Genomic DNA, 53,153 nt, shown 5'->3' with positions numbered 1-53,153 from the left:
TAAGCTCCTGGCCACGTCCCCTTCGTCTAGTGGCCTAGGACACCGCCCTTTCACGGCGGTAACAGGGGTTCGAGTCCCCTAGGGGACGCCATGCGGGAATAGCTCAGTTGGTAGAGCACGACCTTGCCAAGGTCGGGGTCGCGAGTTCGAGTCTCGTTTCCCGCTCCAGTTTCACGAAACGCCGCTCAATCGAGCGGCGTTTTCGTTTGTGCTTCAAGGCCATGAAAAAGCCCCGCTGATGCGGGGCTTTTCGTTGTCAGTGCTTGGCGCTCTCGGCGGGCAGGGCGAGCAGCTGCTTTTCCTGGTTCCAGTCGAACGGCTCGCCGTTCTCCTCGGCCTCGAAGCGCCGCTCGTCCAGGCGCTGGAACAGCGCGATCTCCTCGTCCGGCATGAAGTGCAGGCAGTCGCCGCCGAAGAACCACAGCAGGTCGCGCGGCACCAGGTGGGCGATCTGCGGGTAGCGGTGGAATACCTGGCTGATCAGGTCCTGGCCCAGGTACAGGCTGCCTTCCGTATCGCTCGGCAGCTGCGCGAGCAGTTCATCGAAGCGTTCGAGGAACAGGGCGTGAGCATCGTCCTCCACCTGCTCGGCTTCGCCCAGGGCGACCAGGATGCCGCGCAGGTGGGCGAGCAGGGCGAGGTGGTGGTCGAGGTAGGTCGAGGCCATGGCAAGAGTCCTGAGTCGGGAAAACGGCCGCGGAGTATAGAGCGAGCGCTGCGCCCTGTCCCGCCGTCCATGCGTGCTGTCGATAGTCATCATCGGCCGTCGCGGCTTTCATCCCGCGCCGATTGCGGGCAGGCTAGCCTGTAACCAAAGGTTGCAAATGCCGCTCCATGACCTTATCTAAGCCATCCCCTTGCCGAGTAAGCGCACTTACATGACCTCCGCACTGTCCATCCGGCAGCTGACCAAGACCTACGCCAACGGCTTCCAGGCCCTCAAGGGCATCGATCTGGAGGTGGAAGAGGGCGACTTCTTCGCCCTGCTGGGCCCCAATGGCGCCGGCAAGTCCACCACCATCGGCATCCTCTCCACCCTGGTGAACAAGAGCGGCGGCACGGTCGAGGTGTTCGGCCACGACCTCGACCGCGACCCCTCCGGCCTCAAGCGCTGCCTGGGCGTGGTGCCGCAGGAGTTCAACTTCAACCAGTTCGAGAAGTGCTTCGACATCCTCACCACCCAGGCCGGCTACTACGGCATACCGCTCAAGCTGGCCAGGGAGCGCGCCGAGCAGTACCTGACCCAGCTCGGCCTGTGGGACAAGCGCAACAACGCCTCGCGCGAGCTGTCCGGCGGCATGAAGCGCCGCCTGATGATCGCCCGCGCGCTGATCCACCAGCCGCGCCTGCTGATCCTCGATGAGCCGACCGCCGGCGTCGACATCGAGCTGCGCCGCTCGATGTGGAGCTTCCTCACCGAGCTGAACCAGCAGGGCATCACCATCATCCTCACCACCCACTACCTGGAAGAGGCCGAGCAGCTCTGTCGTAACATCGGCATCATCGACCACGGCCGCATCGTCGAGCGCTCCAGCATGAAGGACCTGCTGAAGAAGCTGCACGTGGAGACCTTCCTGCTCGACCTCAAGGAGGCGACTCTGGTCATGCCGCAGCTGACCGGCTACCCGGCGCAGCTGGTCGACGACCACACCCTGGAAGTGCAGGTGGAGAAGAGCCAGGGCATCAATGACCTGTTCCGCCAGCTGGCGGCGCAGAAGGTCGAGGTGCTGAGCCTGCGCAACAAGAGCAACCGCCTGGAGGAGCTGTTCGTCTCCCTGGTCGAGAAGAACCTGGAAAAGGTGGCCAAATGAGCCCGGAACTCGCCTCCAACTGGGTCGCCCTGCAGACCATCGTGCGCCGCGAAGTGCGGCGCTTCATGCGCATCTGGGCGCAGACCCTGCTGCCGCCGGCCATCACCATGGCCCTGTACTTCGTGATCTTCGGCCGCCTGATCGGCAGCCAGGTCGGCGGCGTGGGGCAGTACTCCTACATGGAGTTCATCGTGCCCGGCCTGATCATGATGTCGGTGATCACCAACTCCTACAGCAACGTGGTGTCGAGCTTCTTCTCCAGCAAGTTCCAGCGCAACGTCGAGGAGCTGCTGGTATCGCCGGTATCGCCGCACACCATCCTCATCGGCTACACCATCGGCGGCGCCCTGCGCGGCCTGGCGGTGGCCTTCATCGTCACCCTGCTGTCGCTGTTCTTCACCCAGTTGCAGGTGCACCACCTGGGCGTGACGGTGCTGGTGATCCTGCTCACCGCCATCACCTTCTCGCTGGGCGGTTTCATCAACGCGGTGTATGCGCGTAACTTCGACGATATCTCGATCATCCCGACCTTCGTGCTGACGCCGCTGACCTACCTGGGCGGGGTGTTCTACTCGATCAGCCTGCTGCCCGAGTTCTGGCAGACGGTGTCGCTGGCCAACCCCATCCTGCACATGGTCAACGCCTTCCGCTACGGCATTCTCGGCGTGTCCGACATCAATATCGGCATCGCCATCGGCATGATGCTGCTGGCCAGCACGGTGCTCTACATCGTCTGCATTCGCCTGCTGAAGAGCGGGCGCGGCATGCGCCAGTAAGCATCGCGTAACATTTTCGGCGGTCGGCAAGCCCGGTCGGCATCGTTAGACTCGACCACTTGGACAACAAGAGGTCGCTCGATGACTACCCGCCGCCGTCACGCCCTGTTCATCGCTTCCCTGCTCGCCATCGCTGCGCCTGCGGCCCTGGCCGAGCGACCTCCACTGGTGGAAGTGGTGCAGCCCGAGCGGGCGCTGGTGCGTGACGAGCTGGTGACCTTCGGCTCGCTGCGTTCGGACGAGTCGACCATGATCCGCCCGGAAGTCGACGGCCGTGTCGCCAGCCTGCAGTTCCGCGAGGGCCAGGCGGTCAAGGCCGGTGATCTGCTGGTCAGCCTGGATGACGCCATCGCCCGCGCCGAGCTGGCCCAGGCCCGCGCCAACCTGGACCTGGCCGAGAAGAGCTTCGAGCGCACGCAGATGCTGTTCAAGCGTGGCGCCAGCAATGCGCAGACCCTCGACGAGGCACAGTCGCAGCTGCAGGCGGCGCGCGCCAGCCTGGCCCTGGCCCAGGCCCGCCTGGACAAGACGCAGATCCGCGCGCCCTATGACGGCGTGCTCGGCCTGCGCCTGGTCAGCGCCGGCGACTACCTCAGCGCCGGCGACAATATCGTCAACCTGGAAGTGCTCGACCCGCTCAAGGTGGACTTCCGCATCCCGCAGAAGGCAGTCAGCCAGGTGCGCCTGGGCCAGGCCATCGAGCTGAGCCTGGACGCCTATCCCGGCGAGCGCTTCCGCGGCGAGATCATTGCTCTCAACCCGCGTCTGGACGAAGTCGGCCGCAGCCAGGCGCTGCGCGCGCAGGTGGCCAATGCCGACCAGCGCCTCAAGCCCGGGCAGTTCGTCAAGGTGTCGGTGATCCTCGCCGAGCGCCCGCAGGCCCTGCTGATTCCGGAAGAGGCGGTGATGCCGCTGGGCCAGCTGCTGTTCGTCAACCTGGTGGTGGACGGCAAGGTCGAGCGCCGGCAGATCCGCCTGGGCCAGCGCCAGCGCGGCAAGGCCGAGGTGGTCGAGGGCCTGGACGGCAGCGAGACGCTGATCAGCGCCGGCTGGCAGAAGGTCGCGCCGGGCCGCGAGGTGCGCAGCGAACCGCGGGGTGAGGTGCAATGAGCCTGTCCGACATCTGCATCCGCCGGCCGGTGTTCGCCACCGTGCTGTCGCTGATCATCGTGCTGCTCGGCCTGCTGGCCTACCAGCGCCTGGCGGTGCGCGAATACCCCAACATCGACGTGCCGATCGTCACGGTCAACGTCATGTACCCCGGCGCCAGCCCGGAGATCATGGAGTCGCAGGTCGCCCAGCCGGTCGAGGACGTGCTCTCCGGCATCGAGGGCCTGGACTTCGTCAGCTCCATCAGCCGCTCGGAGAATACCCAGATCACCGCGCAGTTCCGCCTCGGCACCGATTCCGACGAGGCGGCCAACGACGTGCGTGACCGCCTGGGGCGGGTGCGCAGTCTGCTGCCGGACGAGATTGACGAGCCGATGGTGCAGAAGGTCGAGGCCGACGCCCAGCCGGTGATCTGGCTGGCCTTCTACAGCGAGCGCTTCTCCGCCATGGAGATCACCGACGTGATCGAGCGGGTGGTGCAGGATCGCCTGCAGACCATTCCCGGCGTGTCCGAGGTGCTGATCCGCGGTGCGCGCACCTATGCCATGCGCATCTGGCTCGATCCGGAGAAGCTGGCCGCGCATGACCTCACCGTGCAGGACGTGGAGGACGCCCTGCGCCGGCAGAACGTGGAGATTCCCGCCGGGCGCATCGAGTCGGTTCAGCGCGAGTTTTCCGTGCTGGCCGAGACCGACCTGCAGACCCCCGAGCAATTCAACCAGCTGATCCTCGACGACTCGCGTGGCTACCTGCTGCGCCTGGCCGACGTCGGCCACGCCGAGATCGGCGCCGCCGACGAGCGCACCCTGGCACGCTTCAACGGCCGCTCGGCGGTGGCCGTGGGGATGATCAAACAGGCCACGGCCAACCCGCTGGACATCTCCGATGGCCTGGAGCAGGCGCTGCCGAGCATCCGCAAACTGCTGCCTGAAGGCATGGAGATGCAGGTGTCGAACGACAACTCGCAGTTCATCCGCGAGTCGATCGACAACGTCTACACCACCATCTGGGAAGCGGTGCTGCTGGTCATCCTGATCATCTTCCTGTTCCTCCGCTCGCTGCGAGCCACCCTGATCCCGCTGGTGACCATCCCGGTGTCGCTGATCGGCGCCTGCGCGCTGATGGCGCTGATGGGCTTCTCCATCAACACCCTGACCCTGCTGGCCATGGTGCTGGCCATCGGCCTGGTGGTGGACGACGCCATCGTCGTGCTGGAGAACATCCACCGGCACATCGAGCAGGGCATGCGCCCACTGCAGGCGGCCTTTGTCGGCAGCCGCGAGATCGCCTTCCCGGTGATCGCCATGACCCTGACCCTGGCTGCAGTGTACGCACCGATCGGCTTTATGCAGGGCACGACGGGAAAGCTCTTTACCGAATTCGCCTGGACCCTGGCCGGCGCCGTGCTGGTGTCCGGCTTCGTCGCCCTGACACTGTCGCCGATGATGTGCGCCTACCTGCTCAAGACGCACTCGCCGCAGCAGCACCACAGCCGCCTGTACAACCTCATCGAGCACGGCCTGGAGCGGCTGAACCAGGGCTATGGGCACCTGCTGCAGCGGGTACTGCGTGCCTGGTGGCTGGTGCTGGTGGTGCTGGCGGCGATGCTCGCCCTGTGCGCCTGGCTGTTCCTCGGCCTGCGCAGCGAACTGGCTCCGACCGAGGACACCGGCACCATCGTCGGCTCGATCAACGGCCCGGACGGCGCCACCCTCGGCTACACCAGCCGCTACGCCAAGCAGCTGGAGGAGGCCTATGCCGCCATCCCCGAGACCAACCGCTACATGGTCATCGTCGGCTTCCCCACGGTGGCCCAGGGACTGTCGTTCATGAAGCTGGAGGACTGGGACGAGCGTGAGCGCAGCCAGTTCGAGATCCGCGACGAGCTGCTGCCCAAGCTGCAGGACATCCCCGGCGTGCGCGCCTTCCCGATCAACCGGCCGCCGCTGGGGCAGAGCGCGCGCAACCAGCCGGTGAACTTCGTGATCCGTTCCTCGCTGGAGTACGCCGAGCTGCAGCCCTACGTCGAGCAGCTGCTGGCCGAGGTGCGCGACTACCCGGGCCTGGAAAGCCTGGACAGTGACCTCAAGCTCAACACGCCGCAGCTCAAGGTCACGGTCAACCGCGAGCAGGCGGTAGCCGTGGGTACCGACGTGGCCACCATCGGCCGCAGCCTGGAAAGCCTGTTCGGCAGCCGCCAGGTGACCCGCTTCAAGCAGAACGGCGAGCAGTACGACGTGCTGGTGCAGCTGCAGGACGTTGACCGCAGCAACCCGGACGACCTCAACCGCGTCTACGTGCGTGGGCGCGACGGCAGCATGGTGCAGCTGTCCAACCTGATCGAGGTGCGCGAGACGGTGGCGCCGCGCGAGCTCAACCACTTCAACCAGCTGCGCGCGGTGACGGTCACCGCCAACGTCGGCTCCGGCTACACCCTGGGTCAGGCGCTGGATCACCTGGAGGAGCGGGCGCGGGCGATCTTCCCGGCCGACACCCAGTTCGACTACACCGGTACCTCGCGTGACTTCAAGGAGTCCGAAAGCGGGGTGGCGCTGATCTTCGTGCTGGCCCTGGTGTTCATCTTCCTGGTGCTGGCGGCGCAGTTCGAGAGCTTCCTCGACCCGCTGATCATCCTGTTCAGCGTGCCGCTGTCGATGGCCGGCGCGCTGCTGGCGCTGACCCTGTTCGGCGGCACCCTGAACATCTACTCGCAGGTCGGCCTGGTGACCCTGATCGGGCTGATCACCAAGCACGGTATCCTCATCGTCGAGTTCGCCAACCACCTGCTGCGCGAGGGCCGCGAGCTGGGCGAGGCGGTACTGGAGGCGGCGCTGCAGCGCCTGCGGCCGATCCTGATGACCACCGGCGCCATGGTCCTCGGCGCGGTGCCCCTGGCCATCGCCAGCGGTGCCGGCGCCGAGAGCCGCCAGCAGATCGGCATGGTCATCGTCGGTGGCCTGCTGGTGGGCACCTTCTTCACCCTGTTCGTGGTGCCGACGCTGTACATGCTGCTGCGCCGCTGGCGGCCGATCGCCGTGCACCAGGACGAACCGCAGACCGCCTAATTCGCGCCGCTGGTCAGTGCCGGTTGGCGTGACGGGGCCTGGCGACTATGCCTTAACCAGGCATCGTTCGCAGGGAGGCCCCGTCATGAAGCCGCTTCTGTTGGTTCTGTTCATCGCTCTGTCGCTCTCCGGTTGCACCCTGAACCGCGCGGGGCTGGCCGCCATGCCCGGCGGCGAATTCACCGCCACGCCGGCCCTGGCCTGCCCGGGCGATACCGTGACCATTGCCTGGGACACCCAGCGTCCGCGCCAGTCGAGTTTCTGTCGCTTCCCCAACGGTAACCTGCCCGAGTTGCAGAGCTGCGGCTCTAGCCTGGACTGCACGGTCGGCGGCAGCATCTGCCTGGACGGTTACTGCAACCTGTGTTTGGCCATCGCCGACGAGCAGGAGCGCCGCAGCGAATGCGCCGCGCCAAGCAATCGCGGTTGTCAGCCCGATTTCAATGCCCGTATCCGTATTACCCCGGAGCCGACTCCGCCGCTGGTGGCGGCCGAAGACATTGTCGAGCATCGCGGCGAGCGGACCTTCGTGGTGCAGGAAACCACCGATATCGCCTTTCTCAGCGAAGTCGCGGATCCCGAGGGCAATCGCGCCGGGCACCCGGACTGGCTGGGGCGCATCGACCTGAACGCGCGGGTCGAGGTGGTCGATCCCGAGCTGGTGCGCACGGCGGCCAATGCCTACGAGTGCCGGGGGCGTGCCAGCTGGCCGGGCACCCGCCTGGAGACGCTGTTCCCCGGCGCCTCGCCGCGCTTGCGGGTGCTGACAGTGCGCAACCCCAATCCTTTTGTCGTGGTCGGCAGTATCGATGGCACGCCGTTGCGCCTGGCCCCGAGAGAGGTGCGCGAGCTCGGCCTGCTGCCGCAAGGCGAGCTGCAGGCCCAGCCGGATGCGGACTTTCTGCGCACCTTGCCGCCCGTGCAGTGCAGCGCCATTTTCAGCAGTGGCAGTTACCCCAGCGCACCGCTGGAGCTGACCCTGGGTTGCACACCGCCCTAGTCTGTGGCGCTGGCTCAGCCCTGTGCCGTCACCGGCAGTTCTAGGATGAAGCGTGTCCAGCCATTCGCCGACTCGCAGCGAATAGCGCCACCATGGGCCTGGACGATGGAGCGGGCGATGGCCAGGCCCAGCCCGGCATGCTCGGCGCCGCCTTCGCGGCGCGCCGGGTCGGCGCGGTAGAAGCGGTCGAACAGGCGCTCGCGCTGTGCGGCGGGAATCTCCGGGCCCTGGTTGGCCACCTCGATGCGCACTTTGGCACCCTGTGGTGCGGCGCTCAGGCGCAGCTCGCCGCCACGCGGGGTGAAGCGCAGGGCGTTGTCGATCAGGTTGCTCAGGGCGCGGTGCAGCAGGGCGCGGTCGGCGCTCAGCCCGGCCTGGCCATCGACCTGCAGCCGCACCCCGGCCTCCTCGGCCAGGGGCGCGAAGTACTCGGCCAGCGCCGCCAGTTCGCGTTCCAGCGCCAGCGTCTCGCGGCGGGTCTGCAGCAGGCCGTTATCGGCCTTGGCCAGCAGCAGCATGTCGCCGACCATCTGCGCCAGGTGCTGCAGCTCCTCCAGGTTGGAGTGCAGGGCTTCCTGGTAGTCCTCCAGGGCGCGCGGCTGGCTGAGGATGACCTGGGTCTGGGTGAGCAGGTTGGACAGCGGCGTGCGCAGCTCGTGGGCGATGTCGGCGGAGAAGGCCGAGAGGCGGGCGAAGGCGTCTTCCAGGCGCGCCAGCATGGCGTTGAAGGATTCGGCCAGTTCGCCCAGTTCGGCCGGCAGGGCGTCCGCCGGCAGGCGCGCGGTCAGCGAGCTGGCGGAGACCTGCTGGGTCACCCGGGTCATTTGGCGCAGCGGACGCAGGCCGCGGCGCGCGACCCAGGCGCCGAGCAGGGCGGTGGCCAGGGCCGAGAGGCCGACGCACAGCCAGATCAGCCGCTGCATCTGTTCGAGGAAGTGCTGGTGGTGGGTGATGTCCAGCAGCAGGGTCAGGTGCAGGTCGCCCTGCTTCGCGTTCATCACCCGGTAGGCCGTGTCCTGGTGATTCCAGTGCTGGGTGTGCGGCAGGCTGTCCGGCAGCGAGCGGCTGCTGAACCAGACCTGACCGTCCGGCCCCTCGATGCGCAGCGCCAGTTCCGGGTGGCGCTGCAGCTCCTGCTCCAGTGCCGGGCGCCGCGCGGCCAGCGCGGTGGTGCTGGTCACGCCCTGCAGCAGCTCGGTGAACACCGCCAGCTTGCCCTGCAGCTGCTGCTGGTCCAGCTCGATGAAGTGCATCTCGCTGGCGCGGCTGAACAGGACGCCGGCCAGCAGCGCCACGGCGGCGGTGCAGGCGGCGAACAGCAGGGCCAGGCGGTTGGCCAGCGACATCAGGCGCGCGCCTCGAGGACATAGCCCATGCCGCGCACGGTGTGGATCAGCGGTTGGGTGAAGCCGTCGTCGACCTTGGCGCGCAGGCGGCGGATGGCCACCTCGATGACGTTGGTGTCGCTGTCGAAGTTCATGTCCCACACCTGCGAGGCGATCAGCGACTTGGGCAGCACCTCGCCCTGGCGGCGCAGCAGCAGCTCCAGCAGGGCGAACTCCTTGGCGGTCAGCTCGATGCGCTGGCCGGCGCGTTCGGCGCGGCGGCGCAGCAGGTCCAGGGACAGGTCGGCCAGTTGCAGCTGCTGCTCCTGCGGGGTGCCATGGCCGCGGCGCAGCAGGGTGCGCACCCGCGCCAGCAGCTCGGTGAAGGCGAAGGGCTTGACCAGGTAGTCGTCGGCGCCGGCCTCCAGGCCGCGTACGCGGTCTTCCACCGCATCGCGGGCGGTGAGAAACAGCACCGGCACGTCCAGCCCGGCCGCGCGCACGCTGCGCAGGATCTGCCAGCCGTCGCGACCGGGCAGCATCACGTCGAGGATCAGCAGGTCATGCTCGCCGGACAGCGCCAGCTGCTCGCCGCTCATGCCATCGCCGGCCAGCTCCACGGCGAAGCCGGCCTCGGCCAGGCCCTGGCGCAGGTACTGGCCGGTCTTGGGTTCGTCTTCGACGATCAGCAGTTTCATCTGGGACTCACAGTCTGGGGCTCTCGGCCTGGGCTCGACAGGGACGTTGCCGGCTTTATACGCCAGGCGCCGGCCTGAATGAACCAAGCTGACAAAGTTGTAATCTTCGCGTCAGCTTGGCGCCAGCGGCGGCTCTCTAGAGTGGCGACACAACCACGATGGAGTTTCGCCATGTCCGCACGTTTTCTCCTGCCGCTGCTCTGTGCCCTCAGCCTGCCGGCGCTGGCAGATAAAGGCCATCACGCCTTCGGCAAGCCGACCAAGGCGGCCGATGCCGATCGCACCGTCGAGATCACCCTGGGCGACATGTACTACGAACCGGCCTCGGTGCAGGTCAAGGCCGGCGAGACCGTGCGCTTCGTGCTGAAGAACGAGGGCGCGCTGCTGCACGAGTTCAGTCTGGGCGACGCCGCCATGCATGCCGAGCACCAGAAGCACATGCTGATGATGCAGCAGATGGGCATGCTGACGCCGACCTCCATGCAGCACGACATGAGCAAGATGGATCACAGCCAGCATGACATGAGCGGCATGCAGCACGGCAAGATGACCCACGACGACCCCAACACGGTGATGCTCGAGCCCGGGCAGAGCGCCGAGCTGACCTGGACCTTCGCCCAGGCTACCGGCCTGGAGTTCGCCTGCAACATCCCCGGGCACTACCAGGCGGGCATGGTCGGCAGTGTCGAGGTGCAGCCGTGAAACGCCTGCTACTTGCCACCGGCCTGCTGGGCCTGAGCCTGGCAGCCCAGGCCGGCCGCTACGAACTGGTGATCGACGAGGGCCAGGTGCGCTTTTCCGACGGCGCGCGTCCGGCGCTGACCGTCAACGGCCAGAGCCCGGCGCCGGAGCTGCGCTTCCAGGAAGGCGAGGAAGTCGAAATCGCCGTCACCAACAAGCTCGACCGCATGACCGCGCTGCACTGGCACGGCATCATCCTGCCCTACACCCAGGACGGCGTGCCGGGTATCAGCTTCCCCGGCATCCAGCCCGGCGAGACCTTCACCTACCGCTTCACCCTCAACCAGTCCGGCACCTACTGGTACCACGCCCATGCCGACTTCCAGGAGCAGGAGGGTATCTACGGCCCGCTGATCGTCGAGCCGAAGAAGCGCGAGCCGTATCGTTACGACCGCGAGTACACCGTGCTGCTGTTCGACTGGCAGGACGAGAAGCCGGAGCGCACCCTGGCCAACCTGAAGAAGCAGGCCGACTACTACAACGACCAGCAGCCGACCCTCGGTGATCTGCTGCGTGACGCCAAACGCGATGGTTGGGGCGCGGCGCTCAAGGACCGCTGGGACTGGGGCAACATGCGCATGGCCAAGACCGACATCGCCGATGTCAGCGGCTTCCGCTTCCTGGTCAACGGCCGCGACAGCGAGCAGAACTGGACCGCGCTGTTCAAGCCGGGCGAGCGAGTGCGTCTGCGCATCATCAACGGTTCGGGCATGAGCTACTTCGACCTGCGCATCCCCGGCCTGGCCATGACCGTGGTGCAGGCCGACGGCAACGACGTGCAGCCGGTGGTGGTGGATCAGCTGCGCATTGCCGTGGCCGAGACCTATGACGTGATCGTCCAGCCGCGCGAGGACAAGGCCTACACCCTGTTCGCCGAGTCCATGGACCGGCGTGGCTATGCCCGCGCCACCCTGGCGCCGCGCCCCGGCATGCAGGGCGAGGTGCCGGCGCTGCGCGAGCCGCGCCTGCTGACCATGGCCGACATGGGCATGGCCCATGCCGTGATGGACCACGGTGGCATGGATCACTCGGACATGGCGGGTATGGATCATTCCCAGATGGCTGGGATGGACCATTCGCAGATGGCCGGCATGGATCATGGCGCGATGAACCACGCGGCCATGACCCAGGCGAACAATCCGGACTACGCCGCCGGTAGCGGTATCGCCCCCGAGCCGGTGGACGGTGGACGGGTGCTGGTCTACGGCGACCTCAAGGCCATGCGCCCGGCCGCCGGCTACCGAGCGCCGGACCGTACCATCGAACTGCAGCTGACCGGCAACATGGAACGCTACTTCTGGTCGTTCAACGGCGTGAAGTACTCCGAGGCCGAGCCGATCCGTCTCAAGTTCGGCGAGCGGGTGCGCTTCCGCTTCGTCAACCAGACCATGATGAACCACCCCATGCACCTGCACGGCATGTGGATGCAGTTGGACAAGGGCAACGGCCAATTCAACCCGCTCAAGCACGTGGTCAACGTGGCGCCGGGGCAGACCCTGGAAGTGGACGTGCCGGTCGACGCCATGGGCGAGTGGGCCTTCCACTGCCACCTGATCTACCACATGGGCAGCGGCATGTTCCGCAAGATCGTGGTGGAGGCGGCCGATGGCAGTACCCAGCCGTTCTACAGTGAGCAATCGGCGGCCAAGGAGAGCGAACATGCGCACCATTAATCTGTTGCCGGCCCTGCTGCTGGCCACCCCGGCGCTGGCCATGGAACAACATATGGACGCCATGCCGGTGGCCAAATTGGCCGTCGATCATCTGGAGCAGCGCTTCGACGGTGACGAGCAGGCCTTGGCCTGGGAGCTGGAGGCGACCTATGGCAACGACCTGCACAAGGCGGTGCTGAAGAGCAGTGGTGAGCGCGCCGAGGGCGGGCCCACCGAGTCCAGCGAGACCCAGCTGCTGTACCGGCGCATGGCTAGCGAGTTCTTCGACTGGCAGGCTGGCCTGCGCCACGACGACCAGCCGGGGCCTTCACGCGCCTATGCGGTGCTCGGCCTCAAGGGCCTGGCGCCGCAGTGGATCGAGCTGGACGCCAACCTGTTCGTCAGCGAGCGCGGCGACCCCTCGCTGCGCGTCGAGGCCGAATACGAGCTGCTGCTGACCCAGCGCTGGGTGCTGGAGCCCAAGCTGGAGTACGACCTGGCCCTGGCCGACGACCGCGACCTGGGCGTTGGCGCCGGTGGCAGCACCCTGGAAGCGGGGCTGCGCCTGAACTACCGGGTCAGCCCGCAGTTCTCGCCCTATGTCGGCTATGTCTGGGAGAAGAGCTACGGCCGCACGGGCGACTGGCTGCGCGAGGAGGGCGAGCACGACGAGGAGGGCGCCTGGGTGGTGGGGTTGAAGTTCTGGCTCTGAGCCCCGGGGCCGTAGGGTGGGTGAAACCCGCGAGCCGCAATGCGCGGGTTTCACCCGCCCTACGCATAGCCTGTAGCCCGGATGCAATCCGGGAAGCAGGCTACTCCGCCCCCGGATTGCATCCGGGCTACGGGTGACGAGAGGGCGGTGGGCATGGAGTACAATGCCCGCCGTTTTTCGTTTTCCAGGCCATCGCCATGCAGCATCCCGCCGAACACTCGCCGCTGGGCAAATCCAGCGAGTACGTTTCCCAGTACGCCCCCGAACTGCTGTTCCCCATCTCCCGCACCACCAAGTGGGCCGAACTGGGGCTGGAGGCCGGCAAGCTGCCGTACCAGGGCGTGGACTATTGGAACTGCTACGAGCTGTCCTGGCTGACGCCCTCCGGCAAGCCGATGGTGGCCATCGGCGAGTTCGCCATTCCGGCCGACTCGCCGAACATTATCGAGTCCAAGTCGTTCAAGCTCTACCTCAACTCGCTGAACCAGAGCTCATACGCCAGCGCGGCGGATGTCGAAGCGGTGCTGGCGCGCGACCTGTCCGCCTGCGCCGGTGCGCCGGTGCGCGTGCGTGTACGCAGTCTCGACGAGGTGGCTGCCGAGGGCGTGGCGACCTTGCCGGGGCGTTGCATCGACGACCTGGAGATCGCGGTCAGCGACTACGCCCATCCGCGGCCGGAGCTGCTGCGCTGCGCTGACGAGGTGGTGGAGGAGGTGCTCTACAGCCACCTGCTGAAATCCAACTGCCCGGTCACCGGCCAGCCGGACTGGGGCACCCTGGTGGTCGACTACCGCGGCCCGCGCCTGGATGCGGCGAGCCTGCTGGCCTATGTGGTGAGCTTCCGCCAGCACCAGGACTTCCATGAGCAGTGCGTGGAGCGAGTGTTCCTCGACCTGCAGCGCCTGCTGCAGCCCGAGCGGCTGACGGTGTATGCACGCTATGTGCGCCGTGGCGGGCTGGACATCAACCCCTACCGCAGCACCGAGGCGATCGCGCTGGACAACCGCCGCCTGGTGCGCCAGTAACGAAAAAGCCCGCGGATGCGGGCTTTTTGTTGGGCGCTCGGGCTAGATGCCCATATTGGCCAGGCTCTGCAGGATATTGCGCAGGGTGCCGGTGAGGGTCGGGTGCTGGCTCTCGAAACGCTCCACCGCCAGGTTGACGCCGTCGACCAGGGTGGCATCCGGGTCGCTGGCCAGCTCCTTGGCCAGTTTCAGGTCGATCTGCTGCATCAGTTCGAGCAGGGCGGCGCGGTCTTCGGTATCCAGCGGCGTGTCGCTGGCGAGTTCCTCGCGCAGTTGCTGGAGGTGTTGCTGCAGGCGTGCGGGCATGGTCGTCTCCTTCTCCGGATGATGCACGGTTGACCCCTGGTCTCGCCCGGGGTTCGCCGCCACATAGCTGAAGGTTAATCCACGCGGCACGCTCCTGCCTGATCCAGAGCAGGTCGCGGCGAGATTTGGATTTCAGGGTTTTTCGCCTTTCTGGCGGCGCACGGCCAGGTCCTGCAGGCAGGCCGGCAGCTCGCCGGGGTGGTCGATCACCGAGTGGGCGCCGAGGCGATAGAGGTCGAGGGTGGTCTGCGCTCGCAGCTTATCGCGCTCACCGGCAGCCAGGGCCTGCCAGTCGCCCAGGGCCAGGCCGCAGGGAGCACCGCAGCTGGCCAGGCCGATACACCATAGCCCGGCGTTGAGGCCAGCCTGCAGCAGGCGCGGTTCGCTGGCGATCAGCACGCAGCCGTCCAGTCTGTCCACTTGCAGCTCGGCCAGTGCCTGCCAGATCGCGTCCGGGGCCGGCCAGGGGCGGGCAGCGTTCGGGCGGCTGGCGCGGATGCTCGACGGCAGCACTTCGGCCAGCAGGCGACAGGCCGTTTGCGGCAGTTCATCCAGCCAGGCATGCGGCAGTTGCTGGCGGCTCAGATCGTGGAGCAGCTCCGGCACGCCCGGCAGCGCCTCCGCGCATTCGGCCGCGCTGGCCAGCAGCGCGGGCAGCAACTCGGGGGCGTGCGGGTCGTCGGGCAGTCGCTCCAGGCCACTGTGCTGCAAGGCCACCGGCAAGGTGCGGGCACCGTGGTCGACCAGGCAGCCGGTCAGGCCGAACAGCAGGGCATTGAATATTGGCGCAGGCATGGCGGACTCGCTTCCCCGGGGGTGTGGGGCAGGGTAACCAGGCCGTGTGACGAACCCGTGACGGCTAGGCGCCCATGACCTGGCGCACGCTCTGCGGCACCGCAACCGAGGCGTTGCTGGCGTGGTCGACCCACACCAGCTTGCAGTGCCCCTCGCCATAGCAACTGTGCGGGTCCTCCAGGGTGGTCAGGCGGTGTTCGACCACCAGGCTGCTGCGGCCCACGGCGCCGGCGTACAGCTCGATGACCACGGTGGCCGGGTGCACCACCGGCTTCAGGTAGGTGTGCAGGGTCTGCAGCACCACCGGGCCCTGCGGCGCGTGGTCGATGTCGATGCCGACGCGGGCGAACCAGTCCACCCGGGCTTCCTGGACATATTCCAGGTAGACGGTGTTGTTGACGTGGCCGTAGTTGTCCATGTCGCCCCAGCGAACCGGGATATGGGCGATATGGAGGAGGCGTTTATCCGACATGCTGGAGTCCGCTATGCTGCTGCCATATGGGGGCGGCGGTGGTTATACTGCGCGGCCTCACAGATTCCCGGGCGGCCGCGGGCCGCCACACTACTGATGCCAAGGAGAGACTGCAAATGCCCATGATCGGTGCGAGCTGGATCACCCGCCTGTGCGCGATCGGTGCGCTGGTGCTGCTGCCGCTGGCGGCCTCGGCCGAAGAGGACCCCTGGGAGTCCTTCAACCGTCCCGTCTTCCGCTTCAACGACACCCTCGATACCTATGCCCTGAAGCCCGTGGCCAAGGGTTACCAGGCGGTGACGCCGCAGTTCCTCGAGGATGGCGTGCACAACGTGTTCCGCAACATCGGCGATGTCGGCAACCTGGCCAACGATCTGCTGCAGGGCAAGCTGCACGATGCCGGCGTCGACACCGGCCGGCTTATCTTCAATACCACTTTCGGCCTGCTGGGCTTCTTCGATGTGGCCAGCGAGATGGGCCTGCAGCGCAACGACGAGGACTTCGGCCAGACCCTCGGGGCCTGGGGAGTCGGCAGCGGTCCCTACCTGGTGATCCCATTCCTCGGTCCGAGCAGCCTGCGCGATGCTCCGGCCAAGATTCCGGACAGCTATCTGACGCCCTATCCCTACATCGACCATGTGCCGACGCGCAATGTCACCCGCGCAGTCAACGTGGTCGACACCCGCGCCAGCCTGCTGTCGGCGGAGAAGATGGTCAGCGGCGACAAGTACATCTTCATTCGCAACGCCTACCTGCAGAACCGCGAGTTCCGCGTGAAGGACGGCGAGGTGGTGGACGACTTCTGAGTCGTCCGGACAAGAAAGCAGAAAGGCGGCCTGGGCCGCCTTTCTCGTTTTCAGCTCATCGACAGGATGGCCAGGCCGATGGAGGTTCGGCCATCGTCCAGCGGTGTCACCCGCACCACTTCCGCCTGGGCATCGAGCCCCTTGAGTTCGCTGTGGTCGGAGGGGATGTGCACTTTCACCCGGTCACCCATGGCGACCTGACAGTCGGCCTCCACCTGCATGCCGGTACTGGAAAGGTCGAGGCACTGGGCCTGGAATTCCTTGCCGGCGTGGTGAAGGATGACCGGTGCTTCCAGTCGCATGCGGATGAAGTCACGTTTCTCGCTGTAGGCACGATCGTTCTGGCTCATGGACCCTGTCCTCTTGTTTTTCGGGTGCTCCCCGACGGTCTTATAACCCCCGCCGATTTGAGGTGTAAAGGCGCCGGGCGACAATCGGCAGCGGCTTGAATCGCCTGGCGGATGGGAGTACCGTCTGCGCCGTGAATCGTCCGAGCGCAGGTGTTGCTGTCCCCGCCGGTCGGCAAATCCAATCTCTCTCCGGCGTCGTTTGCCTGGATGGCCCATGCACAAACCCAGCGCCAAGCTGCTGATAATCGATGATGACGAGGTGGTGCGAGCGAGCCTCGCCGCCTATCTAGAGGACAGTGGTTTCCAGGTCCTGCAGGCCGGAAACGGGCTGCAGGGACTGGAAGTGTTCGAACGCGAACAACCCGACCTGATCATCTGCGATCTGCGCATGCCACAGATCGACGGCCTCGAGCTGATCCGCCGGATCAGTGCGCTCAACAGCGAGATCCCGGTCATAGTCGTTTCCGGGGCGGGGGTGATGAGCGATGCGGTCGAGGCCCTGCGTCTGGGCGCTGCCGACTACCTGATCAAGCCCCTGGAAGACCTGGCCGTGCTGGAGCACTCGGTGCGCCGCGCGCTGGATCGCTTCCAGCTGCGCCTGGAGAACCAGCGCTACCGCGAGAAGCTGGAGACCGCCAATCGCGAGTTGCAGGCCAGCCTGCACCTGCTGCAGGAGGACCAGAACGCCGGGCGCCAGGTGCAGATGAACATGCTGCCGGTCACGCCCTGGCAGGCCGATGACCTGCAGTTCGCCCACCAGATCATCCCCTCGCTGTACCTGTCGGGCGATTTCGTCGACTACTTCCGCGTGGACGAGCACCGCGTGGCCTTCTACCTGGCCGATGTCTCCGGCCATGGCGCCTCGTCGGCCTTCGTCACCGTGCTGCTCAAGTTCATGACCACGCGCCTGCTCTACGAGTGGAAGCGCAACGGCGTGTTGCCGGAGTTCAAGCCCTCCGATGTGCTCGGCCATATCAACCGTGGCCTGATCAACTGCAAGCTGGGCAAGCACGTGACCATGCTCGGCGGGGTGATCGACCAGCAGAGCGGCACCCTGACCTACAGCATCGGCGGCCATCTGCCGCTGCCGGTGCTGTTCAGCGAGGGCGAGGCCCGCTATCTGGACGGGCGCGGCCTGCCGGTGGGGCTGTTCGATGAGGCCAGCTACAAGGATCAGGTCATGCAGTTGCCGCAGTCCTTCAGCCTGAGCCTGATGTCCGACGGCATCCTGGACCTTTTGCCTGGCGACACGCTCAAAGAGAAGGAGGCCGCGCTGCCACGACTGGTCAGCCAGGCCGGAGGCACGTTGGATGGCCTGCGCCAGGTGTTCGGGCTGGCCAATCTGCGCGATATGCCGGATGATATTGCCTTGCTGGTGTTGAGCAGGAACCTTGCATGAATCCTGGGAATAGCCCCGGTAGGATCCAGTTCGCCGAGCAGGACGGTACCTTCGTCCTGAAGTTCGTCGGTGAAATCCGCCTGACCCTGTGTTCGGCGCTGGATGCAACGATCGAAAAAATCTTCTCTGCGCTGAATTTTTCGGCGATCGTCATTGATCTGACAGAAACCCGCAGCATCGACAGCACCACTCTCGGTCTGCTGGCCAAGCTCTCCATCCTCTCGCGGCAGAAGATCGGCCTGTTGCCCACCGTGGTCACCACCCACGAGGACATCACCCGCCTGCTGCAGTCGATGGGCTTCGATCAGGTGTTCAACATCGTCGACCGGCCGATTCCCTGTCCGGAATGCCTGAGCGACCTGCCGTCGCAGGATCAGTCGGAAGAGGTGGTCAAGGCCAAGGTGCTGGAAGCCCATCGCATCCTCATGGGGCTCAACGAGTCCAACCGCGAGGCCTTCCATGACTTGGTGAGCGCCCTGGAACGCAGCTGACCGTGTAAACGGGCATGAAAAAGGGCGATATCCCCGCGGATATCGCCCTTTTCGTTTGCGCCTGGGTTAGTGGCGGGCGGCCAGCAGGGCCTCCAGCTTCTCCTGGTCGCGGGCGAACAGGCGGATGCCCTCGGCCAGCTTCTCGGTGGCCATGGCGTCCTCGTTCATGGCCCAGCGGAAGGCGCTCTCGTCCAGTGCCTGGCGTGCTTCGCCGGTGCCGGGGGTGAGGGTGCGCGGCAATTGGCCCTGGTCGTCGGCCAGCTGCTGGAGCAGCTCGGGGCTGATGGTCAGGCGGTCGCAGCCGGCCAGCTGCTCGATCTGGCCCAGGTTGCGGAAGCTCGCGCCCATCACCACGGTGTCGTAGCCGTTGGCCTTGTAGTACTGGTAGATGCGCGACACGGACTTCACGCCCGGGTCCTCGGCGCCGACGAAGTCGCGGCCCTCGGCCTTTTTGTACCAGTCGTAGATGCGCCCGACGAAGGGCGAGATGAGGAACACGCCGGCGTCCGCGCAGGCCACGGCCTGGGCGAAGGAGAACAGCAGGGTCAGGTTGGTCTGGATGCCGGCCTTCTCCAGCTGCTCGGCGGCGCGGATGCCTTCCCAGGTCGAGGCGATCTTGATCAGCACCCGCTCGCGGCCGATGCCGGCCTGCTCGTACAGGCCGATGAGGCGCTCGGCGCGGCGCAGGGTAGCCTGGGTATCGAAGGACAGGCGAGCGTCCACCTCGGTGGAGATGCGCCCCGGGATCACCTTGAGGATTTCCTGGCCGACGGCCACGCCGAAGCGGTCGCAGGCCAGGCCCAGATCGCCGGCGCAGCCCTGCACGGCCTTGCCCAGCAGCTCGGCATAGCGGGGCAGGGCTGCGGCCTTGAGCAGCAGTGAGGGGTTGGTGGTGGCGTCCACCGGCTTGAGCCGGCTGATGGCGTCGAGGTCGCCGGTGTCGGCGACCACGGTGGTGTACTGCTTGAGTTGGTCCAGCTTGGAGGTCATGACGAGGCCCTGTCGTTACATGTCTCCGACCTTACCCGAGCCGTGCGGAGCGCTTCAATGTCTGGCGCGGGCTTTTCCGCTGCTGGCGTCGGGCTGGGGCAGAGAAGCGCTGCCGTGCGCGCTGGAATGATCGTCTCAGTGGCCGGCGAGCAGTTCGATGGCCTGGTTGAGCAGGGCCAGCGGGTCCTGGGTCTTGTGCACGTCCACCGAGAGCAGCTGGCGGAAGCGCCGCGCACCTGGAAAGCCCTGGGCCAGGCCCAGCACATGGCGGGTGACGTGGTGCATGGCGCCGCCCTCGGCGAGGTGCCGTTCGATGTAGGGGCGCATGCGCGTTAGCGCCTCGGCGCGGCTGATCACCGGGCTGTCTAGGTCGAACAGCTGCTGGTCGACCTGCGCCAGCAGGTAGGGATTATGGTAGGCCTCGCGGCCCAGCATCACGCCGTCGAAGGTCTGCAGGTGCTGCTGGCACTCTTCCAGGGTCTTGATGCCGCCGTTGAGGATGATTTCCAGATCGGGAAAGTCGCGCTTGAGCTGCGCAGCGACGTCGTAGCGCAGCGGCGGGATTTCGCGGTTCTCCTTGGGCGACAGGCCTTCGAGAATGGCGATGCGCGCATGCACGGTGAAGCTGGGGCAGCCGGCCTCGCGCACCGTGCCGACGAAGTCGCACAGCTCGGCGTAGCTGTCGCGGCCGTTGATGCCGATGCGGTGCTTGACCGTGACCGGGATGTCCACCGCGTCGCGCATGGCCCTGACGCAGTCGGCCACCAGCTGCGGATGCCCCATCAGGCAGGCGCCGATCATGTTGTTCTGCACCCGGTCGCTGGGACAGCCGACGTTGAGATTGACCTCGTCATAACCATGCTCTTCAGCCATCCGTGCGCAGGCCGCCAGATCAGCAGGATTGCTGCCGCCCAGCTGCAGGGCCAGTGGGTGCTCGCAGTCGTGATAGCGCAGGAAGCGCTGGGCATCGCCATGCAGCAGGGCGCCGGTGGTGACCATCTCGGTATAGAGCAGGGCGCGGCTGGACAGCTGGCGCAGGAAGAAGCGGCAGTGGCGGTCGGTCCAGTCCATCATCGGCGCCACGGAGAAGCGGCGGGAAGGCTCTGGTCGCTGTATGGAGTTCGGCATGGTCGGTGTGCGCTGCGGAAAAACGGCGGGCATTCTAGCGTACTTGGCGACAGGCCGATGGCTCGGCTGCTAAGCTGCTGGCAGGTTTCATGCGTAGGGAGATGACAACATGCAAAGCAGATACTGGCTGGCGGCGCTGGCCCTGGGATGCAGCCTGCAGGTGGGCGCGACCAGCTTCGTGGTAACCACCGACGGCATGGTCAATACGGTGGATGCCACCACCGATGTCACCTCGTCCACCTTCGGTGACGACAAGGTGGTGCGCGAGGCCAAGGACGACGCGGCGAGCTTCGTTGCCAGTCGCGGCGATATCCGTGGTGCGCATCTGGAGGCGGCCTTCCAGCACATCCGTGGCAAGCTGCCGGAGCTGCAGCTGGATGACATGCAGCTGGCGCAGGCCATCCTGGCATTGTGATCGGCGCGGTGAAATGAAAAACGGCGCCCGAGGGCGCCGTTTCCGTTTGCGGTCGGTGTTACAGGCCCAGCTTGTCGCGCAGGCTGTAGTACCAGGCGCCCATGGCGGTGAAGGGCACGCGGAACAGGCGACCACCCGGGAAGGGGTAGTGCGGCAGGCTGCCGAAGGCGTCGAAACGCTCGGCCTGGCCACGCAGGGCTTCGGCGAGGATCTTGCCGGCCAGGTGGGTGTAGGTCACGCCGTGGCCGCTGCAGCCCTGCGAGTAGTAGATGTTGTCGCCGATGCGACCGACCTGCGGCAGGCGCGACAGGGTCAGCAGGAAGTTGCCGGTCCAGGCGTAGTCGATCTTCACGCCTTTCAGCTGCGGGAAGGTCTTGAGCATCATCGGGCGGATCATCGCCTCGATGTTGGCCGGGTCCTTGGCGCCGTAGACCACGCCGCCGCCGTAGATCAGGCGACGGTCGCCGGTCAGGCGGAAGTAGTCAAGCAGGTAGTTGCAGTCTTCCACACAGTAGTCCTGCGGCAGCAGGCTCTTGGCCATTTCCTCGCTCAGCGGCTCGGTGGCGATCACCTGACTGCCGCAGGGCATGGTCTTGGCGGCCAGTTCCGGCACCAGGTTGCCCAGATAGGCGTTGCCGGCGACCACGATGAACTTGGCCTTCACGCGGCCTTCGGGAGTATGCACCACCGGGTTGGCGCCGCGCTCGATGCGCACGGCCGGACTCTGTTCGTAGATGATGCCACCCAGGCTTTCCACGGCCGCGGCTTCGCCGAGCGCCAGGTTCAGCGGATGGATGTGGCCGCCGCTCATGTCGAGCATGCCGCCGATGTAGTTCTCGGTCTTGACCACTTCACGGATGCGCTGGGCGTCCATGATCTCCAGCTGGGTATGGCCGAAGCGCTCCCACAGCTTCTTCTGCGCTTCCAGGTGCTTCATCTGCTTGGGCGTGAAGGCGGCGAACACGCCACCGTCCTTCAGGTCGCACTTGATGTCGTACTTGGCGATACGCTCGCGAATGATGCGGCCACCTTCGAAGGCCATCTGGCCCATCAGTTGGGCCTGCTTGGGGCCGACGGTACGTTCGATCACGTCGATGTCGCGGCTGTAGCTATTGACGATCTGGCCGCCGTTGCGACCGGAGGCGCCGAAGCCAACCTTGGCGGCCTCGACGATGCTGACCTTGAAGCCGTTCTCCAGCAGGAACAGGGCGGTGGAGAGGCCGGTGTAGCCGGCGCCGATGATACAGACATCGGTCTCGGTCTCGCCCTGCAGCGCCGGGCGCTGCGGAACCGGATTGGCCGAAGCGGCGTAGTAGGACTGGGGGTAGGAGGTGTGCGCCATATTTGAACCTATGTTCTTTATTTTTTACGGAATGAGCGGATGCTACCCGAGTCAAAATGCGCCGGCTAGCCTCTGTGCAAAATTTTCAACGTGGCGCTGTGCGGCAAAAAATCCACTTTTTCAGAGGCTTAGCGAAAAAAGGTGTTGACACCCCGGCGAATCTCCCTAAAATGCGCCTCCATTGCAGGCACATAGCTCAGTTGGTTAGAGCACCACCTTGACATGGTGGGGGTCGTTGGTTCGAGTCCAATTGTGCCTACCAAATCCGAAAGGGGTCGTTGATACGACCCCTTTTTTATTGGCTGCTTGCCAGAGAATAGGCTTTCTGGAAGCATCCGCGATTCTGTTTACTTCCAGTGACTCTGGTTCGGTTCCGGTTGGCCCGCAAGGCTCCTGCCATCGTCAGGCAGGTATACCGCCGGATCGCTTCCTGGCTCATCCCAACCCATGTGACCTTTGGTAGGGGTCACCACTAGGAGAGGAGGCGCCATGCCCACCATTACTCTTCCCGACGGCAGTCAGCGTTCGTTCGATCATCCGGTATCCGTGCTCGAGGTGGCCCAGTCCATCGGTGCTGGCCTGGCCAAGGCCACTCTGGCCGGCAAGGTCAACGGCAAGCAGGTGGATGCCTGCGATCTGATCGAGACCGACGCGACCCTGCAGATCATCACGCCGAAGGATGAAGAGGGGCTGGAGATCATTCGCCACTCCTGTGCCCACCTGGTTGGTCACGCGGTCAAGCAGCTCTACCCGAGCGCCAAGATGGTGATCGGCCCGGTGATCGAGGAGGGCTTCTATTACGACATCGCCATTGATCGCCCCTTCACGCCCGAAGACATGGCGGCCATCGAGAAGCGCATGGCCGAGCTGATCGACAAGGACTACGACGTCATCAAGAAGATGACGCCGCGTGCCGAGGTCATCGAGCTGTTCAAGGCGCGCGGCGAGGAATACAAGCTGCGCCTGATCGACGACATGCCGGACGAGAAGGCCATGGGCCTGTACTTCCATGAAGAATACGTGGACATGTGCCGTGGCCCGCACGTGCCCAATACCCGCTTCCTCAAGTCCTTCAAGCTGACCAAGATATCCGGCGCCTACTGGCGCGGCGACTCGAAGAACGAGCAGCTGCAGCGCATCTACGGCACCGCCTGGGCGGACAAGAAGCAGCTGGCGGCCTATATCCAGCGTATCGAGGAGGCCGAGAAGCGCGACCATCGCCGTATCGGCAAGCAGCTGGACCTGTTCCACCTGCAGGAAGAGGCGCCGGGCATGGTGTTCTGGCATCCGAACGGCTGGACCGTCTATCAGGTGCTGGAGCAGTACATGCGCCAGGTGCAGCGCGAGCACGGCTATGTCGAGGTGCGCACGCCGCAGGTGGTCGACCGCATCCTCTGGGAGCGCTCGGGGCACTGGTCGAACTATGCCGAGAACATGTTCACCACCAACTCGGAAAACCGCGACTACGCGGTGAAGCCGATGAACTGCCCGTGCCATGTGCAGATCTTCAATCAGGGGCTGAAGTCTTACCGCGACCTGCCGCTGCGTCTGGCCGAATTCGGTGCCTGCCATCGCAACGAGCCGTCCGGTGCGCTGCACGGCATCATGCGTGTGCGCGGCTTCACCCAGGATGATGCGCACATCTTCTGCACCGAGGATCAGGTGAAGAAGGAGGCGGCCGATTTCATCAAGCTGACCCTGCAGGTCTACGCCGACTTCGGCTTCTCCGACATCGCCATGAAGCTATCCACTCGTCCGGCCAAGCGCGTAGGTTCCGACGAGCTGTGGGATCGCGCCGAAACCGCCCTGGCCGATGCGCTGAACGAATCCGGCCTGGCCTGGGAATACCAGCCGGGCGAGGGGGCTTTCTATGGTCCTAAGATCGAGTTCACCCTCAAGGACTGCCTTGGTCGCAACTGGCAGTGCGGTACCCTGCAGTACGATCCGAACCTGCCGGAGCGCCTGGATGCCAGCTATATCGCCGAAGATAACGGGCGCAAGCGTCCGGTGATGCTGCATCGCGCCATCCTGGGTTCCTTCGAGCGTTTCATCGGCATGCTCATCGAACATTACGCCGGGCAGTTCCCGGTCTGGCTGGCGCCGACCCAGGCGGTGGTGATGAATATCACCGACAAGCAGGCCGATTTTGCCCTGGAAGTCGAGAAAACCCTCAATCAAAGCGGATTTCGTGCCAAGTCCGACTTGAGAAACGAAAAAATCGGCTTTAAAATCCGCGAGCATACTTTGCTCAAGGTTCCCTATCTCCTGGTTATTGGCGACAGGGAAGTTGAGACACGATCCGTTGCTGTGCGTACCCGCGAAGGTGTCGACCTGGGCTCCATGCCTCTGGAACAATTCGCCGATCAGCTCAAGCAAGCGGTTTCCCGGCGTGGTCGCCAAGATTCGGAGTAATCATTATTAAGCGTGAAATGAGACAGGATAAGCGGGCCGCCCCCAAGGCGCCTATCAACGAGAACATTACCGCTCGTGAGGTCCGCCTGATTGGTGCGGATGGCGAGCAGATCGGTATTGTTTCGATCGATGAAGCACTGCGCGTGGCCGAAGAGGCCAAGCTGGATCTGGTAGAGATCTCGGCTGACGCAGTTCCGCCGGTTTGCCGCATCATGGACTACGGCAAGCACCTGTTCGAGAAGAAGAAGCAGGCTGCTGCTGCGAAGAAGAACCAGCATCAGCAACAGATCAAAGAAATCAAGTTTCGTCCAGGGACGGAAGAAGGGGATTACCAGGTAAAACTACGCAACCTGGTACGTTTCCTTAATGAAGGGGACAAGGCCAAGGTATCCTTGCGATTCCGTGGTCGTGAGATGGCCCACCAGGAGCTGGGGATGGAACTGCTGAAGCGGGTCGAAAACGACCTCGCCGAAATCGGTACCGTCGAACAGCATCCTAAGCTGGAAGGACGCCAGCTGATGATGGTCATCGCTCCCAAGAAGCGTAAATAACCTCCCGGGCACTGGCAGGCCTGATGGTTATCAGTTGTTAATGAATGCGGAGTACAAAACATGCCAAAGATGAAAACCAAAAGCGGCGCGGCCAAGCGTTTCCTGAAAACCGCGGCCGGCTACAAGCACAAGCACGCTTTCAAGAGCCACATCCTGACCAAAATGTCCACCAAGCGTAAGCGTCAACTGCGCGGTAGCGAGCTGATGCATCCGTCGGACAAGGCAAAAGTCGAGCGCATGCTGCGCGTTCGTTAATCGGTCAAGATACTTAGAGGTAAATACTCATGGCTCGTGTTAAGCGTGGCGTTATCGCTCGTGCTCGTCACAAAAAAATCCTGAAACTCGCCAAAGGCTACTACGGTGCGCGTTCGCGCGTGTTCCGCGTTGCCAAGCAGGCTGTGATCAAGGCAGGCCAGTACGCCTACCGTGACCGCCGTCAGCGCAAGCGTCAGTTCCGCGCTCTGTGGATCGCTCGTATCAACGCCGGTGCTCGTCAGAACGGTCTGTCCTACAGCCGTCTGATCGCTGGTCTGAAGAAAGCGACCATCGAGATCGATCGTAAGGTTCTGGCCGATCTGGCAGTGAACGAAAAAGCGGCGTTTGCTGCGATTGTCGAGAAAGCTAAGGCCGTTCTGGCTTAAGTCCCCCGACAATCACCGGGCTTGCCCGGTGGCAACGTCAAAGATAGGGGAAGAGCCTTCGAGCTCTTCCCCTATTTCGTATCTGGAGTCCGTACATGGAAAACCTGGATGCATTGGTCTCGCAAGCGCTTGAGGCCGTGCAAAACACCGCAGACGTCAACACCCTGGAGCAGCTCCGGGTGCAGTATCTCGGCAAGAAGGGTGAGCTCACCGCCCTGATGCAGACCCTCGGCAAACTCTCCGCCGAAGAGCGTCCGCAGGCCGGCGCCCTGATCAATGCCGCCAAGAACCAGGTTCAGGACGCCCTGAACGCCCGCAAGTCCGTGCTGGAGCAGGCTCTGCTCGCCGAGAAGCTGGCGTCCGAGCGCATCGACGTGACCCTGCCGGGCCGCGGCCAGGCCTCAGGTGGCCTGCATCCGGTCACCCGTACCCTGGAGCGCGTCGAGCAGTTCTTCACCCACATCGGCTACAGCGTGGCCGAGGGTCCTGAAGTCGAAGACGACTACCACAACTTCGAAGCCCTCAACATTCCCGGCCACCACCCGGCGCGGGCGATGCACGACACCTTCTATTTCAATGCGAACATGCTGCTGCGCACTCACACCTCGCCGGTGCAGGTGCGCACCATGGAATCGCAGCAGCCGCCGATCCGCATCGTCTGCCCCGGCCGCGTCTACCGCTGCGACTCCGATATCACCCACTCGCCGATGTTCCACCAGGTCGAAGGCCTGCTAGTCGACGAGGGCATCAGCTTCGCCGACCTCAAGGGCACCATCGAGGAATTCCTCCGGGTGTTCTTCGAGAAGCCGCTGGGCGTGCGTTTCCGTCCGTCCTTCTTCCCCTTCACCGAGCCGTCGGCCGAAGTCGACATGCAGTGCGTAATGTGCTCCGGCAAGGGCTGCCGCGTGTGCAAGCAGACCGGCTGGCTGGAAGTGATGGGCTGCGGCATGGTCCATCCGAATGTGCTGCGCATGTCCGGCATCGATCCGGAGAAGTACCAGGGCTTCGCCTTCGGCATGGGCGTCGAGCGCCTGGCCATGCTGCGTTACGGCGTCAATGACTTGCGCCTGTTCTTCGATAACGACCTGCGGTTCCTGGCGCAATTCCGCTAGCCGCACGACCCGTATCGAATTCGCTTAAGGAGAACAGACAGCATGAAATTCAGTGAACAGTGGCTGCGCAGCTGGGTGAACCCGGCGGTCTCGCGCGACGAACTGGTGGCCCGCCTGTCCATGGTCGGCCTGGAAGTGGACGCCGTGATCCCGGTCGCCGGCCAGTTCAGCGGCGTGGTGGTGGGCGAGATCCTCAGTGCCGAACAGCACCCGGACGCCGACAAGCTGCGCGTGTGCCAGGTCAGCAACGGCAGCGCCACCTTCCAGGTGGTCTGCGGCGCGCCCAATGCGCGTGCCGGCATCAAGATCCCCTTCGCCATGATCGGTGCCGAGCTGCCGGGCGACTTCAAGATCAAGCAGGCCAAGCTGCGCGGCGTGGAGTCCCAGGGCATGCTCTGCTCGGCCTCCGAGCTGCAGATCAGCGACGACAACAGCGGCCTGATGGAGCTGGCGGCGGACGCCCCTGTCGGCCAGGACGTCCGTGCTTACCTCGGCCTGGACGATGCCAGCATCGAGATCGGCCTGACCCCCAACCGTGGTGACTGTCTGTCGCTCGCCGGCCTGGCCCGCGAAGTCGGCGCCATCTATGGCGCGCAGGTTACGGCGGTGTCCATCGCGCCGGTTGCCGCCGCGCATGACGAAGTGCGCCCTGTCGAAGTGCTGGCGCCCAAGGCCTGCCCGCGCTACCTGGGCCGTGTCATCCGCAACGTCGATCTGTCCAAGCCGACTCCGCTGTGGATGGTCGAGCGCCTGCGCCGTTCCGATATCCGCAGCATCGACGCCGCCGTCGACATCACCAACTACGTGATGCTCGAGCTCGGCCAGCCGATGCACGCCTTCGACCTCGCCGAGATCAACGGCGGCATCCGCGTGCGCATGGCGGAAGAGGGCGAGAAGCTGGTCCTGCTGGATGGCCAGGAAGTCAGCCTGCGCGCCGACACCCTGGTGATCGCCGACCACAACCGCGCCCTGGCCATCGCCGGCGTGATGGGGGGCGAGCACAGCGGTGTCAGCGGCAAGACCCGCGACCTGTTCCTCGAGAGCGCCTTCTTCGACACCATCTCGGTGGCCGGCAAGGCTCGCTCCTATGGCCTGCATACCGACTCCTCGCACCGCTTCGAGCGTGGTGTGGACTCGCAGCTGGCGCGCAACGCCATGGAGCGCGCCACCGAGCTGCTGTTGGAGATAGTCGGCGGCGAAGCCGGCCCGATCATCGAAGTGGCCAGCGCCGCCGACCTGCCGAACGTCGCACCGATCACCCTGCGTGCCGAGCGCATCAGCCAGATGCTGAGCATGGACATGGACGGTGCCGAGGTCGAGCGCCTGCTCACCGCGCTGGGCCTGGGCGTGACCGCTCAGGGCGCTGGCCAGTGGCTGGTCAGCGTGCCGAGCCACCGCTTCGATATCAGCCTGGAAGTGGACCTGATCGAAGAGCTGGGCCGCCTGTACGGCTACAACCGCCTGCCGGTGCGTTACCCGCAGGCTCGTCTGGCGCCGCAGGCCAAGGCTGAAGCCCGTGCCGAGCTGCCGGCCCTGCGCCGCCTGCTGGTTGCTCGCGGCTATCAGGAAGCCATCACCTACAGCTTCATCGATCCCAAGCTGTTCGAGCTGTTCAGCCCGGGCGTGGCGCCGCTGCAGCTGGCCAACCCGATCTCCGCCGACATGGCCGCCATGCGTTCCTCGCTGTGGCCAGGCCTGGTCAAGGCGCTGGAGCACAACCTCAATCGCCAGCAGTCGCGCGTGCGCCTGTTCGAGAGCGGCCTGCGTTTCGTCGGCCAGCTCGAAGGTCTGCAGCAGGAAGCCATGCTGGCGGGTGTGATCAGCGGCAGCCGCCTGCCGGAAGGCTGGGCCAACGGCCGAGAGAGCGTGGACTTCTACGACCTCAAGGCCGACGTCGAGGCGCTGCTGGGCTATGCCGGTGCCGCCGATGCCTTCAGCTTTGTACCTGGCGAGCACCCGGCTCTGCATCCGGGCCAGACCGCGCGTATCGAGCGGGAAGGGCGCCTGGTCGGCTTCATGGGGGCGCTGCACCCGGAGCTGGCCAAGACCCTAGGCCTGGATCAGCCGGTGTTCCTCTTCGAGCTGGTACTGGCCGAAGTCGCCACCGGGCGCATGCCGGCGTTCAGCGAGTTGTCGCGCTTCCCCGAGGTGCGCCGTGACCTGGCGCTGCTGGTGGATCGCGAGCAGCCGGCCGAAGCCGTGCTCGCCACCATTCGCGAGGCCGCAGGCGAATGGCTGACTGACCTCAAGCTATTTGACGTCTATCACGGTAAAGGTATTGATCCACATAGAAAAAGCCTGGCAGTCGGCTTGACCTGGCAACATCCATCGCGCACTCTTAACGACGATGAGGTGAGTACAACTACGCAAAACATCATCACCTCGCTGGAAGAAAGGTTCAACGCCACGTTAAGGAAGTAGCGTATGGGGGCTCTGACGAAAGCTGAAATGGCGGAACGTCTGTATGAAGAGCTTGGCCTGAATAAGCGGGAAGCCAAGGAGTTGGTGGAGCTGTTTTTTGAGGAAATCCGCCACGCGCTGGAAGACAACGAGCAGGTCAAATTGTCCGGTTTCGGCAATTTTGACCTGCGCGATAAGCGTCAGCGCCCAGGTCGTAATCCCAAGACAGGCGAAGAAATCCCGATCACGGCTCGCCGTGTCGTCACCTTTCGTCCGGGCCAGAAATTGAAGGCCAGAGTAGAGGCATATGCTGGAACCAAGTCATAACGACGAGCTGCCGCCTATCCCTGGCAAACGCTACTTCACCATTGGCGAAGTCAGCGACCTCTGCGCCGTCAAGCCGCATGTTTTGCGTTACTGGGAGCAGGAGTTTCCCCAGCTCAATCCGGTGAAACGGCGGGGCAACCGCCGCTACTATCAGCGCCAGGACGTGCTGATGATCCGCCAGATCCGAGCCCTTCTGTACGACCAGGGTTTCACCATCGGCGGGGCGCGCCAGCGTCTCTCCGGCGACGAGGCCAAGGACGACACCACCCAGTACAAGCAGCTGATTCGGCAGATGATTGCCGAGCTTGAGGATGTTCTACTGGTACTGCGCAAATAAGCCTGTAGCAGTAAAAAAAACTTCCACAATTCAGCAGCTTAATGTAAAGTCCACCCCGCTTCCGGTAACACGGAAGCATCGTCGGGGCGTAGCGCAGCCCGGTAGCGCACTTGCATGGGGTGCAAGGGGTCGAGTGTTCGAATCACTCCGTCCCGACCAAAAAACCCTAAAAAATCCAGTCACTTAGCGGTGGCTGGATTTTTTTATGGGCGAATGTTTTGTCGGTCGGCTGAAATTTGTGCCACTTTTTGTGCCACCGGAATTTTTTGTTGCTATCGAGCCAGGTGCTGGCCCGCTGTCTGTCGCTCTAGTTCAGTGAGCTGGGGCCCGGCTTTCAAGAGGCTAACGAAGGACGGCAAGCGCATTCGGTGATTCTGGCTGGTATGGCCCGCGCCTTTTGGCTTGTAAAGCAGGCCTCAGGCTTTCATCGCTGCCATCAGAGCGCCACTTCCAGGCAAATTCAACACGCGTCTGAGGCTGTAGGCCGCATGCAGGCTCATCTCGGTGCTCACCTGCATGAGTGTTTGGGTGAGGAGTCGGTCGGTACACATCCAGGATTTCAGCAAGCCGAACGGTTGTTCTATCGTTTGGCGACGGATCCGCATGATCAATTGGCGCTTGAGCCAGGCGACTCTGCACCGCCTCGAGCAGGGTCTCATGCTCCCAGCGGCTCACCAGGCGCTGTGGGTACGGCTTACAGCGCGCTTCAACGTGCAACCTCGGAGCACGCGCTCCAGTAGTGGTGCGGTTTCAGCCCTTTCTCGATTTTTGCAAAGTGCCTAATCAGGCGCCTGCAAGCATTGGATCGTGGGTCTTTGTGGTCTGGCCTTATATTAGGTAAAAATTTTTACCTTAACTTTGTCCATGCTGTAACCTGCCTCTAAGCTGGGGCTACAACGCTCGACAATGAATTTTTGCAGAAGGAAACGAGCCTATGGCACAAGCCAGACCTTGGTCTTTTTACGGCCGACGCTCCGAACTGCTGCAGATGCAGCAGGTGCTTGAGCGTAAGAGGTGGTTTTTCCTCCAGATATCTGGTCGCCGTCGTATTGGTAAAACCACGCTGATCCAGCAGGCACTACAGGCCGCGGGCATCGATAAGACGCTTTACATCCAGATCCCCGACTCTGACCCTACGGGAGTAGTAGCGGCATGCAATGAATACCTCAGTACCTTTGGCATTCAGGAGCGAGTGCGCTCGTTGGGTGACTTAGCTGACCTGATCGGCAGGCTTGCCGAGCAGGGATACGTCATCGCGCTCGATGAGTTTCAGTACTTCAATCGCAAGCGGCTGTTTGATTTTTGCTCTTTGCTTCAGGCTGTGGTTGACCGCCTTGCCGCCAACGCGGCTAACGTTCCTGGTGGCTTGATCGTGTTGGGGTCCTTACATGCTGAAATGACGGCGTTGCTTGAGGATCGGGCAGCTCCGTTGTTCAACCGTACAACTGATTCCCTAGAGCTCGGGCACCTGGATATCAGCTCTATCCTTGAGATCCTTAAGGCGCATGCTGATGTGGAGCCGGAGCGCCTGCTGTTTCTCTGGAGCCTTTTTGAGGGTGTTCCCAAGTTCTATCGCGATGCTTATGAGCAGGGAGTGCTGGCAGCAGAGAGACAAGAAGTTTTGCGGCGCTTGTTCTTTTCGAGTTCCTCCCCCTTACGCAATGAAGCAGATAACTGGTTTTTGCGTGAACTGCGTGGCCGCTACGACATGCTGCTGCAGTATCTAGCCCAGCATCCCGGTTGTACCAATGCCAGCATCGAAGCAGCGATGGCAGAGGTATCTGGGCCTGGTGAAGTGAAGCAGGTGGGCGGCTATTTGAAGATCCTGTCAGAGCGATATCAGATGATTGAGCGTCGGCTGCCGATTTTCGCGCCAGCTCGTGCACGCTCAGGTCGTTACTACATCCGCGACAATTTTCTTCGTGCATGGCTTTCTGCTTTGCAGCAGCCTGTATCGGCCGTTGCATTTCGCCCTTTGGAAAAGCTGTTGGCTCAAGCTGATGAGCGTCTCATGCAGGTTGAGGGCTATGCGCTGGAGGACATGGTGGGCAAGCTCTATGAGGAGCGTAGTCGTCGAGGTCTTGGTGATTTCCCGCTTACAGAGCGTATTCAGGGCTTTTGGGATCGCAGCGATGTAGAAATCGATCTGGTGGCTATCTGCGGTGATGAGCAACGGATTCGCTTCGGAACCTGCAAGCGTAACGAAGCCAAGTTGCTTGGCTCCGTAGAGCCACTTAAGCAAGCCGCTGAGCGCTTCTTGAATGCGCAGCCTCGATTCCGCTCCTGGTTAGTTGAGTATGTCGCGATTGCGCCTCGTATTAGCGCTGGATTGACCGAGCAACTCAAGGCGCAAGGTGTGCTCTCTCAAGACCTGATAGCGCTGACAGCAGAGCTTTAGATAAACGCTGGTTTTGATAAGCACTCCTGAGGCTTTGGTTGCGGATTTCACGTTGACTCTGGCACTTGCTCCACGAGCATCCGGACATTTATCTGTGATGAGGTGGGGGGAGTTCGGCCCAATTACAGTTTTCGTTGTTTCGCCAGGTTTCTCTATGCTTGCTTTGGTTGAGTAGAAGTGTTTTTGCGGTTGCTCTGTTATATGTCTTTTAGTGGGCGCAGTCTCTCAGGGATGTAAGCTCCCTTTTCTTCTTCCATTTTTAACAAAATTTCCAGTACTTCAGTTCTTCTTAGGTCGTATTTTTCTGCTAGCTTGTCAAGGCGTTGAATTGCTTTATCAGAAAGAATGAAGTTGTACTGCTTCTTGCCTGTTAGCTTTGTGCGGTATTTATTCTGGCTCCATCGTTTCTTGATGGAGTTCATGAGTAGTATTTTGTCTGATGTGTGTGTTAGGTAATAGTCAAGTAAGATTATGAATTCATCTTTGTCTTGGGGAGTGTTTTGTTGGAGTGTAAGTACTGGATATTTGCTTTTGGCTATTTCCCATGCTATTTCTAGCCTTTGCTTGGTGTCGGGGCTATCGAACCATTTGAATATATAGTCCGTGCTTGAGTGTTGCTCCCATTCTGATCTTATTTCGCTGATTAGCCATGATTTATGGTTTTTCTCTTTTCCCCATATGTCAATCGTTGCAATAGTTAGTGCTCGTCCAGTTAGGTTGTTTTGACTTATGATTGGTATTTTGTCGTTTTTTTCAATAAGTTTTCCAGCTACAAAGAAATTCTGTCTTTTATTGCTTGTTATCCATTCTAAGTCCTTTTCGGGCAGCAGGGCTAAAGCGCTTTGTTCCTCAACAAACTCTTTCCTTATTTGAGCGTTTTGGATGTGATCTGCCATGCGGTCTCGCATGCCGGGGCTGCCGAGCTCACCGAGATAGGCGTAAGGCGTTTGGCTTTTCAGAAAGAACCATAGCCAAGTACTTAGTCTGCTATCGACATTGATACCGTCAAGTGTTTTCTGGAGCCTGTCATTGAGTGCAGTGGCCATGTTATTGGTTCTCTATGTGTGTGTTCTCTAGTGGATTTTTAGACGAATTTTTAGGTTATATCTGGTGTTATTGTGCCGATTTGAAGTGGCTTTGTAGATTATGAGAATGCAGTATACACATTGAATTTGCTGGGTTGAACCTGGCCCTGACTGGTTACCAGCTGATAGTCACCGCATTTATTGGGGCGATTAGGGAGGGACGAGTGGTGCGGCGGTAAGGGGGCGCTCTATAAGCGCAGCTGAGATATGCAGCTAAAGCCGATCTCTGTGGCTTCCGTTCTCTAGGTAAGGAGGGGGTGTGGGTAGAGCACTACGGCCCTGTAAGACATGTGCCTCGCTTTCCGGGGCTATGCCTTGGCGACGTGTATAGATGTTCGGGAAAGCCAGATTCGATGAGTCAAGTTAGGAGCTCATCAGGCAAGTGATAAGATCCTGGCGGCAATGGAGATAGCTGGCCTCGGCTTATCCACGATCTGAGAGTATCGCTCCGAAACTGGCTTCCATATCCAAGCTTCAGGGAGGCAGGGGCGTGACTACTACTATAGACATTGAGGGTATGGGCTTGAATAGGCTTGAAGCTAGATCGCTTGTGCTATCTGAATCATGGTACAGGTTGTGTTTTCATTAGCGAGCTCGCGCGGCTGCTTTCTGTGCTTCTGGCTATTGGTAGCTCGGGCGAGGTGGTAGAATTTTTGGATATCTCGTGCATGCGGAAGAGCAATACAAGACGCGTGTTAATTTTTACTGATGGCCGTGATGCCGGAGATAAGTTCGGAGCAGGTTTGCAGGGGGCTCTCAACAGGAATTGCTCGATTTTCCTTGCAGGTCGTTCTTAAGGGTGATCATTGAACGCTGTTTTTATGTTGGTTATTTATTATTGATTGGATGCTAGGCTGGTTAGCACTTTGGTTATTCTTGATGGCGTGCTCTGTGTGGTCAGTGCCGTTGAGCGTAAGTATGTGAATGGTGACCGATGAGGTTAGTTTCTATAGAACTAACCATAGGAGCTACTCATGTACATCCAACCACCCTCCAGTGCCGCTGAATGGCAAGGCTATCCTGTTCAGTTAACGCTTAGTGATCTTAACTCAGATTACCTAAGGAATATTTACCTACTTCTGCAGGATAGCCTGATATTGCACCCGCGGTGGATGGTTGTCCGGGTGGATCTACGCGTGCCCTCGGGATGCCTTTTGCCCCAGCGGGCGATCACCTACTGCATTGAGTCCCTCAAAAGCCAGCTCGAACATGCCCGGTCTATCAAGGCAGCAGCAGGGAAGAGAGCTTACGACCCGATGCTCCGCTATGTCTGGGTACGTGAGTGGAACGGTGCTACCAATCCACATTATCACCTGGCGCTGTTGCTCAACCATGATGCCTATTTCGCCCTAGGTGACTATAGGAGATTACAGTTAGCCGACAGCTGTTATGACCAAATGCTCGCTGGTCGTATCGTCAAAGCATGGGGTGTGGCACTGGGGTTGGATTGGAGGGTGGCCATGAAGGGTGTTCTATTCACACCACACCCCGTATCGCCCCTCAAGGTGCATGATGATCGCTTTGAGATGCAGTTTCGTGCGGTTTTCTACCGCCTGAGCTACTTCGCCAAAACGAGGAGCAAGGTGTATGGGGACGGGCAGCGGAATTTTGGCATGAGCCAGCTGAGTCGTCTTAAAACCGAACACCCCTGAGCTATCTCATGGACTAATTGCCGGAGTGCTGACCATGAGACTGATTCGACTGAAAGAAGTGATGCGACTTACCGGCCTTGGCCGCTCTACCGTCTACAAGGTCATGAAGGAGGGGAGCTTCCCAGGCTCGGTTGCAATAGGGGGCAAGGCTGTAGCGTGGGTTGAGTCCGAGGTCCAAGAATGGATTCTGGCCCGGCTCCGTGAGCGAGATGGCCAGCCATCCCTGTAACCCAGCAATTGCATCGCAGGTGGTGGTGTCATTGCTCCCATCTACAGGCTTGGGGAGCCCGCCGGGCATCGTTCTCTCAAGGCAAAAAAATAGCGGGTATGGATCGGATCAGCGTGAGCAGCTTCTACGCTGCCCACGCTGAATCTATCCGGTGCTGATCAATCACTACATGTGTCTGCATGGAGAGCTTGCGTAGTTTCAAAGGTATCCTTGTTCGGCGAGCGATACGCAGCCTTCAGCCCCCACAACGATGTGATCGAGAGTACGGACGCCCACCAGCTCTAAGGCCTGTTTGAGTCTGCTGGTCAGTGCACGATCTGCTTGGCTAGGTTCGGGGTTGCCGGAAGGGTGATTGTGCACTAACACCATAGCTGCAGCGTTGTGTTCCAGCGCAACTTTGACCACTTCGCGCGGATAGACGCTGGCGCCGTCCAGAGTACCTCGGAATAGCTCCTCGAAACGGATGACACGGTGTTTGCTGTCCAGCAGTAGTAGTGCAAATACCTCGTGTTCATAGTCCTGCAGCAGGATCTGCAGATAGCTGAAGACCTCCATGGGCTCATGCAAGGCCTGGCCTTTGCGCAGCCGCTTGCTGGCTAGGCGTTGTGCCATCTGTACGATATCGGCTTCGGTCACGGGGGCATCGGTGATGTAGGTGCCGGCGGACTCGCCGGCCTTGAATTTGGTAGTCATAGGACCTCTTTAAGGCGGTGTTTTACAGGGCATAAAAAACCGCCGGACCATCGACTGATCTGGCGGTTTGAGGGTGGAGCTGCAACCGTATGTCAGGTCAGCTGTGTCTTTGGCGCATTAGGGTGAATAGCCCTCGCTAAACCATTGCTGGCATTTGGTGATGTGGTTGTAGGTGATCGCGACTCCGTCTCCTTCGTCTTGGCGAAGGACATCTATCCAGGCATCCAATCACGCCTCGGCCTCAATTGCTGAGGGGCTGGATCTGCTGCCACTCGAGCCAGCTGAATCAATCGGCTCTGGAATTGATATTCAACGCAAGCAAAGTTCTGGTATTTGGTCTGGGGCTCCTGCTTCCAAGCGTGTTGTTCCGTCAGGACAATTTGATTGGTTGCATCGATGTAGTTAGGACTAATCATGATTTTGTTGAAGCCCTTTTCGTCAGCTAGCTTCAGCGCCGCCAGGGATTATTGATCGCGGATTTCAGCCTCATGGACCGATCTCCTGGAGCCACAGCAGACACTTGTCTGGCGTTGATCAAGCTCGCTTGTGGAAGTTGCAAATAGTGCAATGGCGTTGCACTGTTTGTGTGTTCACATGGTGGGAATTAATTTGTCAAATTGATTTTCTATAAATTGCAATTTGATAAATCGCTCATGAGTAAAGAAAGTCTAAAGGTTGCAATTCTTCTTTGTACATTTAATGGCTGTAAATATTTAAAAGAGCAACTGGAATCTTTCGGTTCGCAAGAGTATAAAAACTGGGTGGTTTATGTGTCTGATGATGGCTCGCATGATGGCACTTTCGAAATGCTTGAATGCTATAGCGATAAGTGGCCTGGGCGCTTACATATACGCTTGGGTCGTAAAGTTGGATTTGCAGCTAATTTTCTTAGACTTACATGCGACTCAGGCATTCAGGCAGATTTTTATGCCTGGTCAGACCAAGATGATATATGGGAGGCAGATAAGCTTGCGAGAGCTGTACGATGGCTTGAAACCGTGCCGGATAATATCCCGGCATTGTATTGCTCTCGCACCCTATTAGTTGATGCTGATAACAATTACATCGGTATTTCACCATTTTTTCCCAAGCCTCCCAGTTTCGGCAACGCCTTGATGCAAAATATCGGTGGTGGCAACACCATGGTGTTCAACAGTGCTGCGCGAAAACTTTTGCGCGAATCCGGGGAAAACAAGTCTGTTATTAGTCATGACTGGTGGGCCTACATGGTTGTAACGGGCTGTGGCGGTCGTGTTTTCTATGACCGTAAGCCAACGCTGCGCTATCGCCAGCACGGCGGTAACCTGGTGGGAATGAATGCCAACTGGGCAGCCCGTTTAAAACGTATTCGTATGCTATTTCAGGGGCGCTTCAAGCACTGGAATGATTGCAACATCTCTGCGCTACTGACGCTAGAACACCAACTTACACCCGAAAACCGGGAAATACTTCAGCGCTTTGCTGACGCCCGGTGCATGAGCCTTATTCCTCGCCTTATCCATCTCAAACGCAGCGGTATCTACCGCCAAACACTGCTGGGCAATATTGGTCTGGTCGCGGCTGCTATGTTCGGAAAAATTTGACGCATGACTATTTTTGTAACTGGCGGAGCAGGCTTCATCGGCAGTAATTTCGTGCTCGACTGGCTGGCCCAGTCCGATGAGTTGGTGGTCAATCTGGATAAACTGACGTATGCCGGCAACCTGGAAAACCTCGCCACTCTGGAGGGTGATGCTAGGCATCTCTTTGTTCAGGGCGATATTGGTGACAGCGCCCTGGTGGCGCGTCTGCTGGCTGACCATCAGCCACGGGCCATTCTCAATTTCGCTGCGGAGTCTCATGTCGACCGATCCATCGATGGGCCGGAAGCTTTTATCGAGACCAACATCGTCGGCACCTTCCGCTTGCTGGAAGCTGTACGCGTCTATTGGAACGCGCTTGAGCCGCAGGCGCAGCAGGCGTTTCGTTTCCTCCATGTATCGACAGACGAAGTCTACGGCTCTTTGGGCAAAGACGAGCCGGCGTTCACCGAAAAACATCAGTACGAGCCCAACAGCCCATATTCGGCCAGCAAGGCGGCCAGTGACCATTTGGTGCGTGCCTACCATCGCACCTACGGCCTGCCGGTGCTCACCACCAATTGCTCGAACAACTATGGCCCGTATCATTTCCCGGAGAAGCTCATTCCGCTGATGATCGTCAACGCCCTGGCCGGTAAGCCTCTGCCGGTGTATGGCGACGGCCAGCAGATCCGCGACTGGCTCTACGTTAAGGATCACTGCAGTGCCATCCGCCGCGTGCTTGAAGCAGGCGTGCTGGGCGAGACCTACAACGTGGGTGGCTGGAATGAGAAGCCCAACCTGGTAATCGTGCGCACTGTATGTGCCCTGCTTGACGAGCTGCGTCCGCGCGCTGACGGCGAGCCGTATCAGCAGCAGATTGCCTACGTTACCGATCGCCCCGGGCATGACCGCCGCTATGCGATCGATGCGACCAAACTGGCCACGGAGCTGGGCTGGAAGCCCGCCGAAACCTTTGAAACCGGTATCCGCAAGACAGTGCAGTGGTATTTGGATAACCAAACCTGGGTGAACAATGTGCTGTCTGGCGATTACCGCCAATGGATGGAAACCAACTATCGCGGACGCAGTGAATGAAAATATTGCTGCTGGGTAAAAACGGCCAGGTTGGCTGGGAGTTGCAACGTAGCCTGGCCCCATTGGGCAGCGTGCTGGCTCTTGACTCCAAAAGCAGCAACTACTGCGGTGACCTGTCTGACCTCGGCGGCTTGGCAGAGACCGTGCAGCGTTTCGCACCGAATGTGATCGTCAATGCCGCCGCCTACACCGGCGTTGACAAGGCCGAGAGCGATACTGACCTGGCCTTCCGGGTGAATGCCGAGGCCGTTGCCGTATTGGCTCGCGAGGCCAAACAGTTGGGTAGTTTGTTGGTGCACTACTCCACCGACTACGTGTTTGCCGGCGATGGTGAACGCCCCTGGTGCGAAACGGATGCTGTTGCGCCCCTCAACCAATATGGTGCCAGCAAGCTGGCTGGCGAGCGCGCAATCCAGGCAAGTGGCTGCCTGCATTTGATCCTGCGTACCAGTTGGGTATACGCAGCGCGTGGCAACAACTTCGCCAAGACCATGCTGCGTCTGGCCCGTGAGCACGATTGCCTCCGCGTGATTGCTGACCAGTTCGGTGCGCCGACCGGGGCTGAGCTGTTGGCAGATGTCAGCGCACATCTCATTCGTTCGACCCTGAAACAGCCACAGTTGGGCGGGCTGTATCACCTTGCCGCGTCCGGCGAAACCAACTGGCATGCCTATGCGCGCTTCGTGCTGGAGCGGGCAGCGGCTGAAAGTGTCGACCTCAAGGTACACGGCGACCAGGTTGCGGCTATCCCCAGCAGCGCCTATCCGACTCCGGCCAAGCGGCCGAACAACTCACGACTCAATACACAGAAACTGCAAAAGGCCTTTGCGCTGAGCTTGCCCGAGTGGCAGGTCGGTGTGGCACGGATGCTCACAGAAGTACTAGAGAAATGAACATGTTGAAACGCAAAGGCATCATCCTGGCAGGCGGCTCGGGCACGCGTCTGCACCCAGCGACCCTGGCGATCTCCAAGCAGCTTCTGCCGGTTTATGACAAGCCGATGATCTATTACCCGCTGACCACCCTGATGCTGGCGGGCATTCGTGAAATCCTGATCATATCCACGCCGCAAGACACCCCGCGTTTCGAACAACTATTGGGCGACGGTAGCAAGTGGGGGCTTAGCCTTTCCTACGCTGTGCAGGCATCGCCGGATGGGTTGGCCCAGGCGTTTCTGATCGGTGAAGCGTTCATTGGCGACGATCTGGCGGCCTTGGTGCTGGGTGACAATATCTACCATGGTCACCATTTCCAAGCGCTGCTGATAAGCGCGATGTCGCGCGAGCAGGGCGCCAGTGTGTTCGCTTACCACGTACATGATCCTGAGCGTTATGGCGTGGTCGAGTTCGATGATCAGGGCAAGGCCATCAGCCTTGAAGAGAAACCTGCGGTGCCGAAATCTAGCTATGCCGTCACCGGCCTCTACTTCTATGACAATCAGGTCGTGGAGCTGGCCAAAAGCCTCAAACCTTCCCCGCGTGGCGAACTGGAAATCACCGACCTCAATCGCCTCTACTTGGAGCAGGGCCAACTCAGTGTTGAAATCATGGGGCGCGGATATGCCTGGCTGGATACCGGCACACATGAGTCGCTGATGGATGCCAGTCAGTTCATCACCACCCTTGAAAAACGTCAGGGCCTGAAAGTCGCCTGCCCGGAAGAAATTGCGTATCGCCAGAAATGGATTACGGCAGAACAGCTTGAAACACTCGCAGCGCTGCTCGCCAAGAATGGCTACGGGCAATACCTCAAACGACTTCTGAGCGAGACCGTTTACTGATGAAAGCGACGCTTTTAGCCATCCCCGATGTCATTCTGTTCGAGCCCAAGGTATTTGGGGATGATCGGGGGGGCTTCTTTGAAAGCTTCAATCACCGCCGCTTTGAAGAGGCTGTCGGAAAGCCCGTCACCTTCGTGCAGGACAACCACTCACGTTCGGTGAAGAATGTTTTACGAGGCTTGCACTATCAGGTCCAGCAACCGCAGGGAAAGCTGGTGCGGGTCGTGCAGGGCGAAGTGTTCGATGTTGTCGTGGATCTGCGCAGAAGCAGCGCAACCTTCGGCCAGTGGGTGGGGGCTCACTTGAGTGCTGAAAACAAGCATCAACTCTGGGTTCCTGAAGGCTTTGCGCATGGTTTTGTGGCGCTGAGCGAAACGGCTGAGTTTCTCTACAAGACGACCGACTACTACGCGCCAGAGCATGAGCGTTGCATCCGTTGGGATGATGCAATGCTCAAAATCGATTGGCCGTTGGGCATCGAACCCGTTCTTTCTACTAAAGATGCCATGGGGTGCCTGTTTTTGGATGCCGAGGTTTTTTCCTGATGCGCAGCTTTTCTGCAACGCCGCTCGAAATGATCGCTAGTTTATGGCGCAATCGGGAGCTAATTCGTACATTTGCTAGGCGTGAAGTATTGGGACGCTATCGAGGCTCTGTGCTGGGATTATTATGGTCGTTTGTAAACCCCCTAATTATGCTGATGATTTACACTTTTGTTTTTAGTGTCGTATTTAGTACCCGCTGGGGCAGTGGCGCAGAAAATAAAGCCGAATTCGCCTTGTTGCTATTTGCTGGGCTGCTTGTATTCAATCTTTTTGTTGAATGCATTAATCGGGCGCCAGGATTGATTTCATCGACTCCGAATTATGTCAAGAAGATAGTATTCCCCTTGGAGATTTTGCCGTTCGTTAGTTTTGCGGCTGCCCTTTATCATGCTATGGTCAGTTTGATAGTTTGGCTAGTGGCTTACACTATGCTGATCGGAATGCCGCATCTGACGGTGTTTTATTTGCCGCTTATTTTTGTACCTTTCGGGCTTCTTATCGTGGGATTGTGCTGGGTATTATCCTCGCTAGGTGTTTATTTGCGTGATGTTTCACAAGTTATTGGGGTGTTCACAGCTGCATTAATGTTCATTAGTCCGGTTTTTTATCCAGTCACAGCTTTGCCAGAATTATATAGAAATATTATGTATCTGAATCCGCTCGCTGTGATTATTGAGCAAACAAGAAACGTCTTGTTCTGGGGGTGTGCTCCAGACTTTTTAGTTCTAGGCGTTTACTGGGCTATAACTTTATTCATCGCCTGGCTAGGCTTTTTTTGGTTTCAGAAGACACGCAGGGGATTCGCTGATGTGCTCTGAAGTTGTAATAAGAGTCGAAAGCCTGAGCAAATGCTATCAGATCTACGATAAGCCGCGGGATAGGCTCAAGCAGTTTATTTTTCCGTATGTGCAAAAACTTTTTGGGTTTTCACCTAAGAAATATTATGAAGAGTTTTGGGCGTCAAGAGATGTTTCCTTTACAGTTAGAAAAGGCGAAACGCTATGCGTCATGGGTTATAACGGTAGCGGTAAATCGACATTGCTACAAATGATTTGCGGCACACTCAATCCCTCTAGTGGTCTCGTAGAGGTAAGCGGAAGGGTCGCTGCACTGTTGGAACTAGGTTCTGGATTTAATTTAGATTTCACTGGGCGTGAAAATGTATATATTAGTGCAGCCATACTTGGCCTGACTAGAAATGAGATAGATGCGCGATTCGATAAAATTTCTGAATTTGCAGCTATCGGTAGTTTTATGGATCAGCCCGTGAGAAATTATTCTTCTGGGATGTATGTTAGATTAGCGTTCTCTATCATTGCTAATGTTGATGCGGATATTCTGATAATTGATGAGGCGCTTGCTGTTGGCGATGTAAAATTCACGCAAAAGTGCATGAGGTTTTTGCGTGATTTTAAAAGCATCGGGACATTAATTTTTGTAAGCCATGATTTAAGTGCTGTTTTAAGTTTGTGTGATAGCGCAATTTGGTTAGATAATGGACGTATAAAGGCAAGTGGTGATGCGAAATACGTAACTGAGCATTATCTTGCCGATATTTATAATGCTCCGCTCAATGATAATGACGCCGGCTGTAATGATTCTGCGGTCACTATGTTAAGTAATGCTGCGTCGGCTAGTGGTCTCCTTGTTTTTTCAGAAAAGTACGATATGAGAATGAGGTTTATAAATTGTTCTAATCTAAGAAATGATCTGAAAGTATTCGATTTCGTATCTGATTCGAAAGGGTTCGGGCATGGAGGGGCGAGTTTTTCTGATGTTTTCTTTTTAGACAATAGCGGGAATCATTTGTCGTGGATAGTTGGTGGTGAGTGTGTAAGTCTTTTAGCGTATATAGATGTTCACACGAAATGCAATAATTTGGTCGTGGGCTTCCAGCTAAAGAATAAGTTGGGTCAAGTCGTTTTTGCAAAAAATACATTTGGCTATAGTGGCGATAATTCTATTGCTTTCGACTTTGGCAGCAATCTCAGGGTAATGTTTAAATTTAATATGCCAATATTGCCGATAGGGCATTACTCCATAGACGTCGCAGTTGCAGATGGTGTGCCGCCAGATGTCAAACAGTTACAGTGGGTTCATGATGCGTTGATAATTGAATCCCGTACCTCAAGTGTTGTATCTGGTTTGGTCGGGTTGCCATTTGAAGAAATATCAATAGAAGAAATTAAGGTGCCGTCGTGAAATTAATACCAGGGGTCTTTTTGCATATCCAGAAAACTGCGGGGACAACAATAGTCGAGTTGGCTCAGAAGTATTATGGCCAAGAGAACGTCGCAAGTCACGCAGATTGTATTATAGGCCACGGCCTGTTTTCTGCTGGGGAGTTTGGTACATATTCTGATAGCGCAATAAAAGCGGCTAAGGAGTTTGAGAAAGTCCCTTTTGTTTCCGGTCATTTCGGATTTGATTATGCGAAGCAGCTCATCGATGAGCGCTTCTCATTTACTTTTTTGAGAGACCCTATTGATAGGGTGTTGTCATTTTATAATTTTTGCAGAGCGCGCAATCCGAAAGAGTATAAGATTTATGAGTTGGCGCAGAGTATGTCGCTTGAAGAGTTTCTTGAGTTGGGGCTCAATAATGATGAGGTGAAAGCATTTATTTGGAACAATCAAGCATGGCAGCTTGCAAGTGGAGTGAGTGACACGAACTGGCGAGATACTTTAAATGTTGCGCCAAAAACAATTCTTGCTACAGCGCTCGAAAATATTGAGGCTTTTTCATACATAGGGTTTACGGAAACTTTTGAAAAAGATCGTGATCATATTCTGCAATCTCTTGGAATGCCAGTTCCAAGGGGACGTATCGTGGCTAACTCAAGCTTTTGGAGTCCCGAGTCTGCGGGGCTAACACCAAGAGCCAAGGATCTATTATACGAGCTTACTGAATTAGATCGAAATATATATGAAGCTGTATGGCTGAAATCTAATTCGCCCTCAAGAGCATACGTTGAGATAAACAAGAAATATACTCTTGAGTCGGGTTGCTCGTCTGCGGATATTGATAAGACACGGAGCTATTACTTAGGTTTACTGCAGCAATGTCTGACGGGCAGTATCTACGGCGACGCATCATTTGCTCCTTTTGGTTCCCGCACGTTTGACCAAAGGCTACGTGAGCACGGACTAGATTGGCCCGAAAGAGCGCAGACTATGGTCGGAGATAAACGGCTAGCTAATTTGCGAGAATTGATTTCGATAGTTCTGGATGAGAATGTTCCCGGAGATCTTATCGAAACCGGTGTATGGCGTGGCGGCTCATGCATTCTGATGCGCGCTGTTCTAATGTCTTATGGTATTACCGATCGAAAAGTATGGGTTGCAGATTCATTCGAAGGATTGCCTAAGGGTGATGAAAGTCTATACCCTGCAGACCGAGACTCAGATTTCCATAGCTATGCGCAGCTCGCTATTTCACTTGAAGATGTCAGAAATAATTTTTTGAAGTATGGCCTTTTAGATGACCAGGTTGTATTCCTAAAAGGTTGGTTCAAGGATACCTTGCCGACGGCGCCGATTAATAGTCTTGCACTGATTCGTCTTGATGGCGATATGTATGAATCTACAATGGACGGATTGGTGAATTTATACCCAAAGCTGTCGGTGGGTGGTTATGTCATTGTCGACGATTATCATGTTGTTCCGGCATGCAAGTTGGCAGTTCATGATTATTTTATAAAGTCTGGGATTTCGCCCGAATTGGTTGAGATTGATGGTGTGGGGGTTTACTGGAAAAAGATTTCCCCCCTTCCTCTGCGGACCACCGGATCATCACTTAAAGAAAATATCCCAGATATAGAGCTTGGTGATCGTCTGAGCGATGCACTAGCTCGAATAAATCGAATAATAATCAGTGAGCTACATGTTTCGATGGTGAAGAGAGATGTGTACTTGGCAAAGCTAGAAAATCGAAATTTGAATCTTGGGCAGCAACTCGCTAAGCGAGAGGCATCACTGCTCAACTTGTCCAAGCAGTTAGAAGAAAGCATTGAGATTATTTCTAAGATTTACGAAAGTTATTCTTGGACAGTAACGGCTCCGCTCCGGAGGCTTTCGGCTCTATTCCGCAAGCTGAGGATAGTTAGATGAATAAAGCCCGTCACAACTATGAGTATGATGTTGACACGGACTCCCAGACTGCCCCGGCGAATGTAATTAGAATGGTTGGCCACCAAAAGCGAGTGCTGGAAATTGGTTGTGGCCCAGGCTCTATTACCAAGCTACTTTTACAGCAAGGTGAGTGCCGTGTGGTAGGGCTTGAACTTGATCCGGACGCCATCAAACTGGTAGAGCCTTACTGTGATACTGTTCTGCAGGCGGATCTTAACTCCAAGGACTGGCCGGGATTATTAAGTGGCATGGCTAAGTTTGATGTGGTGGTGGCGGCAGACGTGCTGGAGCATCTCTATGATCCATGGGTGACCTTAAAGCGCATGGTTCCACTATTAGAATCTGAAGGCTATTTGGTTATTTCGCTACCGCATGTTGGCCATGCAGCTATTTCCGCATGCCTAGTCAATGGTGATTTTGAGTACCGTGATTGGGGCTTGCTTGATCGTACGCACATTCGCTTTTTTGGCTTGAAAAATATGGAGGATCTTTTTAGTCAAGCTGGTCTTAAAATCGTTGAGGCGCGTTATGTCATAAAGCCTCCTGAGAATACAGAGTTCGCTCCTACATGGTCACGTCTTCCGACTAATGTGAAATCGGCACTATGCAGTAGCCCTCATGCGCATGTTTATCAGGTGGTCATTAAGGCCGTGCCGCAAAGTCGTCCGGGTGAAGCGGTGAGGCTGGTCCCGCCTGCACTCAAGAATCGAATTTTACCAAGCGGTTCATCGGTAAAAGCGCGTGTAGCCACTAGACTTAGCCCTCAGACCAAGCTTTGGATTTGTAGGGTTTTTAGATTATTTAGAATCAATCTCTAGATAATCATTTTCATGTGTTTGCCAGTATTGAGTAGTAAGAATAAATGAATATTAATAAGTCCATGCCGGAGGGAGGCGATCAATCACCGCGGCTGATCGCTTTCTACCTCACTCAATTTCACCCAACACCAGAGAACGATAGTTGGTGGGGGAAGGGATTCACAGAGTGGACGAATGTTACTAAGGCGCAAGGATTATTTGAGGGGCACTATCAGCCGCATCTACCGACCGACCTGGGTTTCTACGATTTGCGTGTGCGCGAGACACGCCATGATCAAATCCGCTTAGCTAAAGAGTATGGAGTAGATGGCTTCTGTTATCACTATTATTGGTTTTCTGGAAAAAGGATACTCAATCAGCCCTTGGATGATATGTTGGCTGATCCAGAAAGCGATATGCCGTTTTGTCTGTGCTGGGCCAATGAAAACTGGACCAGGCGCTGGGATGCTGCAGAGCACGAGGTTCTAATTGCGCAAAAATATTTGCCCGATGATGATGTCAATTTCATTAAATCACTAGTGCAATTTTTTAAGGATTCCAGATATATTCGGGTAGGTGGTCGGCCGTTTCTAATTGTCTATCGACCGCAACATTTGCCGGATGCAAATAAAACGCTGGAAACTTGGCGTGACTATTGTCGCGATATAGGTATTGGTGAAATTCATCTTTGTGCGGCATTAACTCATGGCAATGAAGATTATGCTAAATATGGTTTTGATAGTGGTGTTGAATTTCCCCCTCACAACCTAAAGCAACCAAACATTAATAGTGAGCTTTCCTTCCACAAGGCTTTTTCTGGTAACGTCATTCAGTATGGTTCTCTTGCCAGTGACTACCTCAGCAGGGACTACAATGGTCAGCATGTATTCAAAACTGTATTCCCCTCCTGGGATAATACTGCTCGTACAAATAGTAGAGCGTTAGTCGTTTTAAATGGTACGCCCGGTAATTATGAATGCTGGCTATCATCTACCATTGATTTGGTAAAAAAAACGGGGGGCGAACAGTTAATTTTCATTAATGCATGGAATGAGTGGGCTGAAGGCTGTCATCTTGAACCAGATCGTCTATATGGCCGTGGTTTTTTGCGGGCAACGCGTGACGCTAAAAATGGCGTCCGAAGATTTCAATTTGGTAAATTTCCGGATATAAGTTTTCCGGAAATTAATAATGAGGCTTTCAGAAGCTTCATGGGTGACTTGGCTGAGTTTATTCAGTTCCATGGCTCTCGAATGTTTTCTAGATTGAAAGAATCAATAAAGGCTATTAAGGTGCTGCATCGAATGCTTTTGCCTTTTGTCCGATTTTTCCGCAACCTCATGACAAGACTTAGTTGATCAAATCATGCATGTAAGCGTAGTGACTATGGATTCTAAATCGGTACCTCCTCTACTAATGGTAATTTCAGGCGCTCTGGGGGGTTCATAAGGGCTGTTAATACCTGTCATATTTGGCAGTTGCCCAGTGCGTGCCTTCTTGTAAAGTCCCTTCGGATCACGCTGCTCGCACACGGCCAGCGGCGTGTCGACGAACACTTCGATAAAGTTATCTTCTCCGATCAGCTCCCGGGCCATCTGGCGTTCTGCCCGGAAGGGGCTGATAAAGGCGGTCATCACGATCAGCCCGGCATCCATCATCAGTTTGGCTACTTCAGCTACGCGTCGAATATTTTCCACCCGGTCGGCATCGGTAAAGCCGAGGTCCTTGTTGAGGCCTTGGCGAACGTTGTCGCCATCGAGGATATAGGTGCGTTTACCCAGGGCGTGGAGTTCTTTCTCCAGGGCGTTGGCGATAGTCGATTTACCCGAGCCGGAAAGGCCGGTGAACCAGATGACCTTGCCTTTATGGCCATTGAGGCGTTCGCGGTCCTCACGGGTAATGCTGAGTGCCTGGCGATGTACGTTCTGTGCGCGGCGCAGATTGTGGCGGATCATTCCGGCGGCGACGGTGCTGTGGGTGTATTTGTCGACCAGCAGGAATCCGCCCAGGGTATGTGATTGAGCGTAGGTATCGAAAACCAGTGGCTTGCTCAGTGCAAGGTTGGCTACTGCGATGTCGTTAAGCTGAAGCCGGCGGCACGATTCATGAGCTTGAGTGTTGACGTCTATGCGGTGCTTCAGTGCGGTAAGGCTGGCGCTGGCCCATTGGTTCGCCAGTTTGATCTCGTAGGAGCGGCCTATCAGGCCAGGCTCGTCGTGCATCCAGACCAGGGTGGCTTCGAACTGGTCGGTCATTTCCAGCGGTTGATCAGCGCGAGCCAGAATGTCGCCTCTTGAGGAATCGACTTCGCGGTCCAGTACCAACGTGACGGCATCGCCCGGGTTGGTACAGTCGAGATCGCCGTTGGCGGTGACGATGCGTGCGATCTTGGCCGTTTGCCCGGAAGCCGTTACGCGCACTTCGTTGCCGACGGCTATTTGGCCGGAGGCCAATGTGCCGCTGAAGCCTCGGAAGCTGGCATCCGGACGGTTGACCCACTGAACGGGAAAGACCGTTTTGTGTTCCCTGGGGGTACGAGGGGCGATGGTTTCCAGGCAGGCCATGAGGGTTGGGCCCTGGTACCAGGGCGTATGTGCCGAGCGTGAGGTGATGTTGTCGCCTTTGAGAGCCGACAATGGGATGGCGGTGATGCTGTCGAATCCCAATGGCTCGGCCGCTGTGTTGAACGCAGCCAGCGTATCGGCGAACACCTGGGGGTCATACGCCACCAGATCCATCTTGTTGATGGCCAGGATGATGTGCTTTATGCCCACCAGTGACGCCAGATAGGCGTGCCGGCGGGTTTGCGTCAGCACGCCCTGGCGCGCATCGACCAGCAGTACCGCAACGTCTGCGGTGGAGGCTCCTGTGATCATGTTGCGCGTGTATTGCTCGTGGCCAGGGGTATCGGCCACGATGAATTTGCGATGCGGTGTGGAGAAGAAACGATAGGCCACATCGATGGTGATGCCCTGTTCTCGCTCTGCTGCCAGGCCATCTACGAGCAGGGCGAAGTCAATGTCGTTACCTTGCGTGCCATGACGCTTGGAGTCGGCCTGCAGCGTACTCAACTGATCGTCGAAGACCTGCTGTGCTTCCCAGAGCAAGCGGCCGATAAGCGTGCTTTTGCCATCATCGACGCTACCGCAGGTGATAAAACGCAACAGGTCCTGATTGGCTTGCTGCTCGAGCCATTCGCTCAGTGTTGCCGTCTTGTGGGCGTGCTGTTCGGGCGAGGTGCTTTTCTTGAGGCGTGCCATCAGAAGTAGCCCTCTTGTTTTTTCTTCTCCATGGAGCCTGCGCTATCCGTATCGATTCGACGGCCCTGCCGTTCGGATTGTCGTGTGTTGATGATTTCCAGCAGGATGTCTTCCGGCGTCTGCGCTTCTGACTCCACTGCCCCTGTCAGCGGGTAACAGCCCAGTGTGCGAAAACGCACTTTGCGCATCTGAATGTCTTCGCCGGGCAGCAGTTTGCAGCGCTCGTCGTCGACCAGCATTATCATCTCGGGCCGCACGACCACAGGCCGCAACTTGGCAAAGTACAGGGGCACCATTGGGATGTTTTCCAGGTAGATGTAGTGCCAGATATCGAGTTCGGTCCAGTTCGACAGGGGGAATACTCGAATGCTGGCATCCTGGCTTTTGCGGGTGTTGTAGAGGTTCCAGAGTTCTGGGCGCTGGCTTTTCGGATCCCAGCGATGGGTTGCGCTGCGAAACGAGAAGATGCGCTCCTTGGCGCGGGACTTTTCTTCATCGCGGCGCGCGCCACCAAACACGAGGTCAAATTTGTACTTGTCTAGCGCCTGTTTGAGCCCTTCGGTTTTGGTGATGTCGGTATGCAACGAGGAGCCATGATCGAAGGGGTTGATATTCTTTTCGATGGCCTCCGGGTTGGTGTGTACCAGCAAGTCCATGCCGCTTTCACGTGCCATGAAGTCACGGAACATATACATCTCCTGAAACTTCCAGCGTGTGTCTACGTGCAGCAACGGAAAGGGTGGTGGTGAGGGGAAGAAGGCTTTGCGGGCAAGGTGGAGCATCACTCCACTGTCTTTGCCGATGGAATACAGCATCGCCGGATTCTGCGCCTCGGCCACCGCCTCACGGATGATGTGGATGCTCTCTGCTTCCAGGCGCCTGAGGTGCGGGGATAGTTCGGATGCCGCCTCGGCGGGCATTGAATCGAACCTGGGGAGCTTGAGATTGGCCGGTAGTACCGGCTGGTAGACATTCACGCAGGAGTGGATGTCAGGCATCTCGACCGCGTTGCGCATCGAGGCTACCAACGAGCCATGCGGAAACACCGCGAGGGGCTTACCGATGTGTTGTTGCAATGCGACACAGGCCGTGCGGACTGTCTCCCACTCGACATTTGCCAATGGCACCCAGAAGCGCGCGCCCCTGGCATCGTTCGCGTGCAGGCAGGGCTTTCCGCTGGGTAATGGGCTCAGTTGAACGAACAGCACTCTGTTGCGGCGTTTGCGGGCTTGCACCATGGCCCAGGCCAGTACGATTTTGTTGGGTGCACGGCCATGCTCGTCTTTCAGTGCTTCTTCAGCCAGTTCAGCAGGCAGCAGGCCATGAGCGTTCAGGCGGCGCTCAGCCGTGCGCTTGGTATCGGCTTCGCCGCACGCTTTAAGGTGTTCGTAGGCAAGATTGGTATCCCAGGCCTGTTCGGCCTCGAGCCCTAAAATAGCATTTGCAGTGGCTGTCGCAATTTGAATCATGTTGATTTCCGGAAATAGAAATTGCGTGATGAAATTCACTTATCAAATTTAATCACGTGGTTTTGCATTATGCGACATGTGTGTCGAATCGACTTGGCTTCTCTTTATTGCCAATCGTTTGTCAGGCGGGGGATGCCATCATGTCGATTTACAGCAGCGGGCAGAGCGGGGGGCCGTGAGAAGGCAGATCACAGCCCGGTCGCCGAGGCTGATTTGGCCACTCATGTTGTTTTGACCAAGGCCCTCGGTTCTTTATCGCAGAGCTACGCAGTGGTGTCGGAAGAAGATGAGCGTTCGCTGGTGCATCGCAATGGCTCGGGGCGCTTTTGGTTGATTGATCCACTATATGGAACCAAGGAATTCATCACGCGTAATGGCGAGTTCACGGTCAACATCGCCATCATCGATCAGGGCCGCAGTGTGTTGGGTGTGGTGTATGCGCCTGCTATCGACTGCATGTATTTGGGCGGCGTCGGCTGGGTGCATTCAGAGAGACAGCCGCTGATACGCAGCCGATTAAAGGTCAGTGTGTCTGTGCCGGTATGAGGCAAGATGATGTGGTTGAGCGGCTTGGCATTGGCAGTGAGGCTATTTCCCGCATTGAGCGGGGTATCGTCACTCCCAACATTTCTCGGTTGCTGGAGTTCGCTGGCATCTTCGAGTGCGAGGCCGCGGACCTGCTTACAGAAGCAAGCCCGCGAACCTATGATCAGGCGCAACGGATCAGTCGTATGCTGGCTACGGTCTCACCTGCAGATCGCCAGTTAATCCTGGGGCTGGTCGAGCAGTTGGCGGATCACCTGGCTGAGGCGTAAGGGTGTCGCTAGGCTGCTGGTTGAAACGTGCACCACAGCGCAGGCAAAGGCACTCGAATTCCCCGAAGTGATAACGCTGAACGTCCTGGGCGAATTCCCAGCTCTGGGCACATCCAGAGGTCGCGCCGTCGACTGCGCGCGTGAGCAACTCTAGTCCGATCTGAACGGCTTCGCCGATCCTGCGCTTTTTGTGCGTGTCGCTCTGCACGTGCATCTCCGAACAGCCGTCTAAGAAGCCGCTGAGCGTTCCCAGTAGCAGGGAGAGGGCCTGCGCCTGCGCCTTGGTGACCACGAGCGTCGAATCGCAAATCAGGCATCGTGTTTCCATGAAGAGTCTCCTGAGTGGTTATGGCCTCGCTTCGCTGCTGAGTGATTCCAGCTTGGTGACCAGTGTTGTGTGCTTTGGGGATGAGGTCTCGCTGGCGGTCTGCGCTGGCTCGGTGGGCGGGAAAAACTCATCGACAATCGCTCCGGCGTCCTCGCCACTGTCTTCAAAGGCGCCATTGCCCAAACCACTTCGCGCCGCGGCATCCAGTGCCGACTGATCGAAGCCAGCAGCCTGTCGCCTCTGATCCAGCTGCTGTGCCTGCGCCAATGTTTCCTCCATGCTCAAGCCACTTCGCATGGTCAGGTCGACATAAAAGAGTGGCGTGCCGTGGCTCTGCCGAGTTGATTTGCCACGCAGACGTAGCTCCAGCGGCAGACAGGCTAGGCGGTTGCCAGAGATGGCTTGGAAGTAGTGCAGTCGGGCAGTGAGGGTGCGGATACTGTTGAAGCCAGTGGTGCGGAACACGAAGCTGCCTAGTGGATCCTCATCGCCAATGGCCACGTTCAAGCGCCCATAGGGCTTGCAGGCGCCACCCTTGGCGAGCGGGCAGGCATCTGGCGAAGGGCAGGGCAGCGACTGCATGCCATCCTGGGTGACGCGCTTGCAGATATCGCCATTGCCCACGCAGATAGGGCGCCCCGATTGCCGATCAAACAGGGTGTAGTCGGCCCGGAAATTCAGATCCGGTTCGTTGAACAGCAGCCTCACCGGGATACTACGCAGCTTGCCCTCCTGGCCCTCGCGCAGCTCATCATTGAGTGGGTGTACAAGCCAGCCGTCCTTGCTCTGCACCTGGGAGGTGATGGTGAACTGGTCATCTTTCTCGGGTAGGCGCTTGCCGTTTTTCTCGATCACCTTGCCGATGGAAATTCGCCCCAGCACCGGCGGAGTAATAGCCAGACCTTTGAGCATCGTGGTTCTCCTGAGAAATGAAAAAGGCCAGCCACGCAGTGCTAGCTGCATGGGCTGGCCAAGGGGAAGGAGTGGAAGTGAGAGGTCGAAATCAGCCGACCAGAAAGCGCCGCGCGCCGGGCTTCAGCAGCGGGTACTTGGCTTGCAGGTAGGGTTTGTCCTGGAGCAGTTGTGCGACATCGAGGCCGACACTGTCCTTGGCTTTACGCCAACT

The 53,153-nt window shown here is 59.1% G+C and carries 52 protein-coding genes, 4 tRNA genes and 2 pseudogenes; 40 read left to right on the top strand and 18 right to left on the bottom strand.

Features of this window, described 5'->3' with window-relative positions; genetic code table 11:
- The first annotated feature begins 15 nt into the window (after window positions 1-15).
- Window positions 16-91, top strand: a tRNA-Glu gene (locus DMO17_RS08185).
- A 1-nt stretch (window position 92) separates the two neighbouring features.
- A tRNA-Gly gene (locus DMO17_RS08180) sits at window positions 93-168 on the top strand.
- A gap of 88 nt (window positions 169-256) precedes the next feature.
- Here DMO17_RS08180 and DMO17_RS08175 read toward each other — a convergent pair.
- Window positions 257-667, bottom strand: a complete 411-nt coding sequence (locus DMO17_RS08175; protein WP_110682011.1) for a PA2817 family protein — start codon at window positions 665-667, stop codon at window positions 257-259.
- A gap of 211 nt (window positions 668-878) precedes the next feature.
- Between DMO17_RS08175 and DMO17_RS08170 the strand changes: the two genes are divergently transcribed.
- The 5 genes from DMO17_RS08170 to DMO17_RS08150 all read left to right on the top strand — a co-directional run bounded on the left by DMO17_RS08170 (window position 879) and on the right by DMO17_RS08150 (window position 7,762).
- Window positions 879-1,811: an ABC transporter ATP-binding protein gene (locus tag DMO17_RS08170; RefSeq protein WP_110682010.1), complete on the top strand. Its 933-nt coding sequence runs from the start codon at window positions 879-881 to the stop codon at window positions 1,809-1,811.
- Window positions 1,808-2,587 (top strand): ABC transporter permease, encoded by a 780-nt coding sequence (locus tag DMO17_RS08165; RefSeq protein WP_076583531.1) that lies wholly within the window; start codon window positions 1,808-1,810, stop codon window positions 2,585-2,587. Before DMO17_RS08170 ends, DMO17_RS08165 begins: the two co-directional genes overlap by 4 nt.
- Window positions 2,588-2,668: 81 nt before the next feature.
- Complete coding sequence (locus DMO17_RS08160; protein WP_110682009.1) at window positions 2,669-3,697, top strand: efflux RND transporter periplasmic adaptor subunit; 1,029 nt, start codon at window positions 2,669-2,671, stop codon at window positions 3,695-3,697.
- Window positions 3,694-6,762, top strand: coding sequence for an efflux RND transporter permease subunit (locus tag DMO17_RS08155; RefSeq protein ID WP_110682008.1), 3,069 nt, complete (start codon window positions 3,694-3,696; stop codon window positions 6,760-6,762). The genes DMO17_RS08160 and DMO17_RS08155 overlap by 4 nt, the downstream gene beginning before the upstream one ends.
- 85 nt (window positions 6,763-6,847) lie before the next feature.
- On the top strand, window positions 6,848-7,762 hold the full coding sequence (locus DMO17_RS08150; RefSeq protein ID WP_110682007.1) for a hypothetical protein: 915 nt from the start codon (window positions 6,848-6,850) through the stop codon (window positions 7,760-7,762).
- Window positions 7,763-7,776: 14 nt separating this feature from the next.
- On the opposite strand, the gene DMO17_RS08145 is transcribed toward DMO17_RS08150, so the two are convergent.
- Both DMO17_RS08145 and DMO17_RS08140 read right to left on the bottom strand, forming a co-directional pair.
- Window positions 7,777-9,108 carry a heavy metal sensor histidine kinase gene (locus DMO17_RS08145; protein ID WP_110682006.1) on the bottom strand — a complete coding sequence of 444 codons (1,332 nt, stop codon included), beginning with the start codon at window positions 9,106-9,108 and terminating at the stop codon, window positions 7,777-7,779.
- On the bottom strand, window positions 9,108-9,785 hold the full coding sequence (locus DMO17_RS08140; RefSeq protein WP_110682005.1) for a heavy metal response regulator transcription factor: 678 nt from the start codon (window positions 9,783-9,785) through the stop codon (window positions 9,108-9,110). Before DMO17_RS08140 ends, DMO17_RS08145 begins: the two co-directional genes overlap by 1 nt.
- Before the next feature lie 171 nt (window positions 9,786-9,956).
- Here DMO17_RS08140 and DMO17_RS08135 point away from each other — a divergent pair, with 171 nt between their 5' ends.
- The 4 genes from DMO17_RS08135 (at window position 9,957) to queF (ending at window position 13,915) form a co-directional block, all read left to right on the top strand.
- The gene (locus DMO17_RS08135; RefSeq protein ID WP_110682004.1) at window positions 9,957-10,487 is read left to right on the top strand and encodes a cupredoxin domain-containing protein; all 531 of its coding nucleotides are present in this window, start codon (window positions 9,957-9,959) and stop codon (window positions 10,485-10,487) included.
- Window positions 10,484-12,199: a copper resistance system multicopper oxidase gene (locus tag DMO17_RS08130; protein WP_110682003.1), complete on the top strand. Its 1,716-nt coding sequence runs from the start codon at window positions 10,484-10,486 to the stop codon at window positions 12,197-12,199. Before DMO17_RS08135 ends, DMO17_RS08130 begins: the two co-directional genes overlap by 4 nt.
- Window positions 12,186-12,890 carry a copper resistance protein B gene (locus DMO17_RS08125; protein WP_110682002.1) on the top strand — a complete coding sequence of 235 codons (705 nt, stop codon included), beginning with the start codon at window positions 12,186-12,188 and terminating at the stop codon, window positions 12,888-12,890. The genes DMO17_RS08130 and DMO17_RS08125 overlap by 14 nt, the downstream gene beginning before the upstream one ends.
- A 197-nt stretch (window positions 12,891-13,087) precedes the next feature.
- Window positions 13,088-13,915: an NADPH-dependent 7-cyano-7-deazaguanine reductase QueF gene (queF, locus tag DMO17_RS08120; RefSeq protein ID WP_110682001.1), complete on the top strand. Its 828-nt coding sequence runs from the start codon at window positions 13,088-13,090 to the stop codon at window positions 13,913-13,915.
- Between the two features lie 42 nt (window positions 13,916-13,957).
- Here the strand turns inward: queF and DMO17_RS08115 are convergent, their stop codons facing one another.
- From DMO17_RS08115 to DMO17_RS08105, 3 genes are all read right to left on the bottom strand, one after another.
- Window positions 13,958-14,221, bottom strand: a complete 264-nt coding sequence (locus DMO17_RS08115) for a DUF4404 family protein (protein WP_110682000.1) — start codon at window positions 14,219-14,221, stop codon at window positions 13,958-13,960.
- A gap of 132 nt (window positions 14,222-14,353) precedes the next feature.
- Complete coding sequence (locus DMO17_RS08110; RefSeq protein ID WP_110681999.1) at window positions 14,354-15,016, bottom strand: HAD family phosphatase; 663 nt, start codon at window positions 15,014-15,016, stop codon at window positions 14,354-14,356.
- A gap of 64 nt (window positions 15,017-15,080) precedes the next feature.
- Window positions 15,081-15,488 carry an acyl-CoA thioesterase gene (locus DMO17_RS08105; RefSeq protein WP_110681998.1) on the bottom strand — a complete coding sequence of 136 codons (408 nt, stop codon included), beginning with the start codon at window positions 15,486-15,488 and terminating at the stop codon, window positions 15,081-15,083.
- Between the two features lie 116 nt (window positions 15,489-15,604).
- Between DMO17_RS08105 and DMO17_RS08100 the strand changes: the two genes are divergently transcribed.
- Window positions 15,605-16,294 (top strand): MlaA family lipoprotein, encoded by a 690-nt coding sequence (locus tag DMO17_RS08100; RefSeq protein ID WP_110681997.1) that lies wholly within the window; start codon window positions 15,605-15,607, stop codon window positions 16,292-16,294.
- A 50-nt stretch (window positions 16,295-16,344) separates the two neighbouring features.
- Here DMO17_RS08100 and DMO17_RS08095 read toward each other — a convergent pair whose 3' ends face one another.
- The gene (locus DMO17_RS08095) at window positions 16,345-16,644 is read right to left on the bottom strand and encodes a PilZ domain-containing protein (RefSeq protein WP_110681996.1); all 300 of its coding nucleotides are present in this window, start codon (window positions 16,642-16,644) and stop codon (window positions 16,345-16,347) included.
- A 214-nt stretch (window positions 16,645-16,858) separates the two neighbouring features.
- Between DMO17_RS08095 and rssB the strand changes: the two genes are divergently transcribed.
- Window positions 16,859-18,043, top strand: coding sequence for a two-component system response regulator RssB (gene rssB, locus DMO17_RS08090; protein WP_110681995.1), 1,185 nt, complete (start codon window positions 16,859-16,861; stop codon window positions 18,041-18,043).
- Entirely contained in the window at window positions 18,040-18,534 is a 495-nt protein-coding gene (gene rssC / locus DMO17_RS08085; RefSeq protein WP_110681994.1) for an anti-sigma factor antagonist RssC, read from the top strand. The genes rssB and rssC overlap by 4 nt, the downstream gene beginning before the upstream one ends.
- A 66-nt stretch (window positions 18,535-18,600) precedes the next feature.
- On the opposite strand, the gene tal is transcribed toward rssC, so the two are convergent.
- Together tal and dusA are read right to left on the bottom strand one after the other, a co-directional pair.
- Window positions 18,601-19,524 carry a transaldolase gene (gene tal / locus DMO17_RS08080; protein ID WP_110681993.1) on the bottom strand — a complete coding sequence of 308 codons (924 nt, stop codon included), beginning with the start codon at window positions 19,522-19,524 and terminating at the stop codon, window positions 18,601-18,603.
- A gap of 135 nt (window positions 19,525-19,659) precedes the next feature.
- Window positions 19,660-20,652, bottom strand: a complete 993-nt coding sequence (gene dusA / locus DMO17_RS08075; RefSeq protein WP_110681992.1) for a tRNA dihydrouridine(20/20a) synthase DusA — start codon at window positions 20,650-20,652, stop codon at window positions 19,660-19,662.
- Between the two features lie 109 nt (window positions 20,653-20,761).
- On the opposite strand from dusA, the gene DMO17_RS08070 reads away from it, so the two are divergent.
- A complete protein-coding gene (locus DMO17_RS08070) occupies window positions 20,762-21,067 on the top strand; it encodes a DUF2388 domain-containing protein (protein WP_110681991.1) in 306 nt (101 codons plus the stop codon).
- 58 nt (window positions 21,068-21,125) lie between these two features.
- Here the strand turns inward: DMO17_RS08070 and DMO17_RS08065 are convergent, their stop codons facing one another.
- Window positions 21,126-22,409, bottom strand: coding sequence for an NAD(P)/FAD-dependent oxidoreductase (locus DMO17_RS08065; RefSeq protein ID WP_110681990.1), 1,284 nt, complete (start codon window positions 22,407-22,409; stop codon window positions 21,126-21,128).
- Between the two features lie 185 nt (window positions 22,410-22,594).
- On the opposite strand from DMO17_RS08065, the gene DMO17_RS08060 reads away from it, so the two are divergent.
- The 10 genes from DMO17_RS08060 to DMO17_RS08015 all read left to right on the top strand — a co-directional run bounded on the left by DMO17_RS08060 (window position 22,595) and on the right by DMO17_RS08015 (window position 30,348).
- Window positions 22,595-22,671, top strand: a tRNA-Val gene (locus tag DMO17_RS08060).
- A 227-nt stretch (window positions 22,672-22,898) separates the two neighbouring features.
- Window positions 22,899-24,821, top strand: coding sequence for a threonine--tRNA ligase (thrS, locus tag DMO17_RS08055; protein ID WP_110681989.1), 1,923 nt, complete (start codon window positions 22,899-22,901; stop codon window positions 24,819-24,821).
- Complete coding sequence (gene infC / locus DMO17_RS08050; RefSeq protein WP_181418765.1) at window positions 24,821-25,372, top strand: translation initiation factor IF-3; 552 nt, start codon at window positions 24,821-24,823, stop codon at window positions 25,370-25,372. The genes thrS and infC overlap by 1 nt, the downstream gene beginning before the upstream one ends.
- A 60-nt stretch (window positions 25,373-25,432) precedes the next feature.
- Window positions 25,433-25,627: a 50S ribosomal protein L35 gene (gene rpmI / locus DMO17_RS08045; RefSeq protein WP_021701550.1), complete on the top strand. Its 195-nt coding sequence runs from the start codon at window positions 25,433-25,435 to the stop codon at window positions 25,625-25,627.
- Between the two features lie 29 nt (window positions 25,628-25,656).
- Complete coding sequence (rplT, locus tag DMO17_RS08040) at window positions 25,657-26,013, top strand: 50S ribosomal protein L20 (RefSeq protein ID WP_068826439.1); 357 nt, start codon at window positions 25,657-25,659, stop codon at window positions 26,011-26,013.
- A 95-nt stretch (window positions 26,014-26,108) separates the two neighbouring features.
- Window positions 26,109-27,125 (top strand): phenylalanine--tRNA ligase subunit alpha, encoded by a 1,017-nt coding sequence (gene pheS / locus DMO17_RS08035; protein ID WP_110681987.1) that lies wholly within the window; start codon window positions 26,109-26,111, stop codon window positions 27,123-27,125.
- A gap of 42 nt (window positions 27,126-27,167) precedes the next feature.
- Window positions 27,168-29,546, top strand: coding sequence for a phenylalanine--tRNA ligase subunit beta (pheT, locus tag DMO17_RS08030; protein WP_110681986.1), 2,379 nt, complete (start codon window positions 27,168-27,170; stop codon window positions 29,544-29,546).
- Between the two features lie 3 nt (window positions 29,547-29,549).
- Entirely contained in the window at window positions 29,550-29,852 is a 303-nt protein-coding gene (gene ihfA, locus DMO17_RS08025) for an integration host factor subunit alpha (RefSeq protein WP_002553164.1), read from the top strand.
- Window positions 29,833-30,189, top strand: a complete 357-nt coding sequence (locus DMO17_RS08020; RefSeq protein ID WP_043310659.1) for a MerR family transcriptional regulator — start codon at window positions 29,833-29,835, stop codon at window positions 30,187-30,189. Before ihfA ends, DMO17_RS08020 begins: the two co-directional genes overlap by 20 nt.
- Before the next feature lie 82 nt (window positions 30,190-30,271).
- Window positions 30,272-30,348: transfer RNA gene (locus DMO17_RS08015), tRNA-Pro, on the top strand.
- A 257-nt stretch (window positions 30,349-30,605) separates the two neighbouring features.
- On the opposite strand, the pseudogene DMO17_RS19835 reads toward DMO17_RS08015, so the two are convergent.
- Window positions 30,606-30,997 (bottom strand): annotated as a pseudogene (locus tag DMO17_RS19835) (IS5/IS1182 family transposase); the annotation flags it as partial.
- A 126-nt stretch (window positions 30,998-31,123) separates the two neighbouring features.
- Between DMO17_RS19835 and DMO17_RS08005 the strand changes: the two are divergent.
- Complete coding sequence (locus tag DMO17_RS08005) at window positions 31,124-32,587, top strand: ATP-binding protein (protein WP_220034070.1); 1,464 nt, start codon at window positions 31,124-31,126, stop codon at window positions 32,585-32,587.
- Window positions 32,588-32,784: 197 nt separating this feature from the next.
- Here the strand turns inward: DMO17_RS08005 and DMO17_RS08000 are convergent, their stop codons facing one another.
- Window positions 32,785-33,633 carry a ribbon-helix-helix domain-containing protein gene (locus DMO17_RS08000; protein ID WP_110681984.1) on the bottom strand — a complete coding sequence of 283 codons (849 nt, stop codon included), beginning with the start codon at window positions 33,631-33,633 and terminating at the stop codon, window positions 32,785-32,787.
- Window positions 33,634-34,646: 1,013 nt separating this feature from the next.
- Between DMO17_RS08000 and DMO17_RS07995 the strand changes: the two genes are divergently transcribed.
- Both DMO17_RS07995 and DMO17_RS07990 read left to right on the top strand, forming a co-directional pair.
- On the top strand, window positions 34,647-35,324 hold the full coding sequence (locus DMO17_RS07995) for an inovirus Gp2 family protein (RefSeq protein WP_110681983.1): 678 nt from the start codon (window positions 34,647-34,649) through the stop codon (window positions 35,322-35,324).
- Window positions 35,325-35,358: 34 nt separating this feature from the next.
- Window positions 35,359-35,553, top strand: a complete 195-nt coding sequence (locus DMO17_RS07990; protein ID WP_110681982.1) for a helix-turn-helix transcriptional regulator — start codon at window positions 35,359-35,361, stop codon at window positions 35,551-35,553.
- A 198-nt stretch (window positions 35,554-35,751) separates the two neighbouring features.
- Here DMO17_RS07990 and radC read toward each other — a convergent pair whose 3' ends face one another.
- Window positions 35,752-36,246, bottom strand: a complete 495-nt coding sequence (gene radC, locus DMO17_RS07985; RefSeq protein ID WP_110681981.1) for a RadC family protein — start codon at window positions 36,244-36,246, stop codon at window positions 35,752-35,754.
- Window positions 36,247-36,899: 653 nt separating this feature from the next.
- Between radC and DMO17_RS07980 the strand changes: the two genes are divergently transcribed.
- Genes DMO17_RS07980 through DMO17_RS07935 form a run of 10 tightly spaced genes read left to right on the top strand, consistent with a single transcriptional unit; the run spans window position 36,900 to window position 47,513 of the window.
- Window positions 36,900-37,829, top strand: a complete 930-nt coding sequence (locus DMO17_RS07980) for a glycosyltransferase family 2 protein (RefSeq protein ID WP_110681980.1) — start codon at window positions 36,900-36,902, stop codon at window positions 37,827-37,829.
- Between the two features lie 3 nt (window positions 37,830-37,832).
- On the top strand, window positions 37,833-38,903 hold the full coding sequence (gene rfbB, locus DMO17_RS07975; RefSeq protein WP_110681979.1) for a dTDP-glucose 4,6-dehydratase: 1,071 nt from the start codon (window positions 37,833-37,835) through the stop codon (window positions 38,901-38,903).
- Window positions 38,900-39,796: a dTDP-4-dehydrorhamnose reductase gene (rfbD, locus tag DMO17_RS07970; RefSeq protein ID WP_110681978.1), complete on the top strand. Its 897-nt coding sequence runs from the start codon at window positions 38,900-38,902 to the stop codon at window positions 39,794-39,796. The genes rfbB and rfbD overlap by 4 nt, the downstream gene beginning before the upstream one ends.
- 5 nt (window positions 39,797-39,801) lie before the next feature.
- Window positions 39,802-40,683, top strand: a complete 882-nt coding sequence (gene rfbA, locus DMO17_RS07965) for a glucose-1-phosphate thymidylyltransferase RfbA (RefSeq protein ID WP_110682353.1) — start codon at window positions 39,802-39,804, stop codon at window positions 40,681-40,683.
- A complete protein-coding gene (rfbC, locus tag DMO17_RS07960) occupies window positions 40,683-41,228 on the top strand; it encodes a dTDP-4-dehydrorhamnose 3,5-epimerase (RefSeq protein ID WP_110681977.1) in 546 nt (181 codons plus the stop codon). Before rfbA ends, rfbC begins: the two co-directional genes overlap by 1 nt.
- Complete coding sequence (locus DMO17_RS07955; RefSeq protein WP_110681976.1) at window positions 41,228-42,046, top strand: ABC transporter permease; 819 nt, start codon at window positions 41,228-41,230, stop codon at window positions 42,044-42,046. Before rfbC ends, DMO17_RS07955 begins: the two co-directional genes overlap by 1 nt.
- The gene (locus DMO17_RS07950) at window positions 42,036-43,430 is read left to right on the top strand and encodes an ABC transporter ATP-binding protein (protein ID WP_110681975.1); all 1,395 of its coding nucleotides are present in this window, start codon (window positions 42,036-42,038) and stop codon (window positions 43,428-43,430) included. Before DMO17_RS07955 ends, DMO17_RS07950 begins: the two co-directional genes overlap by 11 nt.
- Window positions 43,427-45,337, top strand: coding sequence for a TylF/MycF/NovP-related O-methyltransferase (locus tag DMO17_RS07945; RefSeq protein WP_181418751.1), 1,911 nt, complete (start codon window positions 43,427-43,429; stop codon window positions 45,335-45,337). The genes DMO17_RS07950 and DMO17_RS07945 overlap by 4 nt, the downstream gene beginning before the upstream one ends.
- Window positions 45,334-46,176 (top strand): class I SAM-dependent methyltransferase, encoded by an 843-nt coding sequence (locus DMO17_RS07940; RefSeq protein WP_110681974.1) that lies wholly within the window; start codon window positions 45,334-45,336, stop codon window positions 46,174-46,176. The genes DMO17_RS07945 and DMO17_RS07940 overlap by 4 nt, the downstream gene beginning before the upstream one ends.
- Window positions 46,177-46,220: 44 nt before the next feature.
- Complete coding sequence (locus DMO17_RS07935; RefSeq protein WP_110681973.1) at window positions 46,221-47,513, top strand: glycosyltransferase WbsX family protein; 1,293 nt, start codon at window positions 46,221-46,223, stop codon at window positions 47,511-47,513.
- On the opposite strand, the gene cysN is transcribed toward DMO17_RS07935, so the two are convergent.
- Both cysN and cysD read right to left on the bottom strand, forming a co-directional pair.
- Window positions 47,514-49,415, bottom strand: a complete 1,902-nt coding sequence (gene cysN / locus DMO17_RS07930) for a sulfate adenylyltransferase subunit CysN (RefSeq protein WP_110681972.1) — start codon at window positions 49,413-49,415, stop codon at window positions 47,514-47,516.
- Complete coding sequence (gene cysD, locus DMO17_RS07925) at window positions 49,415-50,923, bottom strand: sulfate adenylyltransferase subunit CysD (protein WP_258371502.1); 1,509 nt, start codon at window positions 50,921-50,923, stop codon at window positions 49,415-49,417. Before cysD ends, cysN begins: the two co-directional genes overlap by 1 nt.
- Window positions 50,924-50,953: 30 nt before the next feature.
- On the opposite strand from cysD, the gene DMO17_RS07920 reads away from it, so the two are divergent.
- Both DMO17_RS07920 and DMO17_RS07915 read left to right on the top strand, forming a co-directional pair.
- Window positions 50,954-51,430 (top strand): 3'(2'),5'-bisphosphate nucleotidase CysQ family protein, encoded by a 477-nt coding sequence (locus tag DMO17_RS07920; protein WP_110681970.1) that lies wholly within the window; start codon window positions 50,954-50,956, stop codon window positions 51,428-51,430.
- Window positions 51,337-51,699 (top strand): helix-turn-helix domain-containing protein, encoded by a 363-nt coding sequence (locus DMO17_RS07915; protein ID WP_146224909.1) that lies wholly within the window; start codon window positions 51,337-51,339, stop codon window positions 51,697-51,699. The genes DMO17_RS07920 and DMO17_RS07915 overlap by 94 nt, the downstream gene beginning before the upstream one ends.
- Here DMO17_RS07915 and DMO17_RS19525 read toward each other — a convergent pair.
- The 3 genes and pseudogenes from DMO17_RS19525 to DMO17_RS07905 all read right to left on the bottom strand — a co-directional run.
- Window positions 51,623-52,027: a hypothetical protein gene (locus DMO17_RS19525; protein WP_146224901.1), complete on the bottom strand. Its 405-nt coding sequence runs from the start codon at window positions 52,025-52,027 to the stop codon at window positions 51,623-51,625. The genes DMO17_RS07915 and DMO17_RS19525 overlap by 77 nt on opposite strands.
- Before the next feature lie 18 nt (window positions 52,028-52,045).
- On the bottom strand, window positions 52,046-52,939 hold the full coding sequence (locus DMO17_RS07910; RefSeq protein ID WP_110681968.1) for a recombination directionality factor: 894 nt from the start codon (window positions 52,937-52,939) through the stop codon (window positions 52,046-52,048).
- A gap of 91 nt (window positions 52,940-53,030) precedes the next feature.
- Window positions 53,031-53,153 (bottom strand): annotated as a pseudogene (locus DMO17_RS07905) (alkaline phosphatase); the annotation flags it as partial.

Source organism: Aquipseudomonas alcaligenes (assembly GCF_003205495.1).
Taxonomy (GTDB): domain Bacteria; phylum Pseudomonadota; class Gammaproteobacteria; order Pseudomonadales; family Pseudomonadaceae; genus Aquipseudomonas; species Aquipseudomonas alcaligenes_B.
This window is presented reverse-complemented; position numbering and strand designations above follow the sequence as displayed.

Excerpts from the sequence above, each read along its gene's own strand:
- DMO17_RS08175 (WP_110682011.1), bottom strand. The coding sequence starts at position 667 with ATGGCCTCGACCTACCTCGACCACCACCTCGCCCTGCTCGCCCACCTG.
- DMO17_RS08170 (WP_110682010.1), top strand. The coding sequence starts at position 879 with ATGACCTCCGCACTGTCCATCCGGCAGCTGACCAAGACCTACGCCAAC.
- DMO17_RS08165 (WP_076583531.1), top strand. The coding sequence starts at position 1,808 with ATGAGCCCGGAACTCGCCTCCAACTGGGTCGCCCTGCAGACCATCGTG.
- DMO17_RS08160 (WP_110682009.1), top strand. The coding sequence starts at position 2,669 with ATGACTACCCGCCGCCGTCACGCCCTGTTCATCGCTTCCCTGCTCGCC.
- DMO17_RS08155 (WP_110682008.1), top strand. The coding sequence starts at position 3,694 with ATGAGCCTGTCCGACATCTGCATCCGCCGGCCGGTGTTCGCCACCGTG.
- DMO17_RS08150 (WP_110682007.1), top strand. The coding sequence starts at position 6,848 with ATGAAGCCGCTTCTGTTGGTTCTGTTCATCGCTCTGTCGCTCTCCGGT.
- DMO17_RS08145 (WP_110682006.1), bottom strand. The coding sequence starts at position 9,108 with ATGTCGCTGGCCAACCGCCTGGCCCTGCTGTTCGCCGCCTGCACCGCC.
- DMO17_RS08140 (WP_110682005.1), bottom strand. The coding sequence starts at position 9,785 with ATGAAACTGCTGATCGTCGAAGACGAACCCAAGACCGGCCAGTACCTG.
- DMO17_RS08135 (WP_110682004.1), top strand. The coding sequence starts at position 9,957 with ATGTCCGCACGTTTTCTCCTGCCGCTGCTCTGTGCCCTCAGCCTGCCG.
- DMO17_RS08125 (WP_110682002.1), top strand. The coding sequence starts at position 12,186 with ATGCGCACCATTAATCTGTTGCCGGCCCTGCTGCTGGCCACCCCGGCG.
- queF (WP_110682001.1), top strand. The coding sequence starts at position 13,088 with ATGCAGCATCCCGCCGAACACTCGCCGCTGGGCAAATCCAGCGAGTAC.
- DMO17_RS08115 (WP_110682000.1), bottom strand. The coding sequence starts at position 14,221 with ATGCCCGCACGCCTGCAGCAACACCTCCAGCAACTGCGCGAGGAACTC.
- DMO17_RS08110 (WP_110681999.1), bottom strand. The coding sequence starts at position 15,016 with ATGCCTGCGCCAATATTCAATGCCCTGCTGTTCGGCCTGACCGGCTGC.
- DMO17_RS08105 (WP_110681998.1), bottom strand. The coding sequence starts at position 15,488 with ATGTCGGATAAACGCCTCCTCCATATCGCCCATATCCCGGTTCGCTGG.
- DMO17_RS08100 (WP_110681997.1), top strand. The coding sequence starts at position 15,605 with ATGCCCATGATCGGTGCGAGCTGGATCACCCGCCTGTGCGCGATCGGT.
- DMO17_RS08095 (WP_110681996.1), bottom strand. The coding sequence starts at position 16,644 with ATGAGCCAGAACGATCGTGCCTACAGCGAGAAACGTGACTTCATCCGC.
- rssB (WP_110681995.1), top strand. The coding sequence starts at position 16,859 with ATGCACAAACCCAGCGCCAAGCTGCTGATAATCGATGATGACGAGGTG.
- rssC (WP_110681994.1), top strand. The coding sequence starts at position 18,040 with ATGAATCCTGGGAATAGCCCCGGTAGGATCCAGTTCGCCGAGCAGGAC.
- tal (WP_110681993.1), bottom strand. The coding sequence starts at position 19,524 with ATGACCTCCAAGCTGGACCAACTCAAGCAGTACACCACCGTGGTCGCC.
- dusA (WP_110681992.1), bottom strand. The coding sequence starts at position 20,652 with ATGCCGAACTCCATACAGCGACCAGAGCCTTCCCGCCGCTTCTCCGTG.
- DMO17_RS08070 (WP_110681991.1), top strand. The coding sequence starts at position 20,762 with ATGCAAAGCAGATACTGGCTGGCGGCGCTGGCCCTGGGATGCAGCCTG.
- DMO17_RS08065 (WP_110681990.1), bottom strand. The coding sequence starts at position 22,409 with ATGGCGCACACCTCCTACCCCCAGTCCTACTACGCCGCTTCGGCCAAT.
- thrS (WP_110681989.1), top strand. The coding sequence starts at position 22,899 with ATGCCCACCATTACTCTTCCCGACGGCAGTCAGCGTTCGTTCGATCAT.
- rpmI (WP_021701550.1), top strand. The coding sequence starts at position 25,433 with ATGCCAAAGATGAAAACCAAAAGCGGCGCGGCCAAGCGTTTCCTGAAA.
- rplT (WP_068826439.1), top strand. The coding sequence starts at position 25,657 with ATGGCTCGTGTTAAGCGTGGCGTTATCGCTCGTGCTCGTCACAAAAAA.
- pheS (WP_110681987.1), top strand. The coding sequence starts at position 26,109 with ATGGAAAACCTGGATGCATTGGTCTCGCAAGCGCTTGAGGCCGTGCAA.
- pheT (WP_110681986.1), top strand. The coding sequence starts at position 27,168 with ATGAAATTCAGTGAACAGTGGCTGCGCAGCTGGGTGAACCCGGCGGTC.
- ihfA (WP_002553164.1), top strand. The coding sequence starts at position 29,550 with ATGGGGGCTCTGACGAAAGCTGAAATGGCGGAACGTCTGTATGAAGAG.
- DMO17_RS08020 (WP_043310659.1), top strand. The coding sequence starts at position 29,833 with ATGCTGGAACCAAGTCATAACGACGAGCTGCCGCCTATCCCTGGCAAA.
- DMO17_RS08005 (WP_220034070.1), top strand. The coding sequence starts at position 31,124 with ATGGCACAAGCCAGACCTTGGTCTTTTTACGGCCGACGCTCCGAACTG.
- DMO17_RS08000 (WP_110681984.1), bottom strand. The coding sequence starts at position 33,633 with ATGGCCACTGCACTCAATGACAGGCTCCAGAAAACACTTGACGGTATC.
- DMO17_RS07995 (WP_110681983.1), top strand. The coding sequence starts at position 34,647 with ATGTACATCCAACCACCCTCCAGTGCCGCTGAATGGCAAGGCTATCCT.
- DMO17_RS07990 (WP_110681982.1), top strand. The coding sequence starts at position 35,359 with ATGAGACTGATTCGACTGAAAGAAGTGATGCGACTTACCGGCCTTGGC.
- radC (WP_110681981.1), bottom strand. The coding sequence starts at position 36,246 with ATGACTACCAAATTCAAGGCCGGCGAGTCCGCCGGCACCTACATCACC.
- DMO17_RS07980 (WP_110681980.1), top strand. The coding sequence starts at position 36,900 with ATGAGTAAAGAAAGTCTAAAGGTTGCAATTCTTCTTTGTACATTTAAT.
- rfbB (WP_110681979.1), top strand. The coding sequence starts at position 37,833 with ATGACTATTTTTGTAACTGGCGGAGCAGGCTTCATCGGCAGTAATTTC.
- rfbD (WP_110681978.1), top strand. The coding sequence starts at position 38,900 with ATGAAAATATTGCTGCTGGGTAAAAACGGCCAGGTTGGCTGGGAGTTG.
- rfbC (WP_110681977.1), top strand. The coding sequence starts at position 40,683 with ATGAAAGCGACGCTTTTAGCCATCCCCGATGTCATTCTGTTCGAGCCC.
- DMO17_RS07955 (WP_110681976.1), top strand. The coding sequence starts at position 41,228 with ATGCGCAGCTTTTCTGCAACGCCGCTCGAAATGATCGCTAGTTTATGG.
- DMO17_RS07950 (WP_110681975.1), top strand. The coding sequence starts at position 42,036 with ATGTGCTCTGAAGTTGTAATAAGAGTCGAAAGCCTGAGCAAATGCTAT.
- DMO17_RS07940 (WP_110681974.1), top strand. The coding sequence starts at position 45,334 with ATGAATAAAGCCCGTCACAACTATGAGTATGATGTTGACACGGACTCC.
- DMO17_RS07935 (WP_110681973.1), top strand. The coding sequence starts at position 46,221 with ATGAATATTAATAAGTCCATGCCGGAGGGAGGCGATCAATCACCGCGG.
- cysN (WP_110681972.1), bottom strand. The coding sequence starts at position 49,415 with ATGGCACGCCTCAAGAAAAGCACCTCGCCCGAACAGCACGCCCACAAG.
- DMO17_RS07920 (WP_110681970.1), top strand. The coding sequence starts at position 50,954 with ATGCGACATGTGTGTCGAATCGACTTGGCTTCTCTTTATTGCCAATCG.
- DMO17_RS19525 (WP_146224901.1), bottom strand. The coding sequence starts at position 52,027 with ATGGAAACACGATGCCTGATTTGCGATTCGACGCTCGTGGTCACCAAG.
- DMO17_RS07910 (WP_110681968.1), bottom strand. The coding sequence starts at position 52,939 with ATGCTCAAAGGTCTGGCTATTACTCCGCCGGTGCTGGGGCGAATTTCC.